Genomic DNA, 57,671 nt, shown 5'->3' on the forward strand with positions numbered 1-57,671 from the left:
CCACTTGCATCGAAGAAAGGATTAGCAAATTCGCCTGAAAGACGACTTTGGCTTTTTAATTCACCACTCTTTGATAAAAATTCCCCTCCAAGAGCTTCAACTACGGATGCCAGTTCAACATAAATAGCATTATTCACATTTTGCGGAGCTGTAATAAATGAAGCAGAACCACCATCAAGCTGATAATTTGTGGAACCCGTTTGAAGATTAAGAATGTGTTGCCCATGCCCGTCTTGCACTGCAATTTTCCCGCCATTATTTGGTTTAACAGCAGCACCAAGCGCATCTGCCAAATCTCTTAACGAATACAATGTAGTTTTACCTACTAGAACAGTTCTAATAGAAACTGTGCTTCCATCAATCGTCAGGCTTCCATTTACAACCTTCAATTGACTTGCTATTGCATTGCTTACAGACACTTTATTTGTCTGATCTGCAGCAGCACTCGCACTTCCTACAGCAACAGCAGAAGTCACTAGTGCAGATGCAAGGAAGATCCCAACCATTTTGTTCTTCTTCATTCATTTCACCCTTTTCATTGAATAAATAGCTATGAGTAGATTGTCATATAAATTTGTTAATTCAATTCTCGTGATTTGTAATAGTTTGTAAAATATTTAGAAAAGATTTCCGTTCTCCTTTACTTTTATAAATCATTCTATATAATTAAAAGTGAGTACTCACTCATTTTATGTAAAGGAGATTTTATAATGAGTCCTATCCCTTTAAATCCCGATCCTGTTATTGTCGCCAACCACGTTGGTAAAGCTTTTAGCAATAAAACTGTTTTGACCGATATTAGCCTTACGGTGCATAAAGCCGAAACTTTCGGCCTGCTCGGTCCTTCCGGGTCGGGAAAAACTACACTTGTAAAGCTTCTGACCGGGATTGATGAGGTTTCCTCAGGAGAGATTACAGTACTTGGCAACGTAATGCCCAAGCTTTCAGTTTTTCAGCAAATCGGGTATATGGCGCAATCAGACGCCTTGTATACCGAACTGAGCGCACAGGAGAATCTGGAGCTATTCGCCGCATTATACGGTTTAAAGGGAGCTCGCCGCTCTGCTCGTATTTTAGAAGTCATGGAGCTTGTCTCACTTCATAATGATTTGAACAAAAGAGTGGACCAATATTCAGGAGGAATGAAACGACGTCTGTCGCTCGCTATCGCTTTGCTGCATGATCCACCTCTCCTCATTCTTGATGAGCCGACCGTTGGTATCGATCCATTGCTCCGGCAATCTATCTGGAATGAGCTTAAAGCGTTAAACGCCAAAGGAACAACAATTCTTTTAACGACACATGTCATGGATGAAGCCAGTAAATGCGATCGTCTTGGCATGATTCGTGACGGACGTTTACTCGCCGTTAACACTCCGCAGTCTCTCATTGAAGAAGCTGGGCAAAGCTCTATTGAGGAAGCTTTCATCTATTATGGAGGTGAGCAATCATGAGAGTGTGGGCTATTATCCTTCGTATATTAAGACAGTTTCGTCGCGACAAAAGAACTCTGGCACTCATTTTTATAGCTCCAATATTTGTACTGACTTTAATGAACTTTGTATTTAACGGAAGCGATTATAAACCGAACCTTGGCGTAGTAGATGCTCCTATCGCCTTGACTCAAGAAATGGAGAAAGAAGGAGCACGGATTATCGAGTATGCTAATCTGGACGAAGCTGAGCTAGGATTGGATGAGCGCAGCATTGACGCTATAATAAGTACTGAGACCGACACAGGCCAGCTGCAGATTAAGCTCGAGGGTAGTGAACCAGCAGTTAACAAAGCCGTGCAAATGTTGATACAAAAATCTGGAGAAAAGCTACGACCTGCATCCAGTACGCCAAGTATGAACGTTACCTATTGGCACGGTTCAGAAAATATGAGCAGCATTGACCAATTGGGTCCAATTCTCATCGGATTTTTTATTTTTTTCTTCGTCTTTCTTATTGCCGGAGTATCATTTTTGCGAGAGCGGACAACAGGAACATTGGAACGGCTCTTATCTACACCATTAAAACGATGGGAGCTTGTAGTAGGTTACGTGGGTGGATTTGGTATTTTCACAGTAATTCAAGCGCTTCTGATCTCCTGGTTCTGTATCAAAGTGCTTGGAATTATGATGACCGGGTCGTTCGCCTATGTTATTCTGATTACTCTGCTTATGTCGATAACTGCGCTAACACTTGGCACACTGCTGTCAGCATACGCCAACAATGAGCTCCAAATGATCCAGTTCATTCCTTTAATTATCGTGCCGCAATTATTCCTTTCTGGACTATTTCCTTTAGATACTCTTCCTGAATGGCTGCAGAAGTTCAAAGTGATCATGCCACTCACCTATGGAACCGAAGCATTAAGTGACATTATGATTCGCGGAAAAGGCTGGGACGCCATCTCAATTAATGTATGTATTCTTATCGGCTTCACTGTATTATTTATGCTTCTCAACATTGCAGCACTTCGGAAGCATCGTAAAATATAACTTGCAGGAGGATTAGCCATGTCGCAACAGGAGCCTATGGAACAATGGATTCGGGAATTAGCAAAGCTCGACGATCCGGATAGTAAAATGACAGAGAAACAGTTCAAGATCATTCAAGCCGCTGTTGAAATTTTTGCTGAAAAGGGATTTGCCGGTTCTTCCACCAGTGAAATCGCCCAAAGGGCTGGCGTAGCAGAAGGCACTATTTTCCGTCATTACAAAACTAAAAAGGATTTGCTTATTTCTATTGTTGCCCCAATGATGAGCAAGCTGATCGCTCCATTTGTATGGAATGACTTTAAGGATGTTCTGGAAAAAGAATATACCTCTCTTGAAGAATTCCTATACGAAATAGCCGTCAACCGATTAAACTTTACTCGCAAGCATCTAAAAATCATTAAAATCTTGCTGCAGGAAATCCCGTTTCAGCCGGACCTTAAAGATGCATTTAAACGGCAGGTAGGCATGAAAATTTTTCAAAAGATCTCTGAAATCATTGAATATTTTAAGAGCAAGGGTGAAGTCATTGATATGCCTACACCGACTTTGGTTCGTTTCCTTGCCTCGTCTTTTATCGGTCTATTTGCTACCCACTTCATTCTTCTTCCAGATCAACCATGGGATGAAGAAAAAGAAATTCGGGATACGATTCAGTTCATCCTGGATGGTCTATCCACCAAATAGCTATCATGGTAGCTCACATTCGTTGGATTTCTGCAATAGGTATGCTATAATGTATTGGTCGAATTTATTGCGGGTGTAGTTCAATGGTAGAATGCCAGCTTCCCAAGCTTGAGGCGAGGGTTCGATTCCCTTCACCCGCTCCATCATGAGATCATCAAACCCTTTGGATAACAAAGGGTTTTTCTTTTACATATAAGGTGCTTGTTTTATTTTCTTGCTCTTAAGTACGGTAAAGTATCGCAAGTCGGTCCAATCGATAAGCTAAGTGTGGTCATCGCCGTTATTCTGGCATTCATTTTCCTCGGTGAACGAATTTCCTGGATTAATGCAGCTGGAGTAGTGCTGATTGCGGTAGGTGCGTTGTTGGTAGCAGTGAAATAATAATATACCCGCCGAAAAATAACCCCCGTTATCCGATAACTACGGATGTACGGGGGTTATTCATTGATTACATGATACGAGTCAGTTCCCCATTCGCTAAGCGCGCTTGTCTTAACGACTCGCCTTGGTTCGCCCGAAGCTCCAGCTTCTCATCCAGCATCACAAAACGCTGCGGATAAGCAGCATAGCTGGTAATGATCCAACTATCGCCGTCCTGAGTCAGGTATCCATTTACACAATACAAACGGCCCTTCAAATCTTTATACACATAAGCCGTGGTGCCGAAACCGAGCAAATAAGCAACCAGCTCTTCACCCATATCCCAGTCATCTCCAGCAACATTGGCAAATAGAGAGGCGAATAGCGGATCGCTAGCTTTTCGGAATACAGATTGGCCGAAACGATTACGTGATAAAGTCGGCATGTTCAAATTAGGAGCTGCTACGCTGAACGTAGAAGCGGCTTCACCTGGCTGCAATCGGCGTGGTGTCGAAACAACATTCCAATCATAGCAATTAAATATAGCCATTGTTGAGCGATAAGCTGCTTCCAAATACCGAGGATCACCAAAATGCTCATATGCTGTTCTCGCTGAAGAAGCAACCATGCCCCCCCACAGCGAATGAATCATATAAGACAGAGCCTCCCACCAACGATCCGGATTTTGTGCGCGATAATCATTGCTGAATCCAATGTTGGCGAGAATCAGCTCTCCATATTCACGCGCCTCATCCTCCTTGCCCAGAAGCAGGAGCGCTTCACAGGTTGGTCCAAATCCGGCGTTGTCGTAGAAATGCTCTGTAATGGCTCCGCCGTACTGACGACTTTCCTGTTCCATCCTCTTACCAAACTTGTTCCACAAATGAAGCAGCTTCCGATGCCATTCGTGCAGGTTCGAATCTTGTAAATCTTTCAGAAGGTCATGAACATATAAAATGAACACCCCGTTTAAACCTGTCTCATCTTTTTCCCGTTCTCCCTGATGGCAATCCGGATTCAGTCGAACGACCATCACTTCCGCAGCCCACTGCAAATATGTCTCCGGTGAATTCAGCTTTAGCATTGAGGCTGGCATGCAGGACAGCAAATAAAACACATGGGCGATATAATCAAGATCAAAAATTCGGTAAAACGTTCCATATAATATTCGTGGCTTCGCAAAATCCCCATGTTCAAACCAATGACGCTTCATATCCAAAACTGCCGAGGTTTCTGCTTTCTCTACCTGTTCCTCAACCGCTCCGGTCAGCTTATTTTTCATAAGTAAAAACGTCAATTTGCCAAGCGATTCTCCTTGATTGGACAAGGGTATAAAAGCATGTGGACGGCCCGCTTTCCCATCAGGATCGTAATTATGACTGCATAGCCATTCCGCACGCTTCTCCAGTATTTCATCGATCGGTTCAAGTACATTCCATACGAGTACATCCTTGCGTCCACTTTCTAAATGAAGCTCCAGCTTGTGTTCTCCGGGTTGTTCTCTTTTCAGTGATAATATGAATACTTCCGGCTTACCTTCCTCCTGTATCAAGTGCTCCATGACTGATTCTTTACTAATGCTCTCACCATCACGTGAAGCGGTAATGAGTAGAAGCTCTTGTATTTTGTCACCTCTTGCCAACTCCAGTTCTGCTTCAAAAGAACCTCCTTTGGTCAGAACCGGAGTATAGGACCAGCGTGGATGTCCATACTCTCTTGCTCTTTGGTAGAAATCTTCTTGATCAGCAACTGGCGCAAATACATATTCCCATTCCAGTTCTTGAACAGCTTCAAGCTCGACCGGGCCATATCCGTCCTTATAGATCCAGTCTACAGCCGCCGATTCAGGCATGGAGCTGCCATCTTCTATCAGCGATATTCTATGGAACAGTAGCCCATCTAGCGAAGGAGATACCTGCTCCAAAAAACGATTCTCATACCGGCAAAGTGTTCCCAAAGCCGCCGCTCTGCCTTTTGTACCATAAATTCCTAAATGCGGAGCTTTATTGCTCCGACGCATAGCTGCAAATTTGGAATAATCTCCGCCCATATGTGCAAAAACTGCACACGACTGCTCCATATTACGTATGACATCATCGTCACGGAACATAATGTAAGCCAAGGAAAACCAGACATGAAGTCCGTTAATGGTCAGTTTTTTGTCCGTACGATTCACACATTTCACTTTCCAGCGCAGTTGATTATCTTCCAGATCATATTGGAGCCCAATGGATAAACCATTAGCATCATAAGAAATTACAGCACGGTTTACGCCGTTTACATTGATTTGAGGTTCAAGCTCGGCACTACGTACCGTTTGTCCATCCACCGTAGCAGTCCACTCACCAAACAGCTTGTCTCTATCCTCGTAGCCTGCCTTCAGTAAATAGGCGGGGTCCACCACCCAGTTCATGGCACCTAAATCTTCCTTCATTTTGAAGGATTGTACAGCCCCTCTTTGATCAAATATAAGTTCAAACTTGGAATTGCTCAGTATGTTCAAAGTCTCCACCCCTCAGTCTTGTCGCTTGTATTTTTTTACTTTTTGACGCCGCTGAGCGAAATGCCCCCTAGAATCAAATCTTGTGTAAAATAGAACAGTGTAGCCGGAAACAGAACCGATAAGCAGGATACAGCCATCAGCTTTTCATATTCGATGTTAAATGCATTTTTGAAGAGGTTTATTCCTAACGGCAGCGTGTACATGCTCTGATCATTGATAAAAATGAGCGGAGTCAAAAACTCATTCCAGCACCATACGAAATGGAAAACCCCTATAACTACAACGATCGGTTTACATAATGGCAAAATGATGCTCCAGTAAATTCTCCAGCGATTACAGCCATCAATCTCAGCAGCCTCATCCAGATCCCGCGGAACCCCCATAATGAATTGCCGCGCCAAAAAAATGAAAAAAGCAGAGCCGAAAGCCCCCGGCAAAATCATTGGCCAAAGCGTATTAATTAGACCAAGCTTGTTGTATTCGATGTATAGCGGAATTGCGGTTACATCCCAAGGAATGACCATCGTCCCGATAACTAATAGAAAAAGAGCATTCCGCCCCCAGAAATTAATTCGGGCAAATCCAAAGGCAACCATCGTAGCTGACAGCATTGCAAAAGGAGTTGAAACCCCCACCACGATAAGTGTGTTCAGCAAAAATCGGCCAAAGGGCTGTGCGTTCCATGCCTCTCCAAAGTTGTCGAAGTGCCATGAGTCGGGAATCAACTGCGGCTTTGGCGTAAAAATATCCTCTGGTGCTTTGACCGCAGTGGACATCATCCATGCGATTGGAAATAAAAATGCGGCAGCAAGTAGAATAATCAGAACCATAAATACGATGGACTGTGTACGTTTATTGCGTTGAATTGTATGCATCAGCGTCCACCTCCGTCAGCTTCATAATGTACCCAGTATTTTGACGATTTCAAAATAAGTCCGGTCAATACAACAATTAATATGAACATTGCCCAAGCCATAGCTGAGGCGTATCCCATCTTGAAATGAGTAAAGGCGTTGCGGTAAACGTGCAGGGAGTAAAAGTAGGTCGAGTTAGCAGGGCCGCCTCCGGTAAGCACAAACGCCAGAACTATGGTCTGGAATGCCGAGATCAGACTCGTCAAAATGTTGAACAGAATCGTCGGAGTAATCAGCGGAATCGTAATATTTAAAAATTTTCGAAGTGGACCCGCACCATCGATATCAGCAGCTTCATAATATTCTGAAGACACGGATCTCAGCGCCGACAGATACAGCACCATTGGAGAGCCTACACCCCATAATGCAATAAAGATCAGAGCATACAAAGCGACGTTCGGATCGGTGAGCCAATGAACTCGCGGAAGCCCAACAAGCTCCAGCATGTAATTCACAGGACCAAAATCATCGTTTAGCATCCAGCTGAAAATCAGGGCCAAGGTAACACCTTGAATAAGGGACGGCAGATAAAATATCGCCCGGAAAAATCTGATTCCATACGTGGCTCGATTTAGCAGTACAGCGATCAGAATCGCAAAAATCACCTGCAGCGGTACCATAATAAATACATATTTGAACGTTACGATCATGGATTTAAAGTAAAAGGGATCGCCAGTAAACATTTGTACATAATTATCAAAGCCTATAAATTTCGGGCTTCCTACCATGTTCCACTCTGAAAAGCTGATGACCAATGAGAACATTAGCGGGAAAAACATTAATAACAGAAATCCGATCAGCCACGGAGATATAAAGAATAAACCTGCCACATTTTCGCGTCTTCTTTTTCGTCTAGCGGAGCGGCGCATCATTGCTGCATCCGAGTTTGCAATTGCCACTTTTCATCACCTCTTTGGTGGAAAAAGGGAAGCGGCTAAGCTTCCCCGTTCCTCCATTACTTTAATACTGATTGAGCCTGTACCGCTGCTTGGTCGAGCGTTTTCTGTATATCAGCATTACTATAGAAGATAGCCTGCACACCTGCGCGAATCATATCTTCGGCCTCACTCCATCTTTCATTGCGCATGCTGGCAATCAGCTTATCAGAACCCTCAAGCTCTTTAGCAAAGGATTCCAGATAAGGATCTGTAGCATAGCCATTTTCTTTATCGATAGAGATAACCGGAGAAAAAGCGAATTTATTGGCCGTAATAATTTTGATACCTTCTTCACCTGACATAAATTTGATCAGTTCCCATGCGGCTTCCTTGTTCTTTCCAGATTTCGGCATAGAGTAGCCGGACGTGTGAATAATGCCCTTCAAGCTTCCTCCTTCAGGAAGGGGGTGAGATACCGTACCGATATCCAGCTTGCCTTCCTTCAAAATATCTCCCAGCGGCCACATGCCATTGTCAAACATAGCGATTTGTCCAGTTTGGAACGATTCAAGACCATTGTTAGTACTAAATTTGCCTGCTGAATTGATTTTGGATGATACGTCATACAGCTGCTTCAAGAACGTAAATGTCTTCACATTTTCAGCACTGTTAAGTATTCCGTCAACTTGTTTGCCATCTTCGCTGACCATGTCTCCACCGTTGCTCCACACATACGGCTGCATAGTCATGACATCATCCGGAGTCATAATAAATCCGTATTGTCCTGGCTTAGTGAGCTTTTGGACGGTATCAACAAATTCATCCCAGCTCCATCCATCCTTTGGATATGGTACGCCAGCTTCGTCAAACAGCTTCTTGTTGTAATATATAGCGCGTGTCGAATATGTTGTTGGCAGCCCCCACAGCTTGCCGTCATATTTCATGTAATCCATCAAAATCGGATAATACTTACCTAATTCATAGCTGTCTTTATCTACCCAAGTTTGCATGTCTTCAAGTGCTCCTCCCGGGACATACAACGGATAGTTCCATGCCATAAACACATCAGGAGCTGTTTCAGATGCTAGGGATGTCAGCAGCTTTTGGTCATAGTTATCTGGTACGGATTCCACTTTGACCTTGATATTAGGGTTTTTTTCCATAAAAGCGTTGATTGCATTTTGATATGGCTGAAGCGTCTGACCAGAATCCCATGTCATAAAACGAAGTGTTACCTCATCATTTTTTGCCCCACCATTCTCTGAGGAGCTTCCATCATTGGTACCGCTTTCATTTTTGCCCCCACATGCGGACAATAGGCCTAAACATAATGCCACTATTAAAGATAATGCTACCCATTTCCTGTTCTTGCTTGTTTTCACATTAACCCCTCCTTAATGTATGAACAGCTTATATGTGAATTCACTTGACCACGATAACTTGTGGTTTTTGTGAAACGTCACCATTTGGACAAAAATCTAAACGTTTAGATTTTATTGTGTACTGAGAACCATTTTGCAATGTTTACTCAGTTATGCGGCGGTGAAGACACTGAATCACGCTCAATTAATCTGCATATTGGCATTTCAGGACGCGCACGCAGCTTGCCTTGCATCAGATCATGCAATATTTCCATTGCCTTATAGCCCATTTCGTGCAGGGGAAGATCCATCGTTGTAATCCTTGGGGTTAAGTAATCGCTAAATTCCCGATTGTCAAAGCCAATAACGGATAAGTTGTCTGGTACTTGAACACCAAGTTCCTTAGCCGCTCGAAGCACTCCTACCGCCATCACATCGTTCATCACAAGGATCGCGCTCGGCGGGTCTGGCAGTTCAAGCAGTTCTCTGGTTAACCGATCGCCAGATTCCCGTTCCCAATCCCCCATTTTGATATATTGAGGATCGAAAGGAAGCTCGTAATCAGTGACTGCTTTATAGTAACCATTCAAACGCAGACGTGACGGAATAGAATCCATCAGTCCACTGATTATAGCTATTTTACGGTGCCCTTTTTCAACTAAGTAAGACATAGCCTCATACGATGCCTTCTCATCATTGTATTGAATGGCGATATCATTATGTGTATAGCCGTAAGTGTACACAATGGGCTTGCCTTCTACATCGATTAAACCTGTTAAATCCCGGGTGTGAACTCCAATGTAAATAATTCCGTCAACCTGCTTGCTTAGAAGATCGGACACAGCATTAACCGCGTACTTCCTGTATTTCTCCATATTAGAAAAATCCCGTCCAATCCTTTTGTCCAGCCGAAGGTTCGTAAGAATAATGTGAAGATCATGCCGATCACCGTATTCATTAATTCCGTCAATTATTTCAGGCGTGTTAAAAACTGTAACATCTTCGGCGATTACGCCAATCGTATCGGTTCGTCTGCGTTTTAAGCTTTTTGCGATGTCATTCGGCTTATAGTTGAGCTCTTCGATCACGTCAAGCACACGCTGTCGGGTTTTAGGGCGAACGTTACGTGTCCCATTCAGTACATATGAGACCGTGGCTGTTGATACATTAGCCCTTGCGGCTATATCTTTAATGCTGATGTTAGACATAATCCACCTCCCGGAGTGTTGCTTGTTTTATAAATTTAAACTCTAAACTGTTCTGAATTAGAAATCAAATGGTATTTCTCTCGGGTAACATATGTCGAGCTATCAGAAATCTAAACGTTTAGATTTACTCCTTTTATATCATACTGTCTTCAATAATTGCAAGCGTTTTCTTAAAAAGTTTGACCTCAAAAAGATTCTATTTCTCTGAATCGGCTAAAGTCTCGAATAATAAGATTTTTTTTAGAAACTGCTGCAAAAACAACTATGACGTTCAGGCGTCACCACCTAGAATGAAAATAAGAACCTCCAAATTTCCAAATTAGATCGAACACAATAGAGGAAAAAACCTCCTTTATTTTCGAAAATGAGATGATTTCAAAGAAAATAAAGGAAATATTTTCCTTTACCCTTACTGAAATTGCCCTAAAATACGAAAAATCAGCGTTTAGCACCAAAATAGAGGAGTTAAGTTACTTTATTTTATGGTCTTAAGCGAATCCTGATAGAATAGGGGAACCTTTTTCCTTTATTGCTACCGAAGTGCTGATACAGGCTGAAAACGCCCAACTGGAGCCCATGATGCTTCTTTTTAACACGACACGAGCCTAATCACGATTACTTGTGGCATACTCTATATTTTCGTATAAAGTGCATCTTATTATCGAATGTCCTAATCAATACTATGAATTCATGCGATAGTGCATCCTTTTTGAGTCAAAACGCACGTTGTTGCTAAATATGAATATAATGGAGTGGTTCCTGGGTTACTCGCACCTTAAAACACCTTAGACGCAAAGTAAAAGAGACTCTCCATATAAGAGAGCCTCTTTATTTACGTCCCAGAAGGGATTCGAACCCCCGACCGACGGCTTAGAAGGCCGTTGCTCTATCCAGCTGAGCTACTGGGACACATAGTATGTAAAAAGGATGCGTTATTTATTATAACGCATCCTTTTTATTTTTCAAAGAGGTTTTATTTGTCGATTATTGGAATATGGTGGAAGTACTGCTTTTAGCTTTACAGAAAGATCAGGATGAGCCAGCAAATTTAATTTGAATTGTTCGCGCTGCTTGGCTGGTTCTGGCCAACCTTCATCACCAAACTCCTCCTCTTTGATTACATGAAATGCTTGATGCATACTGTTATCGAACCAATCGATGTCGAGACTGGCATCGCTTTTTAGCATTTTTATGATTTCATACTGTTCTTCATCAGCTGCTCGAGCAACATATACGTACAAATCAGGTGCAAGCGCAGCTCCCGGACTTACAATAATTTCAGCACATGGAACACCTTCATGCTCGGTAATCCTGCTAAATTTCGCATCTTTAATGTAATACATTACGGCGCATCCCTTCTTAATACATTAACTACGTTCTAGTATTACTCTTACCTGCTGCTTTGTTTCTTCGCTTCCAAGTCTGTAAATTTCATGGTACAGATCATTCATCAGACTGGAGTAATTGGCATTTACCCATTCCTCCGGGGTGTCGGGCCAAGGATAAGTAAACGCTAAAAACTCACTATCCTCTGTCTCTCCAATTTGCTCCAACATATGACTTATCGTGTCAGCTTCTGACTCTGTGGCATGAATGACCCATTCATAACTAGCCTCATCCTGATTATCAAGCAGAGAACGTCCCTGAACGGAGACGTAATAAGTCCTTTTTTCCACGCACAATCCTCCTCACTAAATAGTCTTACAATTCCGTTTGGAATGATCAAATCATCCCTTTTAGTCATAGTTTTCCTTAGAGGACAGACATTTTATGCCCACTCTAGGCATAATTTGTTATTACTTTTCAACCCGCCAAGGCTACGGGAACGGAAGTCATCATAGAGAGGAGAAACCAAAATGTGCGGAATTACGGGTTTTATCGAGTGGAATCGGGATTTAACGCAGGACCTTGATCTGGTGCTGTCGATGACATCCTGTTTAGAAAAGAGGGGGCCGGATGCCCAAGGAACATGGATTTCCGGCCCTTGTGCTTTTGGGCATCGCAGGCTAAGCGTAATGGACCCTGAGAACGGAGCTCAGCCTATGGTCATTCTGGAAGAGGATGCCACCTATACGATTGTCTATAATGGAGAAATTTATAACGCTCCTGAATTAAAGGATGAGCTTCGCAGACGAGGACGGACATTTCGGACGAATTGCGATACGGAAGTACTTCTGCAATCCTATATCGAATGGGGACCGGATTGTGTTGATCGGCTAAATGGCATTTTTGCATTTGGTGTGTGGGATAGTGTACGGAAGCATGTTTTTTTTGCCCGGGATCGGCTAGGTGTTAAACCTTTATTTTATAGCGAGGTGGAGGGCACGCTAGTTTTTGGTTCTGAACCAAAATCATTACTCAAGCACCCTAAAGTTGAACCGGTGATCGGTGCAGACGGGCTAGCAGAAATTTTTGTCGTTGGACCAGCCAGAACACCTGGGCATGGAATCTATCAGAATATGAGGGAGCTTAAGCCCGGTCATGCCATGATTTTTAACCGTTCCGGGCTTCGTATCCATCCATATTGGAAGCTCGAAGCAGATCAGCATTCGGATAATCCTGATGAGACTGCTGCTAAAATTCGGGAATTGCTACAGGATACGATGGATCGACAGTTGATCTCGGATGTTCCCGTGTGTACGCTTCTATCTGGCGGACTGGATTCCAGCGCCCTAACCGCCCTTGCCGTAGACTATTATCGCCGAACTGGTCAAGGTCAGGTACACACTTACTCTGTCGATTACGTAGATAATGACAAGTATTTTCAAGCACACAGCTATCAGCCCGGTGCTGATGAGCCTTGGATCAAACGAATGATTGAGGAGCTGCAAACGGAGCATCACTGGATTTCCTTCGATACTCCTGACCTTGTCGCGGCTCTACCAGACTCAACCCTAGCTCGTGATCTGCCGGGTATGGCTGATGTTGACGCATCACTCCTGCTCTTTTGCAGAGAAATTAAGAAGGGCGCTACCGTAGCTATTTCCGGCGAAGCAGCTGACGAAGTATTCGGAGGATATCCGTGGTTCCATCGCAAGGAACTGCTCGAATCCGGCACGTTCCCATGGTCCATCGCTACTGATCTGCGAGCCAGCCTCTTATCACCGGAAATTAGAGCCTGGATTTCTCCGGAGAAATACGTTGCCGATCGTTACGATGAGGCACTAAGTGAAGTTCCTCAGCTTCGTGGAGAGAACGACGAACAAATTCAAATGCGAACAATGTCTTACCTTAACATTACGCGCTTCATGCCGACCTTATTAGATCGTAAAGATCGTATGAGTATGGGGGCTGGACTTGAAGTTCGGGTTCCTTATTGCGATCATCGTCTCGTTCAATATGTATGGAATATCCCTTGGGAAATCAAAACATTCGGCGGTCGCGAGAAAGGTATTTTGCGCAAGGCGCTTGAAGGCATCCTGCCGGAAGATGTGCTGTATCGGAAAAAAAGTCCGTATCCCAAAACACATAATCCTGCTTATTTGAACGCTGTAAGAGGACAAATGCTAGATATTCTGGATAATCCCAATTCTCCTATTTTACCTTTAATTGATGCCAAAAAAATACGTGAGATCGCTGCTTCACCAGAATCTTCCTCTAATTTGCCATGGTTCGGCCAGCTTATGTCTGGACCACAATTGTTCGCTTATTTGACTCAAGTAAATTACTGGTTACAAGAATACCACGTTACCATTCGCTGAGTTTAAAATAAAAAAGAGCTCCAGCAGCGTTCCTTCAAGAAGAAATGCCGCTGAAGCTCTTGTCATGATTAAGCTGATTTGTTCTCACGATTTTTAAGACAGCGTATGAGTTTCTATGTATCGGGGAAGGTTAAATTATTATGTAAAAAACCCCGAAGGCTAAGCCTTCGGGGTTTCCGATCTTATTTCAAATAAGCTCCATCTACTCCGATTTTGCCAGGAGCAGGATTGTTAGGGAGATCTTGAACATAAACACGCAGGTTGCCTTTACCTGATACAGTAGCAGTGAGTGTTCCATTGTTTACGTTTTTAACATCTCCAGTGACAGCATCCTTGTAGACACCGTTAGGAATACCTGTGAAAGTAGCTGACGAACTCACTGTAACGAGTGCAAAGCTATCCACACCTTTTGCTGTATCGGTAAAGCGGCGTTTATACGCAATGTTACCGCTAACTCCTTCAGTTGAGTACTGGCCTTTTTGCAGAGCAGGAATTTTGCGGCGAATTTGGTTGAGACGCTGCACGTGCTTAACAAGTGGATGATTTAGTGTTTGTGCTACTTGACCTGTTGCAGATTGAACCACACCGAAGTCACTTGCCACAACAGTTCCTTCTATATTGTCTCCAAAATAAGCACGTCCTGTAGTTTCGAGCGGGCAAGTAGGACCACAATCAATTTTAGCCCCTGCCTTGAACTCAATTTCCGAACCATAGAAAAGAGTAGGTATTCCACGGAAAGTCCACATAAGGCTCATATTTTCTGCCCATGCTGCTGTCCCACCTGTATAACGCGTACCCGATTTATTCGGGCCATAATCATGGCTGTCAACGTATACCACGTTATATGTTGCATCATTGTAGCTATCATCCGAATCCTTACCATTCCAGAAAGCATTGCCGGCATCACTGAAGTTCATGTGCATACGCATATCAATAACGTTCATACCAGAGAACTGACTGTGATCTGGAGTATGATAATTGTTGCCATTCATGAATGCATTGGTAGATGTCGGTTGATTAGCTGTGCCCATCACAGAATTTTCGTATTGATACATTTCTAAAGCTGCTGCTGCGTCGTCTGCACTGTATTGTTTACGTTCTTTCCATGTGAAGAATTGGGCAGAATGGTTAACCGAGCCACGGTTCCATTTATCATTTACGAAGGAACCAACCTCACCGAACATGAAGAAGTTTTTACCCTTGTCTCCGAACTTTTGGGCAGCATAGTTTTGAGCATCAGGTAAAAATTCTCGGTTCCAAGTTGTACGAGGGACATGCACCGCTGTATCAATACGGAAGCCATCCACACCCATATCAATAAAATTACGATAAACTTCTTTTAAGAAATCCTGAACCCTTTGATTCTCTGTGTTAAAATCAGCAAGATCCTCGTGAATCCAGCAGCTTCTGGAATCCTCACCTTCCCAGTTGCCTATCCAGCATTGATGGAACAGCTCCGATGGAAACATTCCAGATGTCGGATTCGGCCATTGGCAATTATAAATTCGATATCCTTCCTTGCTATAGAACGAAGTCGGTTGTCCCCAGTTACGGCAGGTATTTCCGGCTGGTTCTTCGGTTGACCAAATATCGCCATTATAAGCTTTACCCATCGGGTCGTTTCCATTGAGTCCATCATATTCCTTGCCAGGTACAGGTGTGTCATAGTACCAGCTCCATTGACTGTCTTGGACACCATAAACAGTTGGTGAGAACAGATTCTTCTCACCCCAACGACTTGAGTGGTTGTACACAACGTCTTGAATAATTTTGATGCCTTTGTTATGAGCTTCATTAATCAATTCTTGATAGCTTGCACCTTCTGATTCTAATCGTGGGTCAACCCGATAGAAGTCCCAGCCATGGTAGCCATGGAAATCATAATCAGAACGGTTTAGTACGACTGGTGTAATCCAAATTGCGGAGAAGCCAAGTGCTTTAATGTAATCTAGTTTTTCAATCAGACCTTTGAAATCGCCTCTAAACATGGGGTCATTGTTAGCAGCGTTTCCAGAAGATACATGGAATTGGCCTCCCCGGTTGTTGGATGAATCCCCATCAAAGAAGCGGGCTGTCATAACAAAATAAATGGAATCCTCCCGCATGTCTGTACCGATTGGTTCTCCACCCGGAAGTGGTGTTGGTGCATCTCCTGTTTTTGCTGAGACTGAAGCGCTGCTTGCAGATTTGTTTGAAGGTTCTGCTTTGTCATATGCCGCTACTGAATAAGTATATACAGTTTGAGCATCAAGCCCTGAATCTGCGTAAGAATTGGTGGCAGATGTGAATACCTTTGTACCTTGAGTACCGCCAGTACGAGTAATTTCGTACCCAGCTACACCGCGTCCACCCTCATTATCTATAGAAGCAGTCCAAGTTAACGCGATTCTGATTCCATTCGCTATAGCACTAACATTTGTTGGTACAGAAGGAGGTGTTGTATCTGGAATAGGAGGAATACACGGGTTGATCGTGTTTGCAGTTACAACGCCATCCTTGATGGTCGTTATACCAGGCCCTATGGAATAATTCACTCCACCATGATTGTCCCAAGCTCCATTACCGTTATTGAAAACAACGTTTACTCCGGTGGCTGTACCTAAATTAATTTTCTTTTTCTTCCAATCCGTACATGAAGTTGCTTCCATAGCTTCTCCAGGAACAGTCGTCCACGTAGAACCATTGATTTGATAATGAATGTTTACTGAGCTCCAGCCTCGAGTTTTCGTATAATAATAAATTTCAGCTGTATTTTCACTTGTTGGATCAGCTGTTGTAACTTGCAGGGCTGTGGACTGTGCTGATTGATTGCCAGCAGCATCTTTAGCTAGAACAGTATAGCTGTAAGTTGTTGATGCAGTTAAGCCAGTATCGGTATACGAAGTTGTGGTTACACCGGCTTTAACTAAATTTCCATTGCGATAGACATCGTACCCAGTAACGCCAACATTATCTGTTGATGCTGTCCAGGAAATAACAGCGGAGGCACTAGTCACTGCACCTTTGCTTAGTCCAGTTGGAACACTTGGCGGGGTAGTATCCGGTGTACAAGGACTTGCTGCATTTACCGTAACGACTCCATCCTTAATCGTTGTAATCCCTGCTCCAATTGTATAATTAGAGCCGCCATTGTTATCCCAAGTTCCAGAACCATTGTTAAATGCAGCCTTTAATCCTGTTGCTGTACCAAGGTTAATACTTTTGGCAGCCCAATTTGTACAACCAGCATCGTTCATATTTACACCAGGAGTAGTGGTCCAGGTAGAACCATTTATTTGATAATGAATATTTGCCGAGCTCCATCCACGAGTTTTTGTATTGTAGTAAATTTGAGCAATATTGTCGTTGGGGGCTTCTGAAGTAGTCACTTGAAGTGGAGCCGATTGAGGGGATTGGTTACCAGCAGCATCTTTTGCCAGAACTGTATAACTGTATGTTGTCGATGCTGTCAATCCGGAGTCTGTATATGAAGTCGAAGTTACATTGGATTGGATTAGTGTACTATTCCGATAAACATCATAACCAGTAACACCGACATTATCTGTGGATGCTGTCCAGGAGAACATGGCTGATGTACTAGTGACTGTGCCTTGGGTCAGATCCGTTGGAATGGTCGGTGGTTCATCTTCGGATATACCACAAGGGTTTCCAGAGGAAATGATACCGCTTTCAACTTTAACATCACCAGTACCAAGCAAGTAGTTTTTCCCACCATTATTATCCCAGGTGGAGCCATTGTTAAATGTAGCGGTTAATCCAGTTGCTGAACCAAGAGCAATCGTCTTTTTCTTCCATAAACTACAGCCCTCATCCATCGCTACTCCAGGAGCGGTGGTCCATGCTCCGCCAGTTGGAGAATAATGAATATTTACTGTCGGCCAGCTTGCATTAGACTTGTAGTAAACGGTAACTGTATTATCATCTGGAATCTGACCACAGGGATCACCAGCATTCGCAAAAACTTGTCCATCTTTCACTTGATGTATTCCGCTAGTAAGCGAGTAGTTATTTCCACCGTTGTTGTCCCAAGCTCCTGAACCATTATTGAATACAGCTTGAAAACTAGAGGTACTTCCTAAGGGAATTGTAGCTTTAGTCCAGTTTGTACAAGCTTCTTCCATCGCTACACCCGGAGCAGTAGTCCAAGCCCCACTCCCGGTATGATGAATGTTGACGGAACTCCAGTTTTTATATGGGGTGTAATAATAGACGATGGCTTCATTGCCACTAGTTGATTCTGATTCAGCTGCTGCCGCAATGGAATATGAAGTGCTCCCACTCATGCTTCCAAGAAATGAAAAGAAAAAGGTGATGCAAATTATAAGACTGTTCCACTTCTTTAAGTGCACAAATCTCCTGGTCATTAATAACTATCCTCCTATAAAATATTTTTACGTGTTGCGCAAATACGTAATGCCTCCTCCCTCTATTTATGCAATCGTTTTCATTTGTTCTGATTATATTATCTCCATCAGCCAATATTTGTCAACGTTTTAAGTGTATAAAATTTAAAATTGATAGTATCGACATAAGTGATGTAGTGAAATAGTCTTATCAAGAAGGGACTGTCCCAAAAGTAGGGTTAGTGTCAAAACTAGAAATATTGGTGCAAGGAAGATGATGCGGAATTCCTGAAATTCCTGCAAATGTGCAGGCTTTGATCACGTAAAGCCTCTAAATGCCCTAAATTGCTGCAAATGTGCAGGCTTTCTCTAAGGATTCTCTTCAAACTAGTCTATTCTGAACCATTTTCCTGCATTTTTGCAGGCTTTTGTTCATCCTTTCATGGCTACTTTTAAAAAACTGTATTTTTGCATCCTTTTCCTGATATCTTGCCTTCCACTGCTAAACAAGAAGCGTCCCTCAAAGTTATCTGAGATAACTTTGAGGGACAGCCTCTTCTTATTGAGCACTCATCTATTAGTTGAGCTCTTCAATTTATCCACAAGCTCACGAAGTGCAGCTCCTCGATGACTAATTGCTTGCTTCTCCTCAATGGTTAGCTCTGCCATAGTCTTCTCATAGGGCGGCAAATAAAAGAGCGGATCATATCCAAACCCACCGCCCCCAGCCGGTTCAGATGTGATCCATCCCTCGACCGATCCAGAGGATTCAACAAATTGTCCGGTTGCAGGATCATATAGAGCAAGGTGGCAAACGAATTGGGCTGTGCTAAGAAGAGGCTGTTCGGTATCCTCGCCTTGCTGAAGCTTCTCAAGCTCAGCAAGCAGCTTGGTATTGTTATCAGCGTCCGAAGCCCCTTCACCTGCATATCTTGCGGAATATACTCCAGGATCACCGCTCAGCTTATCAACGCATAATCCGGAATCATCAGCCAATACAGGCTGTCCGAGCAAATCACCTACGGTTTTTGCTTTTTTACGAGCGTTGTCGGCAAAGGTTTCTCCGTCTTCAACCACTTCAGGCACATCGGGATAGTCATACATACTTTCAACCGATTTGCCTGTAAACTCCAAGGCATGGGCGAATTCTCGCATCTTTCCTTTATTTCGAGTTGCTACAATAATTGTAGATCCATTCATGTCCATTATACGTTAGCCCCTGCGTCACCATTAGGAATTTTTAGAGCGATCGGACCGAGAGCTTCTCGCTGTTGGGCAATCATCTCTTGAATCCCTTTCTCAGCAACTGCAAGCATTTGGTCTAGCTGACTTCTGGAGAAAGGATGCTCTTCACCTGTACCTTGGACTTCAACAAATTGTCCTTGTCCAGTCATAACGACATTCATATCCACCTTAGCCCTGGAGTCTTCTTCATAATTCAAATCAAGCAAAACCTCCTGGCCTACAATTCCTACACTAACAGATGCTAAATAGTCGGTAATCGGGAATACGGGAAGAGAATGCTTCTGAACAATTTTGTTCATAGCAATGGCCATCGCGATAAAAGCCCCTGTAATCGAAGTAGTACGTGTACCTCCATCAGCCTGCAGTACGTCGCAATCGATCGTAATAGAACGTTCTCCCAGAGCATGCAGATCAACAACAGAACGGAGTGAACGCCCGATCAATCTTTGGATCTCCATCGTTCTGCCGCTTAGCTTACCACGTGCTGCTTCACGTTGGTTACGGGATTGTGTTGCCCGAGGCAGCATGGAATACTCTGCTGTAATCCAGCCTTTTCCCTGCCCCTTCATAAACATAGGCACTTTTTCCTCTACTGTCGCTGTGCACATTACTTTCGTATCGCCAACTTCAATATATACAGAACCTTCTGCATATTTATTTATATTTACAGTCAAACTCATCGGTCTGCGCTCATTAGCCTCGCGTCCGTTTGTTCTCATCATTCACTGCCTCCTACATTTCATGCTGTCCTTATATGCTTTTCCTATTCTACCAAAGTGTAGGCATAAAAGCATCTTTTGAAACCCATAATCTTGTAAGAGATGATGAGTGTTCCTCAAGTGTCCTGCGTAGTACATTGAACAATGCGCTAAATCGGGATTTCGTTAATTACTTCCGGTCTCGTTACCGGTTCACCGTATTTTTGATCATCCATTCCAACTACATCCTTTTGCCCGTTAAGCCATATACGAACTTTCCCTTCTTTCGTGTTCTGCGTTACTGTAAGTACCAAGGATTGCATCATTTGTGCCGGAGGTTTCTCCCCGATATTGAACATATCATCTTCAATCGATACCGTGATTACTCCATCCTCTGATACCTCAACAGCTTTTAGAACCGACTGATCCGTTAAGACTCTCTCTAGTCCTGAAGCTTTGGAAGGACCTTTAATTAGCTCACCAATCGCTGCTGTTACAGGACTGCTCTCTGACGAGACAAATCGGGTAACTGGAACATAATATTGTACCCCTTCCGATGTTGAAGCCGAGAAGAAAACAGTGACGGGCCTAGTCTGTGATAAATTCGTTCCTTCTCCCAGTTCGAGATTGATTCCTAAATTGCTATTGAGCGGGCGATCGAGCGGTGTGCCGTTGATTGGCATTTCATTTAACTTGGCTCCGTCCATCCATAACTGAACATTTTTAATTTGAGGGTCACTGAGTAAAGTCCAAGTCACCGCTTCAAGCAGCTTCCGTTCATCACCTTTATCATACTCGCCAAAAGATTTGTTGAATTCCACAATGGCAAGCTGCTCGTCCTGCTTAATTGTAACGGCCTTGACCTCAGTGTTTTTCGGAAGCACCCCGCTAAATCCCGTTGGAATGTAATTGCTGTACGTGCCGTCCTTCACCAGCATTTCAAGCATTCGCGTATATTTGCTTGCAGCATCTCCTTGCGGTAAATGTAGTGAGACCGGAGCAAGCCAACCATGTTCATCTTTTAAAAATACTGTCGACAACGCTTCTTCTGTTAGCAGGCTTGTCTTGTCAACAGCTTCAAGAGATTTCAGCATCTGACTCTCAATCTCCGTCGGCGGCGGATCAATCTGTGCCGAAGGGCCTGTCCCAAACAAACTGCAACCGGATAATAACAACGGAATAGTTAATACACTAACTGCTGCGGTATTGCGAAATTGCCGGTTCCATCTCATCCCTATAGTTCCTCCCTAACATTTTTCTTGAGTTTGTATTACTATATATACGAGCCCTCTTGTGAAAAATAACTTCTGAACACACATTATTTAGAAGTCTGTGCTCGCTCTGGATTAAAAAATATTGGGTAAGGGTGATATGAATGGAACAACAACCAAAAGATAAGTTACCTTACAGCCTGAACAGTAAAAAGGTTGCTGACGCAACCAGAATGTGGCTTCAAAAACGCGGAGTTACTATGGAGGAAATAGCTGAGCTTGTATTGCTGCTGCAGAAAAAGTATTATCCTGAGCTGACTATGGAGGAATGCATACATAATGTAGAGCAGGTGCTGAGCAAAAGAGAAGTACAAAACGCAGTACTTACCGGTATCCAGCTTGATATTCTCGCAGAACAAGAGCTATTGATTCCTGAGCTTCAGGATATGATCTCTCATGATGAAGGCTTGTACGGAGTAGATGAAATTCTTGCCTTCTCCATCGTTAACGTATATGGAAGTATCGGTTTTACGAATTATGGTTATGTAGACAAATTGAAGCCAGGTGTTCTGGAAAGATTGAATGACAAGAGCCTTGGTCCCTGCAATACCTTCCTCGATGACATTGTTGGCGCGGTAGCGGCTTCTGCAAGCAGTCGGATCGCCCACCGCAAGCAGACTGAGCGTGAACAAGAGCGCGGAGAAGATACGTTAGGTCCTGATATTGTTCGTTAGCTGATATTGTTCGTAAGTATATGAATTTGCCTCAGGGCTTGGGGGATCGCTTTTTTTTGACCGCTAGGCTAACCCATATTTCTTGAAATTAAGGGTAAAAAAGGACTCTATTCCTCAGATTCTATCCAATCTGCAGAGCAATAGGGTCCTTTTGGGGTTCTATATTTTCCCTTAGTAATAAACCACTCTTCAGGTCGGTCTGTAACCTACACTAGCTTAAAAACATCGGTCTGCCTGTCGCTGCCTTCGGAAATTTGAACTTGTCCCAATCGAATCAGCTCAATTACATGGGCTAAAGTCTCTGACATCGCAAAACGCATCTGATGTATTCCAAGCTCATTACCAAACAATACAGCACATACCTCATAACCGGTCATCGGCTGCTCCGCAAGCATATTTACAATTCGTTCCAATCGTTCTTCATGATGCTTGATCAATAACCGGGTTCGTTCCCCAAAGTAGATGAAGGGATTCCGATGCCCCGGAAATGCAATATCCACCTCAAAAGCGCTTAGCTTGTCCAGTGAAACCATAAAGGTATGAAGCGGCATAGGATCACTGCCTGGTAAAAAGCTCACATTGGGAGAAATCTGCGGCAGTACAGCGTCTCCACAGATCATTATTTTTTGTTCGGTATGGTAAAAAGAGAGATGCCCTGGCGCATGTCCCCCCGTTTCTATTGGAAGCCATATTCGTCCTCCCATTCTAAACCTGCTCTCTTCTGACAAATAGGTCACCTCAGGAACTGGTGTAACCTGACTGATGAAGCTTTCCATATGAGCTGGCAGTTGCTCACACCAGGCTTCAGGCAGCCCGTTTCTGCTATATAGATTCAGAAGCTCCTCATTCATTGTACTTGCTGCTCCCCACATTCGCCGGGTCTCTTCATGCGCTCTTTCCGACATAAAGACAGGGGCGCCGCTTAAAGACTGCATGTATCCGGCCATCCCATAATGATCCGGATGATGATGGGTGACCACAATAGCTGATATGTCTGCCGCTGATATTCCTAACTCAGCGAAGGCCTCACGCCACTCTCCCTCTGACACATTCGTGTGTGGTCCGGGGTCTATGATCGTTATCCCTTCGTCTCCGCGCAGCACATAGCTGTTCACCCATCGCAAAGGAGGCGCCATAGAAATACGAACTAAAGCAATCTCTTCCCGGTCCCATTTCTGAATCCGTTCCGTCGTCATATCGCAGTGCCAACCATTATCATGCGTGGAGAGTAAGCCTCATCATATTCCTCTTCATCGTAATCTCCATGGACCTTGTCCAGTCGAAGCCCTGCCGCATGCAGCATCTCCGTCAACTGATCTATCGAATACATTTTAATTCTCTCCAAATAGTTACGAGGCTGTTGAATGGAGCCATCGAGACTTCCACTGATTCGATGGTCTGTAATCGTAATTTGTTTCTTCACATAGCCGTCCTCAATCACCCGGTTTTCTACGATCAGTTGTCCCTCGTCCACCCGCTCTGAATGAGGGATCAAATGGGATATGGTATATTGGGGATTGAGAAAATCTATAATAAACCGTCCCCCCGGCTTTAACATCCTGGAGATTTCCTGTAACACTTTGACATGCTCCTCATCTTGTTCAAAATATCCAAACGAAGTAAACAAATTGACGACGGCATCAAATCCACCCTCAAGAGGCAAGCTTCTCATATCACTTTGAACCCAGGTTACTGTGCCTTCCGGATCATTGCTGCGAGCCTCCTTAAGCAGCACTCCCGACAAATCTATCCCTGTTACCTCATAACCTGCTTCATGAAGTGCCATCGAATGACGCCCCATTCCGCAGCACAAATCCAGCACCTGTGCTCCCTTCGAAAGTCCAAGCCAAGAGATCATCTTATGTACTTCACGTTTAGCTCCCTGTATATCTCTATGTTTATACACTAGCAAGTAGTCTTCTCCAAAGCTTCGTTCATACCATTCTGCCATTTAGCCCACTCCTTCCCCGATCATGATCATACGCTCTTTGTAACCGTACGTTCAGTTGCATGCTTCTTATTGTACTGCCTGTCAGTTCTAAACTCAAAGGATGCTTTTTACTAAAAATAAGCTTCCACACGAAAAAAACGATAGCAGCCAAAGCATATCTGCTTATCTGCCATCGTTTTTTTAATATAATTTATCCGTAATCGCCTTAGCCGTTACTTCCCTAACCTTCAATGCATCTTCCTTCATTTTAAAAGTAACGCCAACATTTAAAATATCAATAAGAACAAGCTGTGAAACCTTAGCTGATAATGAGCTCCCCTGCAGCGGATTTTCTCTTGCAACCATCAACAGTACAATATCAGCAATTTTAGTAATTGGAGAGCGGGCATTGCTAGTAATGACAACAATTTTAGCACCGGCTTTTTTAGCCAGACTTAAGTTGTCAATGGTATCCTTGGTGCTGCCTGAAATCGAAATTCCTACGGCGACTTCATTAGGTCCCATCAGAGAAGCCGCCATCGCTTGAAAGTGCGTATCTGATCTGGCCATCGTTCTTTTTCCGATTCTGGAAAAGCTGTGCGCAGCCTGAAGGGCAGTTAAGCCCGACGAGCCTACGCCGAAAAAGTGTATACATTCCGCATCATGCAGCACAGAAATTGCCTTCTCTAATTGCTCGTGGTTTACCAATTCAGAGGTTTGCTCCAAGGAGCTGATATGCATAGAGACCACTTTTTGCTTTACAGTGGACGCATCGTCCTCTTCAGTAACTTCGTTATACAAGCGGTCAGACGGCTTGACCAAATCCTGAGCTAAAGACAGCTTGAAATCCTGGAATCCCTGAAACTTCAGCTTGCGGCAAAAGCGCAATACCGTCGTTTCCCCGACATCTGCTCTTTCTGCAAGCTCTGTGACGGAATGATAAATGATATCTTGAGAATTATCCAAAATAAATTTAGCTACCTTTTGTTCTGTTTTGGTTAAGCCGTTCAAATGACTGCGGATCGACAAAAGCGTTTTTCCCATTCCTTGTTCGTTCGACAAGTGAATCCCCTTTCTTTCAGGCAAGGCCTTACAAACCTTTAGACCGTATTCCATTTCCGACATACGGACTGTATCCATCACATATGATGTTCATAAATATAAGTAATACATAATTAATGGAAAATGGCAATCCTAAAGCCTTTTCTTTAGAAAATAAGACGCTACTGCTCCTACCACTCCACCGTCGTCTTCCAATGCGGCAGGTACAATATCAATTTTTGTCTCAGCAGGCAGCTCTCGAAACACTGGCAGCAATTGTCCGTAAACCTGTTGACGTACCCGTTTCAACAGGAAATCTCCCTGCTTGGTTACAGCTCCGCCGATTACGATACCTTGAGGATTAAACAAATGTATTAAATTGGCTAAACCAATAGCAATATAGCTTGAATATTGATCTACCAGTTCAACAGCCTGTAAATCCCCTTCTCTCGCAAGGGCAAACACTTCTTCTGGATTATGATACTTAGTACAATCTACGCCGGATTCCTGAACGATTCTCATCAATGCGGTAACCGAAGCATACTGCTCCCAACAGCCAGCTCTACCACAATTGCATGGATGTCCATCTGCCTGTATGACTTGATGGCCTATTTCACCGGCAAACCCATCTCGTCCACGGTAAGGCTGCTTATCAATAATAAGGCAGCCCCCGACTCCTGTTCCGAGTGTGACGCAAATAAAGTCCCGCCAATTTCTGCCCGAGCCTATCCACGCCTCGCCATAAGCCATTGCATTGGCATCATTATCTATAACAACCGGGAAGCCAGTTAATGCATTAAGTCTCTCTCTTAGCCTCATGCCTGCCCAACCGGGCAGGTTTGCTGTCGCTCCCATCACAATTCCTGCTTCAGCATTGACCTGACCTGCAGATCCAATGCCAACCCCTTGGATTTCCCAATCTTGTTCACTAGCGTATAACTGCAATTTTTCCACGATGGCTGCGAGGTGTTCAAGTATTGCCTCTCCACCTTTATGAGCATTGGTGGGCACGCTAATACGATACACGACCCCTCCCTCACTCGTAACAATTCCGGCCTTTATATTCGTTCCTCCAAGATCAATCCCTATGGCATACTCGAGAACACGGTTCATTCCCCATGAACACCTCCCATTTGGATGGCGAACCCTACTTCAAACATCCTTTTCCATGGAAGCTCTACATCAACTACCTTCATTGGCTTCAAGCCTTGTTCCCATAAATATTCCTCAGCGAAACGGTTCAGCTCCACCTCAATCAATTCACATACTTCATCGATAACATGTGATATTTCAAAATAACTGGCTCCTAGACCCGGCAAGTTATTCTCACAGATCTGCTTTCGTACAAGCGCCTGATAGCCCCAATCCTCAATCAATCTTGAAATGTAGAACGATTGGCTGCTTATATCGTGCGCATCCTGCTTTTCTGAAGCATTAAACCGGTAGTAGGAAGCAATAACAGCATGTGAAATTACTGTCCCCAGCGAATTTCCCGATGTGTTCCAGGCCGCATACCCGCTAAGCTGCCCCAGCAATCCCTGTGCATGAATCAATCTCATTAGTTGATGATCGCCACCGTTGCATAGCGCTACATCCGCCAGCATAACTAATTTTTCAGCCTTCAAATAATGCTTCATGACCTGTACAAATTCGCGAATATTGATTTCAGAAAAGTAAGAGCGATGACGGTCCTGAAAAGCTGTATCTGTCTCTGCCATTTCGCTTTGTCCTACGGCGGGTGAATGCACCATCAATATAGCATTTGCATCGCTCGAAGCATCGGAAATAATAGCTCCGGCAGAAGTTACGTGCGCCTTAATACTTTCAGCAAGACTGCGGTCCTCATATTTTGGAATACACAACGGTCCTTTAGTAGATGAGTATCTTACGAACAGAGATGGATTATAATTTTTAACCTCACAAAACACACGAGAGAACAGAGTACAGCCTATTTCATCCGCACCCGGATAAATAGCTACTTTATCGCTTAGCCCAGACAGCTCAACACGTACAGTTAATGTTTTTTGCTCCATAGCACTAAAGCCAAATTGGGAATTATCATCAAGCGGAATAATTAAATAGTCGATAACGCCTGATTGCACAAGATCTATAGACATTTGGTTTACTTGAGAATTCACATCTCTTCTCGCCAGATAATCACGGAGAATTTCAGCAGGTATCGCTGCTGTAATATTCTTCAGTCTTATCTCCTCACTCTCCGTGAGGCCAACACTGTCTCTTTTATCAGTGAACCAACCTAGCTCATATAGCTCACGACCTACTTGATCGTAATAATCCGGTTCTTCCTCACTGCTGGAGTAGGCAGGAACGCGGGTTATTAAATTGAATGCATAAATTTTCAAAAGCGGGTTTGCTTCCTTCAACGTCTCCAGCATCCTAATTCTGTCATGACACCGTTCTGCGCTGTCATGATGAAGACGGGAAGGTACAATACCGCCGTGAACCAGCATATCTATTGATACAATCAGTACGTTTGCGTCTTTGCATTGCTGCATAAGCCAAACGCTAAGCTCCTCACAATCTGCACTTTGCTTCTTGCTGCCAAGCTGATCCATACGAGGAACAATCATTTCCAAATCGGTCATTGCTGCCAGCTGCTGCGGATAAAGCAAATTGCAGGGTCTCTCATCTAAAGGTAAATAAACCACTCTAGTCGCCATCTTATTATCACACCTACCTAAAGAATATGTTCATATTCATACTTAACAAGCTATTCTTTGACCGCACCTGCAGTAATTCCTCGAATAAATTGCTTCTGCATAAGAAGGAATAATATAATCATTGGAATTAGCGACATAACCGAACCTGCCATAATAGCCGTCCAATCAATGTCTCTGGATGATTTAAAAAGCGCCATCCCAACAGGAAGAGTACGCATCTTTTCACTGTTGGTAACAAGCAACGGCCACAGCAAATTGTTCCAGGCAGTATTAAAGGTGAATATGGCCAGCGTAGCCATTACACTACCATTCATAGGCACTACAATATGCCAAAACTTGCGCATTTCCGAGCAGCCATCAATTTGTGCAGCCTCCAAAATAGCATCCGGCATAGAAAGCATAAATTGACGAACCAGAAATATACCAAAAGCCGTCGAGATTTGCGGTATAATCAGTCCCTGAAAAGTATCGATCCAGCCAAAGCTGGACACCATGCGAAACAAAGGAATCATTGTCGCTTGGAACGGTATCATCAGCGTAATTAAAAAGAACATAAACAGAATGTTTCTACCCGGAAATTTCATTTTTGCAAAAGCATATCCTGCCATCATGCAGAGTAAAACCGTAATAAACGTAATTAACAGAGCTGAAAGAATACTATTGAGGTAGTATCTTTCAAAAGGGATCATTGAGAATACCTTTTTGTAATTGACAAGTTCCAGAGAATCCGGTATCCACTTTGGCGGAAAACGAAACACTTCACTTCCCGGCTTAAATGAAGTGGACAGCATCCAGGCTAACGGAGCTAAGTTTAAAATCAAGCCTGCACTCAAAAATAGATAAATGAAGAACAATTGAATTTTCTTTTTTCGAAATTCTCCCATATCGGTTACCTCATTCTTCCTTCTTATATATCAGTTTGAACTGAATAAGAGAAATAATTAATAGCATGAATAAAAAGATATAGGATAACGCAGAGGTGTAGCCCAACTTCAAATATCTAAAATTAGTGAAAATCTGAAAAACAATGGTTTCCGTTGATTTAACGGGTCCGCCTGCAGTCATCACATAAATTTGATCGAATACATTAAATGCCCCTATAACCCCATATATAAGAAGAAACGCAAATGTATCCTTCAACCCGGGAAATGTGACATTCCAGAACGATTTAAATCCACCTGCACCGTCAATTTTCGCAGCCTCATACAAATGCTCGGGAATTTTTTGCAATGCGGCGAGAAATATAATCATCGAGAATCCCATACCTTGCCATACACTAGTAAATATGATGGAATACATCGCAATTTTTTTGTCGGTCAGCCACCCCACTGGCTCAATGCCCATAACTCCGATGAAGTAGTTGAGCAAACCCTTCTCGTTGTAGATCAATGACCAAACAAGTGATACTACAACCATCGGAGTAATAACCGGAATGAAATAGGTCACTTTAAAAAAGTTTTGAAGGCGTGTTAATTTGTCAATACCCAGCGCTAGAATAAGCGCAACTCCCATACCTGCAGCAAGACTCACGATCGAAAACTTAACTGTATTCATCAGTGCTTTATGAAAATCCTTGCTCTGCAAAATGTTCGTATAATTCTCGATGCCAATGTATTTCGGAGATTGAAGACCGTTCCAATTCGTGAAGCTCATAAAAAAACCATACAACATCGGAATTAGACTAAACACGATCAGCAAAATGAGAGGAATAAGGATAAACCCGTAAGCTTCCTTGCTTCGTATCATCTCCCTGAAGATATTAGGCTTACGGGAAACTAATATGCGATCAGGCTCAGTCGTAATGTGTCCACTCATATTTTCCATCCTTTCAGTTAAAGGCAGGTATAGTTCACCCATACCCGCCTTAAACATTCAACAAACTTCACTCGAAAAAGATGTTTAGAAGACTACTCCTGTGCAAGTATGGAATTTACAATCTCCGCAGCCTCGTCAAGCGCTTCTTGCGGTGTAGCTTCGTTGTATACTGCTTTGGCTACCGCATCGGAAATCGCTTGGCTAATCTCCTGCCAGGAACCAACGATCGGGTTAGGAGTTCCTTTCTCAACAGCGGCCTTAAACACGTTCATAGGCACTTCGTTTCCGAAGAAAGGATCTGGAGAATTAACTTCCGTCGATTCTAATGCCGGCAAATATCCTGGAGCTGCACCGGAAGTTTTGTAAATCTGAACAGCATTTTCCTCACGGCTAAGGAATTCAATGAATTTCCACGCTGCTTCCTTATGCTGTGATTTCTCAAAAATACTGAGGTAAGTTCCGCCAATATGCGTACCATATTGTTTATTGCTTAACGCATCAGTAATTTTCCACTTGCCTTCTTGTTCCGGATTGCTGTTTTTAATCAAGCCCATCACGTACGGACCATCCTGAAACATAGCGATCGTACCGTCCTTCAGACCTGCTACATAACTGCCACGGTCAGGAGTCCAATTGACACCGATTTTATGTTTGTTCACGAGATCGGAATAGAATTGCAAAGCCTCCACACCTTCCGGGCTGTTAAAGGCTGCCTTCTTGTTGTCATCTGTCAGCACCTTGCCGCCGTTGGCATACAGGAATGGTTCATAGTGATACCAATCCGGCATAACAAGGAAAGCAAACTGATCTGTTTTGCCATCTCCGTCCGTATCCTTGGTTAGCTTTTTGCCAACCTCCACAAGCTCATCCCAGCTTTTTGGTGCAGCAGTGACTCCCGCTTCCTCAAGCAAATCACTTCTATAGTAAAGTGAGTATGCATCGAAGTCATACGGAACACCAAACAGACCGCTTTCTGTAGTTGCTGCTTCGATCATACCTTTACTGTACACAGAATTGATGTCATTGCCGTTAACCTTGCCGCCAGAGAGCCCGTTTAGGTCAGCAAATAGACCAAAAACCGTATATTTAGGGTTCCACATCATACCAGTTGTAGCGATATCCGGCGTTTCTCCCCCTGAGGCTGCTGCCGCCATTTTGTCCCAAAAGTTATCCCAAGGCTGCTCTTGAAAATCTACTTTGATGTTAGGGAACTCCTCTTCAAATTTGGGAATCAAGGGTTTTATCGGCGTAGTAGCACCATAGTTATCCCAAATTGTAATCGTAACTTGCTCATTTTCATTTTTCTGTTCGCCAGCAGCTGGCTGATCTGCCGCATTCGAATTAGAGCTACCTCCTGAACAACCAGATAGTACAGCAATAGATAACAAGATGGATGATAACATAATTGACATTTTACGCTTGTGTTTCATAATAACCCTCCTTAGAAATAAATCATTTTTTATCCTTGTGATTCCTTGAAATGAAGTTCCATCACCCCTTTCAATGCAATCCTTGTCAGCAATGAATAAATTTCTCCATCGCTTCGGTATATTTTTTCGTTATAGCATGAGGGCGAGTAATTGCTCCTCCAATAACTACAGCATAGGCCCCTTCTTTCAAGCACTGGATTGCTTGTTCAGGAGAATGTATCCTTCCTTCCGCCATGACAGGAATCTTAACACTTCTGCTGAGGTTAGCAATTAATTGGAAATCTGGTTCTTCTCTCTGCGGACTGTACGGTGTGTACCCTGACAAAGTCGTTGAAATTACGTCAAATCCCAACCGCTCAGCAGCTATACCTTCCTCAAAAGTAGATACATCAGCCATTAGCAAGACATTAAAGTTTCGTCTCACTTCCTGTACGATCTCGGCGAGATTCATGTCACCAGGACGATCTCTGAAGGTCGCATCCATCGCAACAATATCCGCTCCAGCTTCTATGACACATCTTACTTCTTCCATGGTCGGTGTAATGTAAACCTCATATCCGTCATAATCCTTCTTCCATAACCCGATTAAAGGTAACTTTGTTACTTTACGGATAGCCATAATATCTGAAGGTGTATTGGCTCTTATACCAACTGCATTGCCTTTATCAGCAGATATCGCAAAACGCGCCATAAATTCACTACCGAAAAACGGTTCATCCTCTAGAGCCTGGCAGGAGACAATTAGTTTGCCTTTTAAAGATTCGATGATTTGATGAGACATGAGAAAACCTCCAAACATTATTGTGTATATAGGTATAATTCTTCAATTAATATTATAATAAAGAATATATTCTCCACAATAGCTTTAAAAAAATAAAAGGGAAATTTTCTCCTTTTTTTTAATTTAAATCGGTGTTTTTCTCTATTATAAGAATACTATTATACTTTGTAAATAGTTTTTTTAAGAAACATCGCATTTTTATCGATTTTATGTAAAAAAACCTGACACATAAATAACATAATGAACTAAGCAAAATAAAAAACAGTGGGAAATGACCATTCCCCACTGTTTTTTATTTAAAATTATTTGTTTGTTGATACATTACCTGACACATTGTCAGCTGAAGCAGCATCAGTCAAGGTGTTTTTAATTGTAGCCTTGCTCTTCTTCTCTTCAAGCCATGTGCCGGTCAATTGGGACACCTGTTGAGCGACAAGACCCTCACGGATTTCTTCTTTCTTCTCTTCCAAAGTAGCTTCATGTGCTTCCTTACGATCTGTCAGCTTAATAACCTCATAACCTTGGCTAGTCTTTACAGGTTCGCTAATCTCATCTTTTTTTAGCTTGAAGGCAGCATTCTCTATAGCTTCTTCTTGCTCACCACGGCCAAAGAAATCAGTGTCGCCACCCTTATCCTTAGTTGCAGTATCAAGGGATCTACTCTTAGCGAGCTCAGCAAAATCAGTTCCTCCCTTGAGCTGAGTAATGATATCCTTGGCTTCCTCTTCGGTCGCTACAAGAATTACAGAAGCACGCACCTGCTCTGGAGTATTAAACGAATCTTTATAGCTATCAAAGGTTTGTTTGATTTCTTCGTCAGTTACCTTAATTTGCGGTTCAAGCAACTTGGTCAGCTTCAGGTTGAAATCAATATCTTTGATCAGATCTTCCTTCGTCATGCCATAGGATTCCAGCGCCTGATTCAGATTTTCCTCGGAACCAAATGATTCCGTAAAACTCTTCAATCTTTTATCAATATCAGCTTGTGTGACTGCAATATTTGCTTTTTTAGCTTCCTGGTTCACAAGCTCTTTTCCAATCATTTCGTCAAGTGCTTGTTTCCCGGCACCTTGCACCAGCTTATCGTAAAAATCCGCTTTGGAAATTTCTACGCCGTTCACAGTAGCTACGGCCTCTTGCTTACTGCTTGCAAAAGGGGGCTTAATTAACACAATGATAAGCGCTAGAGCGAGTACCAATGACACGATTGGCCACACTTTCCCAGACTTCAAGCCACTTGGATTTACAGGAGCTACCCCTTCATTGACTACTACATTTTGATCGTCCAAGGCTTGTTCAGGTTGTTCCGAAACCTCTTCTGTTTGAGCTTGTCCGGATTGAACATTCAGTTCCGAATGCTCGGAATTTTCTACTGTGGAATCCTCATCTTGCCTCTGGTTATTACCTAACTCTTTGTTATCCTTATCATCCATTTAAACTTTGACTCCCTTCTATTTATAACAACTTGTGATAACTTATTTCCTTCTTAAGACTTTATCAGAGTTTGCATGAATAAACCTTAAAAAAATATAAAAAATGGCTTTTATTTTTAATATTGCTTTAAGAATTAAAAACAGATACTAATCAGTAAGCTACAATTCGTGTTATTGGTCAAAAAGTAGTAAAATATTCAAGAGAACATGTTCTGGAGGCTTAAACAACGATGGATTATACCACTTATTTTCAAAATCACAGAGAATCACATTTAAACGAATTGGAAGAACTTCTGTCCATCCCGAGCATTTCTGCACTATCCGAGCATAAATCTGATGTAGGAAAAGCTGCAGAATGGATCGCTGACGCACTACGACGCGCTGGTATGGAATCCGTTGAAATTCACCCGACTGAAGGACATCCTATTGTCTATGCAGAGCATTTACATGCACCGGGCAAACCGACCGTTCTGGTGTATGGTCACTATGATGTACAGCCTGTAGATCCGTTGGAATTATGGGAGACTCCTCCATTTGAGCCATCTATCCGAGACGGTAAATTGTATGCTCGCGGAGCTACTGATGATAAGGGCCAAGTCTTTCTTCATATTAAAGCGGTTGAAGCGATTTTAAAACAAGAACAAAAGCTCCCCGTTAATATCAAGTTTTGTATCGAGGGTGAAGAGGAGGTAACCAGTCCAAATCTTCCGGGCTTCCTGAAAGCTAACAAGGAAAAACTCGCAGCCGATGCTGTCCTTATTTCCGATACTGCACTCCTTGAACCTGGCAAACCTGCGATTTGCATCGGGCTTCGTGGACTTTGTTCCCTTGAAGTCACTGTTGGAACTGCCAATACTGATCTTCATTCAGGAACCTACGGCGGCGGTGTCTCTAATTCATTACATGCGCTGGTATCTTTGCTTGCATCTCTTCATGACGAACAAGGTCGTGTTGCGGTCGCTGGCTTCTATGAAGGTGTCCATGAACTTACTGCTGCAATGAGAGAAGAATTTTCCAAGCAGCAATTTAATGAAGACAAACTGAAGGCGGATCTGGGTCTTGACACACTTTATGGTGAAGAAGGTTATAGCTTTGTTGAAAGAACCGGAGCTCGTCCAACCCTTGAGTTAAATGGAGTATACGGCGGATTCCAAGGGGAAGGCTCAAAAACAGTTATTCCTAAGGAAGCTCATGCTAAAATTACTTGCCGCCTCGTTGGGGATCAAGATCCGCAGGATATGCTCGACAAAATTGAACGTCATTTACGCAATCATCTTCAACCCGGTGCTAAGCTGAAGATAGAGCAACTTGAAAAGGCCCGGGCCTTCAGCTGCGACTCTACTAACCCAATGCTCCAAAAAGCAGCTGATGCTTATGAAAAAGTTTACGGCACTCGCGCTTTGTTCACACTAGATGGCGGATCTATTCCGATCGTAGAGCAATTATCCTTCGTGTTATCCGCACCAGCGGTCATGATGGGATTTGGCCTTCCTGACGAAAATCTTCACGCTCCGAATGAGCATTTTAATTTGGAAAATTTCGATAAGGGATTGCTAACAATCGTTGAATATCTGAAATCTCTGTAAAATGCATTTGTACGAAAAGCCGTCCTGCCGGGCGGTTTTTTTGTTGCAATAATCCTTCTTGCTAAGTAAGTTTAGTTCTAATATAATAAAACAAAATAATAGTTCTATATTCATAGAACTGAATGGAGACGTGTTCCACAGATGAGTTGCAAAGTTGAAGTAGATTTTGCTCCAATATATGAATGTATGACCAGCCTAACCGCTTTTTTTAGCAAGCAAAATCATAATGCCATGGATGCAGGGAAACTCTGGGTACGGGAAGTTCAGGGTCTTTTTGCACCTGTTATTCTGCAAAAGATGAAAGGAATCGTCAAATCGCTGGAGGATTTTAGTCTCTCCCCGTACATTTGGAGTTGCCCCGGCAATCGATCGGTATCGGAGTTTCTCGATTGGTTTGATGATTTATCCACAGGCCAGTTATATGAAATTGCCGCCAGTTGCGGACTGTCCGTTCCTTCTAACCTTCCTGAGCTGAGAAATCTGACTTCAGAAGTTTTGAGGGAGTGGGATTTACGTTATTTCAGCAGTATTACACTGGCAATTATCGAAGGGTTAACACAAGAGGCTTTAGCCCGCCAATTGCTATTGAATGAGATGGAAGATATGGAGGTCTATGAACAAGCGACCGGAGGAATGAGGCTTTATCCCAATGATCTGCTGAAGCGGGTAATTCTCGTACCCCAATATCATTCCCGTCCTTTGGTTAGCTCCAATATTTATGATGAGATCATATTCACTCATTACTCCTGTGACATTATTCCTCCAGATCAAGGGCATCCCGCCCCAACTCTCCTTCGCCTCACACGGGCACTGTCAGATGAGACTCGGTTATGCATTCTTCGCCTGCTGTCACAGAAGCAAATGACCTTTACGGAAATCGTCCGGGAAATCGGATTATCCAAAAGCACTATTCATTACCATCTAATCGCTCTACGGGCAGCTGGCCTCGTCATCGTGCATTATTATTCCAAAAGCACAGAGTCCAAAAATATAGAGTACAGCCTTCGATTGGAGGCGCTAAAAGATCTGCCCCTTCAAATCGGTCGTTATTTAACAAGCTGATTCAGCCGGTATTGTGAAATGATGAGGGGTGATCATCTGTGAAAAAACGTAGTTACTATGGGCTACTGGTTACTATTGCCCTTAGCGGCTTTGGGGATGCTTTTGGCTTACTGGCCATGGAGTGGCTGGTATATGAGCTGACTGGCTCCAAATTAGCGATGGGTGCGCTGGCTCTCTGTTCCGGTGTCCCTGAACTGGTTCTTCGTCTGCTCGGCTCTCCACTCGCTGACCGCTTGCCTCGCGAACGGCTTATGGCAGGACTCGCGTGCATGCGATTAATTGCTATTGTGCTGCCACTGGCTGCGGGCTTAACTGGCCAATTACAACTATGGCATTTATTCCTCGCTGCCGGATTAAGCGGCTCCTGTGCGGCACTGTTTATGCCGACGGCTATGGCCTTCATTCCAAGTATTGCGGACAGTAAGAAGCTGGTACGTGCTTTTGCTATCATCGACGGCTGCAGGAATGCTGTCGCCTTAATCGGACCTGCCATAGCAGGCGCAATAACTGCTGCCAGCGGTGCGCTGCCTGCGCTTGGGATTAATGCAGCTTGTTATATAGTAAGCATATTCACATTACTGTATCTCCCTAAAACACATGGTCAAGTTAAAAAATCAGCCGACTTCTCCATCTCTGCCTATGTGCGGGATATTTTTGAAGCCTTCTCTTTTTATAGACAATTTCCCGCAATGCTGACCATTATGTGTATGGTTTCAATTAGTAATATGAGCTCTATAGCCATCTGGACGATGATGGTCCCTTTTGTACGCGAGGTATTGCATCTAAATGCTGCTGCCCTGGGAACCTTGACGACTGCCTCGGCTTTAGGTACATTAACCGGACTCGCCATCATTTCTTTACTTGGAGAAATCAAACGACGACGGATTGTGATGCTCTGCAGTCTGGCTGCAATGGGCTTCTTTAATTCCATCCTGGGTTTAGTACACAGTTTTCCAGTTGCGCTGGTTGTATTATTTGCCGCAGGTGCTGCTGGTCCCTTCTTCGGCTCACTGAGCTCTACATTGCATGGAAAGCTTGTTCCCGATCATCTACAGGGCCGTGTCAATTCAATTCGCTTTCTAATCGGCGGCGGACTGCAGCCTGTGGGAGCATTAGCAGGTGGAGCAATAGCACAGCTCTATGGTGTTCCTGTATTAATCCTCATCGCGGGCTTACTGCCGCTCATAAGTTCAGTTGCCGCAGCTTTGTTTCTTTCCAGTTTAAAAGCGCTTGACGGAAATCTGCAAAATCTTGAAGTAAACATTCATCTTTGACAATTGAAGTACCGTATATTATTGAGCTTTGATGCTTGTAGAAGTCTTAAAATCCTGGCTGGAAAATCAGGTTGTAGTTATTACAGGAGGATCTAGCAAGACAAAAAACCTCCTCTCTCTATCTGCTGGCGCAAGATGAAAAAGAAGGTCTCCGTTTTTTTAAGCTCATTAAAAAAACGTCAGATTTTTAACTCCCCAAGCTTAATCAGCTCAACAACCGCTTGTGCACGGCCCTTGACATTCAACTTCTGCATCACATTCGAAATATGATTTCTTACAGTTTTCTCGCTGATAAACAGCTGGCCCGCAATATCGCGCGTCGTTTTATCCTGCACGAGGAGTTCGAAAACCTCCCGTTCACGATGAGTTAACAGAAATTTGCTGTTACGATCGCTGCTCTTCAAAATGCGTCACCCCTCCTTGCTCGGGTTTTGTGGTTTAACAAGGTTAAGGGATACAGTCAACACATACTATGAAGAAACAGGGTTAATGGTGCGATCATCCAGTAAAATGGGCGACTCAACAGAATCTTATTTAAAAGCCATAGCCGCATGCACAGCCTTCTTCCATCCGTTATAAAGGGCATCTCTGTATTCCGTCTTCATTGCCGGTTCAAAGCTATGTTCCAGACTCCATGTCCTGCACAGCTCATCGCGATCATTCCAATATCCGACAGCAAGTCCTGCGAGGAAGGCGGCTCCCAAGGCTGTCGTCTCGCGGATAACTGGTCTTTCTACCGGAATGTTCAGAATATCACTCTGAAATTTCATTAGGAATTCATTCGATACAGCGCCGCCATCCACCCGCATCTTTTTCACTTCAAATCCGGAGTCACTTTCCATTGCACCTAAAATGTCTTTGGTCTGGTACGCCAGAGATTCGATTGTTGCGCGAATAAAATGCTCTTTGCTAGTGCCTCGTGTCAGACCAAAGACAGCACCTCTGACCTCACTGTCCCAATACGGACTTCCCAGCCCTACAAATGCAGGCACGACATATACTCCTTCTGTAGAAGCCACTCTGGATGCATAAGCTTCGCTGTCTTTAGCATCACGAAACATACGCAACCCATCCCGAAGCCACTGAATCGCCGAACCAGCTACAAAAATACTTCCTTCGAGTGCATATTCAACCTTTCCGTTGATTCCCCATGCAATCGAAGTAATAAGACCATGCTGTGATTCTACTGGCTTCTCCCCTGTATTCATCAGCATAAAGCAGCCTGTACCGTAAGTTGACTTAACCATCCCAGGCTCAAAGCAGGTCTGACCAAACAACGCCGCCTGCTGATCACCAGCCACTCCGGCAATCGGCACCTCTTCCCCGAAAAAATGATACGGTATCGTGGTTCCGTATATCTCGGAAGAAGAACGAACTTCTGGCAGCATCACCTTTGGTACTTCTAATAACTGCAGCAGCTCATCATCCCAACACAGCTCATGAATGTTATACATTAATGTGCGCGAGGCGTTCGAATAATCTGTAACATGCAGTCTTCCTCCCGACAGCTTCCATATAAGCCATGTATCAATCGTACCGAAGAGCAGTTCCCCTTTCTCCGCACGTTCCCGTGAACCCGGTACATGATCGAGAATCCACTTGACCTTCGTACCTGAAAAATATGGATCGATTAGTAAACCTGTCTTTTTTCGGAATATTCCATCATATCCTGACGATTTTAATTCCTCGCATATTTCCGAAGTCTGCCGTGATTGCCACACAATCGCCGGATGTACCGGATTCCCCGACTCCTTTTCCCATACGATCGTCGTTTCCCTCTGGTTCGTTATCCCGATTCCGGCTATTTGCTTCGGTTTCACTCCCGATTCGGACAGACATGACGCGATGACTCCAAGTATAGAACCCCATATCTCATTAGGGTTATGCTCAACCCAGCCCGGCTTTGGAAAATACTGCGGAAACTCACGCTGAGCTGAATGTACAGCTTCCCCTTGTTTGTTAAATAAAATAGCTCGCGAGCTTGTCGTTCCCTGATCCAATGCCAAAATATATGTTTCCTTAATACTATCCATGATGACCCTCCGATCTTTCATCTAATGATAACCTGTCTTAACATAAATTGACTATCCTCGCAACTTCCATTCTCTTAATTTTCTTATTGACGCGGTAACGTATCAGAATTATGATGTAAAACGATAGTGATAATCATTATCACGAACTAATGAACGGCCATCCTGTTCTACGTATGCTATTAAGTATATTATTTCAAAATTTAAATTCTACATTTTAGATTAATAAGGAGTGTACTGAATGAAATTCAATTATGCTGTTCCAACTGCTATTCTAAGCGCAGCTCTGCTGTTAACTGCCTGCAATTCTAATGAGGCAAATACCTCGAAAGAAACCCCTACCGAAGCAAATTCAACAACAAATACGGCTGCTGCCAACAATAGCGCTGCGGCAGGAACAGCTGAAGCTGATTTCCAGCAAGCTATTGATCAATACCGTGCCTATGTCATCCAAGAATGTGATGCTTTCGTAACTGAGACAGGCAAATTCGTAGACGCGGTGAACAGCGGAGATATCGAAACTGCTAAATCACTTTATGCACCAGCTCGTATGCATTATGAACGCATTGAACCTATCGCTGAAGCACTTGGCGATCTTGATCCTAATATCGATGCACGTGATGGTGATGTTGAGGCAGCGGATTGGAGAGGATTCCACAGAATCGAAAAAGCACTTTGGGAAGATAAGACAACAGAAGGTCAAAAGGAATATGCTGATGGCCTGCTGAGTGATGCCAAGCTTTTGCGTGCTTTAGTAGAAACTGTTGAAATTGAGCCCTCCCTGCTAGTGACGGGAGCCGTCGAATTGCTTAATGAAGTATCCACCTCCAAAGTAACCGGTGAAGAAGAACGTTATTCCCACACCGATCTGTATGACTTTGCAGCCAACCTGGAAGGCGCTAAAAAAATATATGAACTGCTTGAACCACAATTATCCCAAAAGGATGCTGATCTCGATAAACAAATCAGCGATCGCTTCGTTGCTTTGGAACAAGAATTAGCTCCATTTAAAGACGGAGAGGGATATGTTACTTACGACAAACTTAAAGAAGAAGATGTTCGCAAGCTGAGTCAAAATCTTGACGCACTGGCCGAGCCTTTGTCCCAAATGGGCAAATTATTGGGAGTGTAAATTCATGAAGGATAACATATTTAATAAGCGGGTTAGTAGACGCGATATATTAAAAATTGCCGGTGCAGGTAGCATCGGCTTATTACTTGGTGGCGGTACAACAGGAATGCTTGCGGCCCAAGGTAAACTTGGAAATTCCTCTAACAAAAAGAATTCCTCATCCTCAAACCATGCGGTTGAATTTTACGGCCAGCATCAGAGTGGAATTATTACACCTACTCAGAACTTTATGGTCTTCGCGGCATTTGATTTGACGACTTCTTCGGTATCCGATGTTCGCAAATTGTTCCAATCCTGGACTAAATCAGCTGCAGAAATGAGCAGTGGGCAACTAATCGGCGAAGACAATAATAACTTGAATTTGCCTCCATCCGATACTGGAGAAGCTGCAGGCCTGTCCTCTTCTAACTTAACGATCACGTTTGGAGCTGGACCATCCCTGTTTAACAGTCGATTTGGCCTATCCGGGAAACGCCCTGCCTCATTTGAAGACTTACCGAGCTTTCGTGGTGATGCTCTCCTTCCGGAATGGTGCAACGGCGATTTGGCTATCCAGGTATGCGCTGACGATATGCAGGTCGCCTTTCATGCGATTCGTAATCTGGCTCGTATCGCACGCGGAACAGCAGTTTTGCGTTGGACCCAAGAGGGATTTCAACGCACTTCACAAGCCGATCCACATCAAGGAACACCACGCAATCTTATGGGATTCAAGGATGGAACAGGCAACCCTGATGTCAACGACAGCACCTTAATGAATGAGGTTGTCTGGGCACAAAGCTCTGACGGTGCAGGCTGGATGCATAACGGAACCTATATGGTAGCTCGTCGTATCCGAATGCGGATTGAAGTATGGGATCGTTCAACACTTGATGATCAGGAGCGCACCTTTGGACGTCATCGGGATTCAGGGGCTCCACTCGGAGCAACGGATGAATTCGCACCACTTGATCTGGAAGCAAAGAATGCTTCAGGAAAGCCCGCTCTTCCTATGGACTCTCATTCACGCCTGGCTCATATGGAAGGCAAACTTAAAATATTACGCCGTGCTTATTCCTACACAAGCGGCATGGACTTCAAGACAGGTCAGCTTGATGCCGGGCTGTTCTTCATTTCTTTTCAAAGGGATATTCAGAAACAGTTTGTGCCAATGCAGAAAATGCTCGCAGCTAACGATAAATTGAACGAATACATTGTTCATGTCGGTAGTGCTATATTCGCTTGTTTCCCTGGAGTTTCTAAAGGCGGCTACATTGGGGAGACACTTTTCTAACATGAAGGAGGAGTAGAAACGATGTTCGTTTCACCCGCTATAAAACATAATCGGAGGAAGGAATGGTATCATTTCCCGATCTCCCTGCTTATAGGTATTCTGTTGTTCACATTCGTTTTCTCATTTAGACCTCTATTGGTACAAGCCGAAGAGGACCCTTCTTTGCAATCGTTGCTGCCTCTCGTAGGTGGGGCCTTAGTAGAAGCTGGAGCACAAAATTGGGACAAAGCATCTTCTGAGCTGGAGCAGTTTGAGGTGTTATGGAGCAAAATAGATGCATCGGCTTCGCCTGATCTCAGCTCCACCATTCAAAAGCAATTAGCATCGGCTAAAGAGGCAGTAGGCAGTCAAAATTCCGAGGAAGCCAGCGCTTCCTTGTCACTTCTCGCAAAGCAGGTCAATCAATATGTGAAGGATAATGGGGAAAAGAGCGATTCACCTGATGGCAAGGAAGTCGCCCGTGAATTGCTGGAACAGGTCAAACAGACGCTTACTCCGCTAGAAAGCGGTGATGTCAGCACCGCCCAAGCTCGATACAAGGACATCATTAACGGCTGGAGTAAAGTAGAATCCCCTATACGGAACGGAAATTTTGGCGTCTACAGCAACTTGGAAACCCATATGACGATGATCCGTGTAGCACTTCAGACCGATCCGCCTAAGGCGGAGCAAGCGGTCAAGGAATTAAGCGATCTTATCGTTCTGCTTCAAAATTATATAGATGGGAAATTGGACGACCAAAAATCAGCACCCGGGACCAATTCTGACAAAACCTTGGCCGATGCTGTGGCGCTGCTCCAGCAGGTAAAACAATCGGTTGAGGGGCAAAACGGTAATCAGGCTTCGGAGCTCATGCAGCAATTTATTGTTCTGTGGCCCTCTGTTGAAGGGGAAGTCTCCATTTCTTCGGCTACATTATACACAGCTACAGAGAACAGCATAACCGAAGCACAGAGCTATCTGGTCTCTGATCCGGTTGATTTCATTAAAGCCGCGCAGGTAATCGACGGAATGATCAGCAGCCTTGAACCTCTGACGGAGCGCACTTCTTATTCAGCGTGGGATGCAGCAGTTATCCTGCTCCGTGAAGGTCTGGAAGCCATCCTCGTGCTCGCTGCATTGCTTGCGTTTGTAAACCGCACTAAAGATAAGACGGCTCGGAATTTTATATGGGCAGGTGCAGGTACAGGCTTGTTATTATCCGCCGTCATAGCTGTTCTGCTTACTTTCGCAGTATCGCAGGCGGTAGCTGGTGGAACCCGAGAGACGATTGAAGGCTTTATCGGTCTGGCAGCCGTAGTGATGATGCTGGCAGTTGGTCATTGGCTGCATAATAAATCCAGCGGCAAGGCCTGGAGCAAATATTTAGCCAAACAAGTTGGCGGTGCTTTGGAACGTGGAAGTCTATGGTCGTTGTTTGCTCTCTCTGGCCTTGCTATTTTACGAGAAGGTGCAGAAACTGCCGTGTTCTATATCGGAATGGCTCCGTCGATTGAAAATTCACAGCTAATAATTGGTATAGCCAGTGCGCTAGCTGCTCTATCAATTATTGGTTTCTGTATTATCCGTTTCAGTGTCAAGCTGCCTATTCGGCCATTCATGCTGGTAGCATCCCTGCTGATTTATTATCTGGTTATCCGTTTCATGGGCGAAAGCATCCATGCCTTGCAAATCGGCGGGTTGCTGCCTGCTCACAGCAAAGCATGGCTGCCGACTATAAGCTGGATTGGCGCTTACCCAACTTCGGAAACCTTTATCTCTCAGCTAGTCTTACTAGTGTTTGTCATTTGGCAGTTGATTACTGCTGAGCGTAATAATAAAGCTGCTAAAGCCGCATAATATGCAAAAAACCGTTCGGATCGATATGTCCGGACGGTTTTTTATATCACAAGACTTATGGGTGTGAATGCGGGAGTGGATGTGGATGTCCTTCCTTTTCAGCAAACTTCTCGATAATATTGAACAGCACATCTAATTCCTCAGTTGTTAATTCTGAAAGATAGGACCTCAGCACCTCGCGTGTCTTATCCCTTGCTTTAGTACACACTTCTTCCCCAAGCTCTGTTACAGATAACAGCACAGCCCTGCGATCATTTTCGTCATGCCGACGCTGTACATAGCCACTCTGAACAAGTCGATCGGTCATTACTGTTATCGCACTTGGTTTAACATCAAGCATTTCTGCCAGAAAGCTTACATTGCAAGTCTTGTTCTTGGCGATCATAGCTAGCATATGAAACTGGGGTCCTGTTAACCCTAATTCACGATGATTCATAATCTCACTTTTCATCTTGCGAACAGTTCTTGTATACGCATGTTGGAGACGCTCTATATATTTGTCACTGAGCTTGATATCCAAGCCATTCTCCTCCTCAAACGTAATCCATCATTTCCAGTGTATTATTTTAACATCGAAAAGACAAGGCAACTATCGAATCTGACCAAATATACCTTGCAATCAACAGCAGAATCATCTATGATGAAATCAAAATAATTTTCAAATATTAATGATAATACATGAAAATAATTTTCACTATCTGAGGTGATCCTATTCTTACTCCAATTTTGCACGCCCTCTCGACCCATCTTGAGACTCTTGCGCCTCAGGAACGTCGCCTTGGTGAATATATTTTGCAGGACCCGAATTCAGTCATTCATTTAGGCATTACCGAGTTAGCCAATATGTGCGGGATCAGTCCATCAACAATAACCCGCTTTTGCAAAACCTTTCACTTCAAAGGGTTTCCCGATTTCAAAATGAAGCTGGCCGGAGAATTGGCGAACAATCCTCATTCTGCGGAGGCTCATTATCAGGATGTAATCGCAGGCAATGACCTGGGCAAAATTGTACAAGCGATTGAAGCCAACCATCTTGCCTCTATTACCGATACGACCCGACTATTAGATATGGCTCAGCTCAAAAAAGCAGTGGATGTTCTATGTGCGGCAAAACGTATTGATCTGTATGGCATAGCGACATCTTCGATCATAGCGCAGGATTTTTATCAAAAGCTGGTTCGGATCGGAAAAAATTGCACTGCTTTTGCCGATTCCCATATGCAAATTACTGCCGCATCTACGCTTGGTGAAGGAGATGTTGCTCTCGCTATTTCTTATTCGGGTGAAACCCCTGAAACGATTGACGCGCTTCGTTGCGCTAAAGATAGTGGAGCAATCACCATCTCCCTGACTCAGTATGGCAATAGTCAGCTTGCTTCTTTAGCTGATGTATCTTTATTCTCCTCCTCTTTAGAGGAAGGCATGCGAAGAGGCGATATGGCGTCCAGAATCGCTCAGCTTCATGTCATCGATATCCTGTTTACGGGAATGGTAAGTATGGAGTTCCATGATTATATTCCTAAGCTTGAAAGCTCGTATCAAAATGTCCGGATCTACAGAAAACACAGGGAGGGTAAATAGGACATGATTAACATCATAAAAGTCAACAACGAGCAGCAATTTAATGAGACAGGCGCTGGTATTATCGCCAGCTTGCTTCAATCTAAACCAAGGGCTATCCTCGGTCTCGCAACCGGAAGTACTCCGGTCGGTGTGTACGGGAAGCTTATCGAGCTTTATCTTGAGGGTGTAGTCAGCTTCAAGCAAGCGAGCAGCTACAATTTAGATGAATATATTGGTCTGCCAGCCAATCATCCAGAGAGCTACAGACAATTTATGAATGATAAGCTATTCAATCATATCGATATTTTACTGGAAAACACACATGTACCGTCAGGAAATGCAGTTGATCCCGATAAAGCAGCTGCCGATTACAGTGAGTTGCTTGAAAATGCAGGCCAAATCGATCTTCAACTGCTTGGACTTGGCCATAATGGACATATCGGCTTTAACGAGCCCAGCGACGAGCTACAGGGTCCCCCTCATATCGTAACCTTGGATGAACGAACCCGTCAGGCGAATGCCCGTTTCTTTAAATCCATCGACGAAGTTCCTACTCATGCTATTACAATGGGAATCGGTTCGATCCTGCATGCCAAACAAATTTTACTTATGGCAAAAGGAGCAGATAAAGCGGAGATCGTAGCACAAGCTCTGAAAGGCCCGATTACAACCCAATGCCCAGCTTCGTTCTTACAAACTCACCCTAATGTTGTTGTACTTCTAGATCAAGCAGCAGGGAGATTAGTTTAATATGAAAACAAACAATAGAAGCTTTACCATCGTTCATGCAAATGTAGTAACGCCTACAGGAATCATTCATGACGGAGCCGTTACTGTTCAGGATGGAATCATCAGCTATGTAGGTTCAACATCTGGGCTAACCCGTGCTGGAATTGAACCTGTCGAAATTGTCGATGCTGAAGGTAACTATGTTATGCCAGGGTTCATCGACATCCATGTTCATGGAGGTATGCTTGAGGATTTCTCTATGCCTAGTCAAAAAGGTCTTGATGCAATTACGAAGCTGCATTGCAGTCAAGGAACAACTTCAATGCTGGCAACAACGATGACCATGCCTAAAACTGTCATAGAAAACGTACTTGAAGAAGTACATCAATATATGAGTGGAGACATGCCTTACACACAGCTGGTTGGCGTTCATTTGGAAGGACCCTTTATTAGCCCCAAATGGCCGGGTGCTCAAAATCCAGCTCATATCGTCCCTCCGAATAAAGAATGGGTTGAACAATGGGAGGAACGTTTTCCCGGTCTCATTAAGCAAGTAACCTTCGCCCCGGAACGTGAAGGAGCCTATGAACTAATCGCCTTTTTACGCAAAAAGGGCATCGTTGCTGCCGCAGGGCATACAGATGCAACCTATGACGAGATTATGTCTGCGGTTGACGTTGGTCTGCATCATGTCGTGCATATGTTTAATGCGATGACTCCGCTGCATCATCGTAAGCCTGGTACTGCTGGAGCTGTTCTAAGCACTCCGGCGATCAGTGCAGAAATTATTGCAGACGGCATTCATGTTCATCAGGCAGCCATCAAGCTTCTTGCCAGTGTAAAGACAAATCATAATTTGATCCTAATCACGGATGCCATGTCCGCTGCCGGACTAGGTAATGGTGAATATATGCTTGGGGATCTGCCTGTAATTGTTAAGGATAACGTATGTACGCTGAAGGAAAGTGAAGGAACGTTAGCCGGTAGTACACTTACGATGATTCGTGGCTTCCGTTATCTCGTTCAGGAAGTTGGTCTCTCCATTGAACAGGCTTCTGAAGCAGCCAGCGGTAATCCAGCCAAACTCATTCGTATAGGGCATCGTACAGGCTCCATTGAAACAGATAAACAGGCTGACTTGCTATTAGTGGATCAAGATCTTGAATTAAAGCAAGTTTGGATCAAGGGCCGCCAAATAGAAAATTAATTTTATTAATAAAATGCTTCCTAATAAAAGGGACTGTCCCAAAAAAGTGTCAAAACTAGAAATAGCGGTGCAAGGAAGATGATCCCTGCACCGCTTGATCCTGCCGCATTCTATGACCGTATCTCATGTGTAATCGTGTCATGATGCGGAATTCCTGAAATTCCTGCAAATATACAGGTTTTGATCATGTAAAGCCTCTAAACGCCCTAAATTGCTGCAAATGTGCAGGCTTTCCCTAAGGATTCTCTTCAAACTAGTCTATTCCGAACCATATTCCTGCATTTTTGCAGGAATATGGTTCATCCTTTCATGGCTACTTTAAAAAAACTGTATTTTTGCATCCTTTTCCTGATATCTTGCCTTTACACTGCTAAACAAGAAGCGTCCCTCAAAGTTATCTTAGATAACTTTTGGGACAGCCTCTTTTGCTGAACTATTTTGTGCCCCTGTTATTGATCCTATCTAGCGCGTTACACCACCCATAAAGCCATCCGTAGTAACTCCACCACGATATCCATTTGTATTCACGTTACTCGGAGTTGTTGGAGCGTAGCCGCTTGGACCTGTCATGGTACCTGTTCGACCAGGGAAAACACGATTAATCAAGGTTTGAAAATCAGCCGTCAAATTGTGAAGAGGTGCTCCACTACGTGATTTTGTTCCGTAGTTCCCCATCTCCGTTACAAAATCAGCGTCTTCTGATACGTAGACGTTACGAATGTGTGGAGCGGATTTTTTTACGGTATGAGCAATAGAATCCTTTAACTTTTGCGGAACCCGATCCGTTACACGTCCTGTCGTTCCTGTCCCCGTTGTAGTGTTCATTCTATGAAGAGTTCCGTCTGTTGTTGTACCTCTTGTTGTATAACCAGTTCCCATGTTATTTCCTACACCTACAGGACCTAAAATCCCTGTACTACTTCCAGCGAGTCCATTGTCAGCTATTCCACGTGTACCATAATTAGCCCCATACGGACCAGAAACATTGGTCGTCCCCCGATTATTGGTTACACCATTAGCTATGATACCGTGATTTGGTGATACCAAACCGTTGGAACGTGTAGTCAAATGAGTACCGTGAGTGGTTACACCATTGCCATGGCGCGTAATCGCTACATATGCATCACGATCTGTAACAACTACATGTGCAGCCTGCACTTCTTTAAGCTGCGCTACTCGGTTACTTAACGCCGCACTGTACCGCATAGAATTAATTTTGTTATGATGACCATTCGTGTTTCGGGTGAACATACGGTTCTGTGGAAGTGAATTTACGTTGTATTTGCCATCAGGGTGTCTAAGGCTCTGTGTCTTCACATTGTTTCTGGTCGTTCCACAAGCTGTCAACCCAACTGTTCCGGCAAGCAATGCGGCAGATAATGATAAGCTAACTACTTTGGCTCCACGCATGTAGTCATCCCCCATCAAATTTAAAATTTTATGATGAACAGGAGTTATCATGCACTGATTCAAAGTAGGCCATTCAGGTAAACTTACCCGAGTGTAATAAACATGCACGTGATATAAGTGTTCACTACAGTGCCTCCAATAGTCGTCGAATCATTGCCCCGTCAGGAATGGAATACGACCCAGGAAGATGAGATGGCATAGATGGCCAAAACAAATCCCCCCTGTTCCAATATAATGGCGTCAAGGAAGCTTTCTCTAAAATAAATTCCTTTCCTAATAAGGTCGGATCAAGAGTCATTAGAAAGTCTGAATCGGGATATTTATAGCCACCAGGCAACTTCTCCTCAAAAATGCTCCACATTTCTGTATGAAGCTTCTCAGGATTACAAATGCTAAATATCATTCCCTTTCACCTTCTCCATCGCCTTATCGTAAACCGCAAGCGTTCGTTCCAATAAAGTATTCGAAGACCAGTGGATTTTTGCCCATTCTGCAGCTTGTTGAGCTATGACCGATCGTAATGCAGAGTCATTCATCAATTTCGTCAATTGCTCGGCCAATTGCTCCTCATTTCCAACATCAAACAGAAGCCCTGTTGATTCATTCTGAATCATTTCAGGAATTCCTCCGGCATTTGATGCAATGATGGGTATTCCAGCTAATTGTGCCTCCATAATGGAGAAAGGCAAATTATCCTGAAGTGAAGGAAGCACCATGACGTCGGATTCCCGCAAAATTGCGGGTACATCTTTACGATCTCCAAGTAATGTAATTCGATCCTTAATCCCTGCATTTTGAATTAATTGTTCGATCTCTGTACGCAGTGGACCATCTCCAAGCAGGAAACAATGCCAATTTGCATTCCCCTGTATCCGACTCAGCGCCCCGATCAGCGTCTGATGTCCCTTTACTGGAACCAATCTTGCAGGACAGCTGATGATGAATGAATTCTCCTCTGGCATCTGAAGAGGTTGAGAAAGCGGCTGATGCGTTTTCAATGCAAACTCATCAATGGATAACCCGTAGGGTATAATGTCGAATATATTAGACGGAACCTCAAATTGCTGCATTTCACGTACCAACCATTCCGTAGGCACAATAGTAGCATCCGCTGAAACGCATCCGTAATATTCTTCATCAGCAACATATTTCCACGCCAAGCTATTCTTATTTTGGATATCACCAGAGAACATATGCTCTTTGGCAAGCAGTCCGTGAATCGTGGCGACTAATGCAGTGGATGCTGGCTTCACCCGTGATAAGGCCCGGGTAGAAATTATATCCTGTGTATGGATAATGTCATATTGCTCAAGATCAAATAAACAAGCTGCCAGCTCAAAGCAATATCTCTCGATTTCTCGATAACGGACCCAAGGATCTACATGGGACAAATATCGTTGATAAAATTGAAATACCTTTTCGTAAACCACACTTTTGATCTGCCACTTATTCACCTTTTTCTCGCCATCGACCAAATAATAATGAGCCATATCAGGATGATGAGCGAGCACATCCACATGATGGCCTTGTCTCACTAATTCCTCTTTCAGTAAACGAACATAGACGTCTACTCCGCCAACATGGGGAAGATACCAATAGGTCGTCAGCAAAATCCGTTTTTTAGAGGAAAATGATTCAACAGGTTCAGCACTTAACGAATGAACTTGATTTTGATCTTTAGCATCGTGAGGAGAAGCTTTTTGAGAATGAAGGGGAGGAGACATTGACAGAAAATACACGCTTCCCGACATCAGTTTTTTTCGATTGCCTGCTGAAACAGCCCCTATCGCGATACACGGGCCTACTGTTGTATCCATACAGGAGAAAGCATGGCCGAATATCGCAGCCTCTTCCCCATTGAATTCATGCACGACTTCGCCATTTAAGTCCAGCAAATAAACAGCTCCGGTATGTGAACCCGCCAAGACCAACGGCTGTTGTCCGTCCATACAAAACGACAGCACTTTCGATCCCAGCTCCTGCTGCCCAAACCACCCATTTTTTTTCAAAATGGTTCGATTCTGTACGATGGATATGATCCTGACTTGCCCCCCGCGGGGATACTTCCCCCCCGTTCTAGGAGAACCAATGATCAAGTCAGCAATTCCATCCCCATCCATATCCCCAAGCGCTAAATTTCTGCCTATTTCGTCATATGAACGCTCACCTGAATATTCATTAAGAAGACCTTCTCTATTGTAAATAAGCACTCTGCCATTCCGTGTCAATCCCTGACTAGAATGCCGCGGAGCACCCATAACTAGTTCATCTTTACCATCGCCATTGATATCACCTGAAACAAGAGATACCCCTAGACCCTCACGATCGCTACCCATAAATTCTCCAAGAATACTCCTGTCACGCCCCGAATAAATGGTGACTCTACCGTCTCGTTCCTCCCAATTCGGATCTAAATGATGAGAAGACAAGGCGATATCTGGAATGCCATCCCCATCCCAGTCAAGAATGCTTATAGATCGGCCTAATGAGGCGAAATCTTCCCTACCGCTCCATTGATATAACAGTTGTCCGCTCTGTCCCGAATATACATAAACCTCACCACATTGTATCTTGGTCCCGCTGCTGGCACGAGGTGCTGTCACAATAATTTCTGGGATACCATCCCCATTCAAATCTTCCAGAGCTATAGATGTTCCGAAGCAATCCCCATGCTTTTGACCGTTCAATGTAAATAACAATTGCAAATCGTGACTATATACATAGACTCTGCCTGTATAATAATGGGGAATCGGATTTACTCCATCTTCATCCTCAATATAAGTTGCTGTGCTGGCAGAAACAATCCATTCTTGCCATCCATCTCCGTTAATGTCTCCGGATAAAATTACGTCTCCAAACCGGTCATGCTCCCTCTCGCCCTCTAATCGTTTCCATAAAAAAAACGGTAACTGATTGCTCAAGCCCCATCCTCCTCTACACCATCACATCTACTGTTATCGGGTTAGCTGTAACAGTAATTTTTTTCGTCATCATCCGCTTTAAATCACGGGTCCATCCCAGTTCATAGTTGCCAGGCTGAACGTCCTGAAATTCAAAGCTGCCGTCTTCATCACTCTTCATGCTGCGAAGAACGAATCCAGAAATATCTATAAGATGTACCCAAACATCTTGGACAGGGGCCATCGCTACTATATCTGTAACGATTCCCTTCAAAGCTGTTACCGAGTCTTCTACGTCTTCAGCTCCACCGAGCTCTGGGAAGTCATGATTTAATCGAGCGGAGTACTCCTGCTCCCACAACGGAGAATGACCTCCGTCCTTCATAGATTTCTCATATACATCAATGGTTTGATCTATCATGATCGAATCATTCCATATCGTTAAGGCATGTTTCCTTGCTTCTCTGGATTGCTCTTCACGCAGAGCCGTATCCTCTACCAATAACAACAATTTTTCAAATAAATCTTGAGCATTTCCCGGTTCTACAAGTTGGCCATTTACTCCGTCCTCTATCATCTCTACAATGCCCCCAACCCTTGAGGCTATTACCGGTTTACCAAGACTCTGAGACTCAATGATAGAAAAAGGAAGATTATCCTGTAGAGAAGGAAGCACTACAATATCCGTTTTTGAGATAAGTTGGGGAACATCAGTACGATTTCCGAGAAGCATGATATGCTCCTTAAGCCCAAGCTTCTCCGTTTGCAGCTCAAGATCATTTCGCATCACTCCGTCTCCGATCAGCCAGCAAACAACATCCTTTCGAACATCAACTAACATTCTCATTGCCTTCAATAAGTAATTCTGACCTTTTATAGCTACCAATCGAGCCGGGCAAGCGATAATGATTTGTTTGATGGAGGAATCGGATGCACATGAGATTTTGTCAAAATACTGCTGGTTCAGACCATACTGAATAATATACGAACGAGGATGATTAACTTGAAAATTCAGAAGACTGCGAGATAACCAACGACTAGGGAGAATGAGAAAATCAGCGGACATCGAACCATAATATTCTTCGGCCGATAAGTATTCACGCTCTGCCTGCGAACGAGCCACAATCTCATTGCTAGCAATCCATTCCGTAGCGAGACATCCATGTATAGTCGCAATGAGAGGGACATGATCCGGTTTGGTCATTCTGCATACGAATGTCGAAATAATATCCTGAGTGTGTATCACATCGTATTGATCAAACGCAATTTCACGGCACACCAATTCAAAAGCGAATTTCTCGCTCTCTCTCCACAGCATCCACGGAGTTGGTTTGATCTGGTCTCTCTCAAATCTTAGCCTCACTTCTCTTTCAGCCTTGGCAAGGAAGGGTTTCTTATCTATATGCATTCCGTTTTTCAATAAATAATATTTTGCTAGACTTGGGTGCTGCGCGAGCATTTCCACCTCATGCCCCATTTCCTCCAGACGGGACTGAAGAATCTTAAGGTATGTGAATACTCCCCCCGTATGTGGATATGCCCAATAGGTTACAAGTAATACCTTCATTTCATTGATTCGCCCCCATTCTTCTAGCGAGTTAATCCATGCAATTATTCGATCCCTTTTATTTCAATACATCATCAATATATTCAAAACGTTGCATTATGCTTTATGCTGTTGTCTTAATTCGATAGTAAAAATGTGTTTGGGCAGATGGAGAATCCATAAAAAAGGAGCAAGCTCCAGGGCCAGCTAGCCTCGAAGCTCGCTTTTTCAGTGAATCAGGGTGTCAGCGAAGATGCTTATGTTATTATTGTTCACACATCTTCAGAATTTCGAACCTGTTGGGCAAGTAATGCTATTGTGTCTGCATTGACTATAGTACCTACGGATTCATCTACATTGAGCCTGTTCATATCTGGATTTAGTTGATGATCGGAGCCTGCTTCAAGAGCTAGCAAATTAGCAAATGCAGAATCAGGAGTAATTTCAGCACCCATAATGGAGTCCCTTAGTTTGGAATCTGCGGCAGCCTGTTCATATAAATTTTCCGTAGGAATGACAGCTGCCGGGATGTGATCCTGTACTGATTCTGGCACTACTGCTATTGGCGCACCACCATGAAAATGATGACCCGGGTGGTCTGGGACACATATTTCATCCGGTGAAAGAGGCTGAGGAGTATGGCGAATATCAGGCGCTAAAAGGTTTGACATCAAGTCGCCTGGATTAGGATGTACCGGTGCTGGAGCTGCAATAGGCAATTCCTGTACTGGATTGTTGGGGCGCTGAGTTGGATGCTTGTAATATAGCTTTCTCCTCATATATTTATATTTGATTTGTTTTGTTCTGCGTCTTCTGGATTTCAGTTTTGAACTAGGGGCTATTCTGACCTGATTGTGCTTTCTCTTTCTTTTGACAACCTTATAACGTTTCTTGACTGGCTTTGAATTTCTTGATGATCTTGTGCTTCTTTTCGGTTTTGATGATCCCGGTTCCGGTTTTTCACATGGTCCCGGTAGCGGCAGCTCCGGTCTTGCAAACCACCCGACCTTCTTCATTACAGGGCCTCTCCTCACGAGTGGAATCCGGGGTAAATGTCTCCTTGCACAGTTGGATTTACTGGAGGGATTGCATTTTGTCATCAATTCATTCTCCTCCTTTAGTTACGAGGTGCTGATTAATTACTGAGGAATAGACATCCATCGTTCTCTGCATCAAGGTATGAGTTGACCATTGTTGAATTGCCCACCGTCTAGCTTGCTCTCCTATACGTTTTCTCAAATCTCTATCCTCCATCAATCTGAGAAGATTCTTAAACATTTGCTCACTCTCTCCAACTGGTGAGATCAAGCCTGTTTCCTCATGTGTAACCATTTCCGGAATTCCGCCTGCATTTGAGACTACAATCGGCTTTCCTGCAGCTTGTGCCTCCATGACAGAGAACGGCAGGTTATCCTGTATACTCGGGAGTACAAAAATATCTCCTCGCCCAAGAATGGACGGAACGTCATTACGATCCCCCAAAAACTCAACATGCTGCTCTAAGCCAAGCGCTTGTCTTTGGACCAGCAATTCATTTCTGCATGGACCATTTCCCAGCAAAAAGCAAATCCAGTCGCTGCGAACCTGTTTCAGCCTTGCCAGAGCATCTAACAAATATTTATGTCCCTTAATCGTTACTAACCTTGCAGGACAAATAAAAACCTTATGACCTTCTTTTACCGGCAAATCCACATGCTGCTGCAGCCGTTTTTTAAATGACTTGATATCGATCCCATACGGAATAACCTTCAATTTATGTTCTGCAACTCCAAATTCGTCAATCAATAGGTTCTTAAGCCATTGCGTCGGCACGATGGTCATATCGCTTGATACAGCTCCGTAGAATTCCTCTGCGGCGATATATTTCCACTTGAGCGTATCCTTCCCGGTAATCTCACCAGTATAGAGAAATTCTTCGGCAAGACAGCCATGAATCGTCGCAATCAATGGTGTTGATTTAGGCTTTACCCGCCACAATGCCCTGGTGGATACAATATCCTGCGTATGGATCAGATCATACTTTGTAAGATCAAACGCTGCAGCAGCCGCTTCAAAGCAATATCGCTCAATATCTCTCCACCTGATCCATGGGTCTACATGCTTCATGTTCGTATCATAATATCCGTAGATCTTGTCATAAATAGGGTCCTTTAGCTTTGCTTTATCCAAATAACGTCCATTGTTGGGCATATAGTACTTCTTCATATCCGGATGATGCGCGAACACATCTACATGATGACCCATTGCCTCCAGTTCTTTGCGGAGTACATCTACATAAGTCGAGAGCCCTCCTACATGAGGCAAATAGAAATACGTCGTTAGTAATATCTTCATATCCCTCGCCCTTCCTTCTGTACAATCCGCTACATTCTATGCTATCCCCCAGATCAAGGTAAGGGACAATAATCCAATTGTTCAGGATAACTGTCCTTAGGCTTATTTCTTGCAAGCGGCACAAGTATCATAGCTTCCAAACCTATAATCTTTTACCTAGTTTTCATAGACCAAAATTTGAGATTAGTGCCGAAAAAGTCTGATTTAACGGCGTGATATTCTTCTATATTTTCTATCACGGGTACTTTCATCTATACCATTACCAGACTCACTGAGTAGGATATACAAACCATCTGAAAAGGAGTGAGATTGTTGAACGAAGTAAAAACTAGCATTGCTGTTATCGGTTTAGGCTATGTAGGGCTTCCACTAGCTAGTTTATTTCTCAGCAAAGGCCATACAGTGTACGGCATTGACCTTGATGTAACAAAAATTCAAAAACTGAGAAGCTATCAAAGCTATCTGTCCGATTTCTCCGCCAAGGACATTAGAAAGCTATTTGAAGGTGGGAGATTTCACGTTAGTGATTCCTTCTCTGATATAAGCCATGCCGAGGCTATTATCATTTGTGTACCAACACCGCTAGATCAGGATCACAACCCGGATTTGACCTATGTAAAAGGTGCTATGAGTCATTTACAGCCCTATTTGCATGAAGGACATCTGATCGTACTGGAGAGCTCAACATACCCTGGAACTACTGAGGAAGAGCTGCAGCCAATGATCGAATCTACCGGTCTCATTGTTGGCAAAAATGCATATCTTGCATATTCGCCTGAGAGAATAGATCCTGGCTCCCATCACGATCCTCTGCAAAACATTCCTAAGGTACTTGGAGGAGTGTCTGCGGAATGTACAGCACGAGCAAAGCGTATTTACGAGAGTATTTTCAGCAAGGTCGTCGTAGTATCGTCACCTCGAGTCGCCGAGTTCACAAAATTGCTGGAAAATTGCCAGCGGCTTGTAAACATTTCATTTATGAATGAACTAACGATTATTTGTGAGAAAATGAACATCAATCTGTGGGAAGCCATTGATGCTGCCAGCACCAAGCCTTACGGTTTTACTCCCTACTACCCTGGTCCAGGAATCGGTGGACACTGCATTCCTGTAGATCCGCTATATTTGCAGTGGAAAGCCAAACAGTTCGGCGGGGACTTGCAACTGATCCATAAGGCGCATGAAATCAATGAAGCTATGCCTGATTATGTGGTCCACAGGGTTAGCAAGCTGCTCAGCTCGCGTAAGCCTTTAGAAGACAGCAGTTTATTTGTGCTTGGAGTCACATACAAGAAGGACGTTAATGATATGCGAGAGTCTTCCTCGATTCCTATCATTAAGAAACTGATAGATAAAGGAATCAAAATTCAATATCACGATCCTTATATCGAGAAATTCATATTGGATGGAGTAACGTTGGATAACGTCCCTCTCACCAAGAGAAACATTCAGCGTCATGATGGTGTGCTTATATTAACAGATCATTCCTCGATTTCTTATGAATCCTTAGTGACTATAGCCGATCTGATTATCGATACACGGAATGCCACCAAGGGAATCCAGGATCGTTCAAATATCGTTTTGATCTAATTAGGAGGGGTGACTAAATTGAATATACTTGTTACAGGTGGGGCTGGTTTTATTGGCTCTCATCTCGTTGAACGCTTGCTAAAGCTAGGGCATAACGTAGTAACGCTAGATGATATGTCTACCGGCCAACTTCATTTCTTGAAGGAAGCTACAGAGAACAACCGTCATTCCATGATTCACGGCTCGGTGACCGATAAATCGCTGCTGCGCGGATTAGTAGAGCGTAGTGATGTAGTGTTCCATCTAGCAGCTGTTCTCGGGGTAAAAAACACAGTAGAAAACCCTCTGAAGGTAATCGAAGGGAATATCGACGGCACTCGCAACGTTCTTGAATCAGCCTACCAAAATAGAGTAAAGGTAGTCTTCTCCTCTACTTCCGAGGTTTACGGCCGTAATCCCCGGCTGCCATTTAATGAGGATTCAGATCGTGTACTAGGATCTCCCTCCATCCACCGCTGGTGCTATGCGACGGCTAAAGCAATTGATGAGCATCTGTGCTTTGCTTACGCTGAGAAAGGTCTTCCGGTATCCATAGTAAGATATTTTAATGCTTATGGCCCTAGACAGACCTCTTCGCAATATGGTGGCGTAATTCCTCGTTTCATTAAGGCTGCTCTATTGAATCAGCCGATCGAAGTGTATCATGACGGTTCACAAATCCGTTGTTTCACCTTTGTAAGTGATACTGTGGAAGGAACCGTTGCCACAATGAGCCATACGGCAAACGGCCTTGCATTTAACATTGGTTCAGAATTCTCCA

At 43.7% G+C, this 57,671-nt stretch carries 46 protein-coding genes, 2 tRNA genes and 3 pseudogenes (2 of these 51 running past the window's edge); 18 read left to right on the plus strand and 33 right to left on the minus strand.

Annotated features, from left to right (window positions below):
* A protein-coding gene (locus BLS49_RS08980) for a stalk domain-containing protein (protein ID WP_091228626.1) crosses the window boundary here: on the minus strand, positions 1-521 show its 5' end (the start). The gene continues 916 nt to the left of window position 1, outside the view; 521 of the gene's 1,437 nt are visible here — the first part of the coding sequence; its start codon is at positions 519-521; its stop codon lies off the left edge, out of view.
* A 189-nt stretch (positions 522-710) separates the two neighbouring features.
* On the opposite strand from BLS49_RS08980, the gene BLS49_RS08985 reads away from it, so the two are divergent.
* From BLS49_RS08985 to BLS49_RS09005, 5 genes and pseudogenes are all read left to right on the plus strand, one after another.
* Entirely contained in the window at positions 711-1,454 is a 744-nt protein-coding gene (locus BLS49_RS08985) for an ABC transporter ATP-binding protein (protein WP_091228629.1), read from the plus strand.
* Positions 1,451-2,485: an ABC transporter permease gene (locus BLS49_RS08990; RefSeq protein ID WP_091228631.1), complete on the plus strand. Its 1,035-nt coding sequence runs from the start codon at positions 1,451-1,453 to the stop codon at positions 2,483-2,485. Before BLS49_RS08985 ends, BLS49_RS08990 begins: the two co-directional genes overlap by 4 nt.
* A gap of 18 nt (positions 2,486-2,503) precedes the next feature.
* Positions 2,504-3,169 carry a TetR/AcrR family transcriptional regulator gene (locus BLS49_RS08995; RefSeq protein ID WP_091228634.1) on the plus strand — a complete coding sequence of 222 codons (666 nt, stop codon included), beginning with the start codon at positions 2,504-2,506 and terminating at the stop codon, positions 3,167-3,169.
* Between the two features lie 69 nt (positions 3,170-3,238).
* Positions 3,239-3,312, plus strand: a tRNA-Gly gene (locus BLS49_RS09000).
* A gap of 58 nt (positions 3,313-3,370) precedes the next feature.
* Positions 3,371-3,550: pseudogene (locus BLS49_RS09005) on the plus strand (EamA family transporter); the annotation flags it as partial.
* A gap of 67 nt (positions 3,551-3,617) precedes the next feature.
* Here BLS49_RS09005 and BLS49_RS09010 read toward each other — a convergent pair.
* The 8 genes from BLS49_RS09010 to BLS49_RS09045 all read right to left on the minus strand — a co-directional run bounded on the left by BLS49_RS09010 (position 3,618) and on the right by BLS49_RS09045 (position 12,069).
* Positions 3,618-6,032: a hypothetical protein gene (locus BLS49_RS09010; RefSeq protein WP_091228637.1), complete on the minus strand. Its 2,415-nt coding sequence runs from the start codon at positions 6,030-6,032 to the stop codon at positions 3,618-3,620.
* Positions 6,033-6,067: 35 nt separating this feature from the next.
* On the minus strand, positions 6,068-6,907 hold the full coding sequence (locus tag BLS49_RS09015) for a carbohydrate ABC transporter permease (RefSeq protein WP_091228639.1): 840 nt from the start codon (positions 6,905-6,907) through the stop codon (positions 6,068-6,070).
* The gene (locus tag BLS49_RS09020) at positions 6,907-7,845 is read right to left on the minus strand and encodes a carbohydrate ABC transporter permease (RefSeq protein WP_091228641.1); all 939 of its coding nucleotides are present in this window, start codon (positions 7,843-7,845) and stop codon (positions 6,907-6,909) included. Before BLS49_RS09020 ends, BLS49_RS09015 begins: the two co-directional genes overlap by 1 nt.
* 56 nt (positions 7,846-7,901) lie before the next feature.
* Positions 7,902-9,206, minus strand: a complete 1,305-nt coding sequence (locus tag BLS49_RS09025) for an ABC transporter substrate-binding protein (RefSeq protein ID WP_091228644.1) — start codon at positions 9,204-9,206, stop codon at positions 7,902-7,904.
* A 146-nt stretch (positions 9,207-9,352) separates the two neighbouring features.
* Entirely contained in the window at positions 9,353-10,393 is a 1,041-nt protein-coding gene (locus BLS49_RS09030) for a LacI family DNA-binding transcriptional regulator (RefSeq protein ID WP_091228646.1), read from the minus strand.
* Positions 10,394-11,228: 835 nt separating this feature from the next.
* Positions 11,229-11,302, minus strand: a tRNA-Arg gene (locus tag BLS49_RS09035).
* A gap of 53 nt (positions 11,303-11,355) precedes the next feature.
* The gene (locus BLS49_RS09040; RefSeq protein WP_091228649.1) at positions 11,356-11,736 is read right to left on the minus strand and encodes a hypothetical protein; all 381 of its coding nucleotides are present in this window, start codon (positions 11,734-11,736) and stop codon (positions 11,356-11,358) included.
* 24 nt (positions 11,737-11,760) lie between these two features.
* Complete coding sequence (locus BLS49_RS09045) at positions 11,761-12,069, minus strand: hypothetical protein (protein WP_091228652.1); 309 nt, start codon at positions 12,067-12,069, stop codon at positions 11,761-11,763.
* Positions 12,070-12,249: 180 nt separating this feature from the next.
* On the opposite strand from BLS49_RS09045, the gene asnB reads away from it, so the two are divergent.
* Complete coding sequence (gene asnB / locus BLS49_RS09050; RefSeq protein ID WP_091228655.1) at positions 12,250-14,094, plus strand: asparagine synthase (glutamine-hydrolyzing); 1,845 nt, start codon at positions 12,250-12,252, stop codon at positions 14,092-14,094.
* Positions 14,095-14,276: 182 nt separating this feature from the next.
* Here the strand turns inward: asnB and BLS49_RS09055 are convergent.
* From BLS49_RS09055 to BLS49_RS09070, 5 genes and pseudogenes are all read right to left on the minus strand, one after another.
* Positions 14,277-17,429 (minus strand): annotated as a pseudogene (locus BLS49_RS09055) (carbohydrate binding domain-containing protein); the annotation flags it as partial.
* Between the two features lie 42 nt (positions 17,430-17,471).
* Positions 17,472-18,458, minus strand: a pseudogene (locus tag BLS49_RS25755) (carbohydrate binding domain-containing protein); the annotation flags it as partial.
* A gap of 549 nt (positions 18,459-19,007) precedes the next feature.
* A complete protein-coding gene (locus BLS49_RS09060; RefSeq protein ID WP_091228661.1) occupies positions 19,008-19,643 on the minus strand; it encodes an XTP/dITP diphosphatase in 636 nt (211 codons plus the stop codon).
* Complete coding sequence (gene rph, locus BLS49_RS09065; RefSeq protein ID WP_091228664.1) at positions 19,643-20,404, minus strand: ribonuclease PH; 762 nt, start codon at positions 20,402-20,404, stop codon at positions 19,643-19,645. Before rph ends, BLS49_RS09060 begins: the two co-directional genes overlap by 1 nt.
* Positions 20,405-20,550: 146 nt before the next feature.
* Positions 20,551-21,612, minus strand: coding sequence for a GerMN domain-containing protein (locus BLS49_RS09070; RefSeq protein ID WP_091228668.1), 1,062 nt, complete (start codon positions 21,610-21,612; stop codon positions 20,551-20,553).
* A gap of 143 nt (positions 21,613-21,755) precedes the next feature.
* On the opposite strand from BLS49_RS09070, the gene BLS49_RS09075 reads away from it, so the two are divergent.
* A complete protein-coding gene (locus BLS49_RS09075; protein ID WP_091228673.1) occupies positions 21,756-22,325 on the plus strand; it encodes a phosphatidylglycerophosphatase A family protein in 570 nt (189 codons plus the stop codon).
* Positions 22,326-22,531: 206 nt separating this feature from the next.
* Here BLS49_RS09075 and BLS49_RS09080 read toward each other — a convergent pair whose 3' ends face one another.
* The 10 genes from BLS49_RS09080 to BLS49_RS09125 form a co-directional block, all read right to left on the minus strand.
* Positions 22,532-23,521: an MBL fold metallo-hydrolase gene (locus tag BLS49_RS09080; protein ID WP_091228675.1), complete on the minus strand. Its 990-nt coding sequence runs from the start codon at positions 23,519-23,521 to the stop codon at positions 22,532-22,534.
* Positions 23,518-24,276 (minus strand): class I SAM-dependent methyltransferase, encoded by a 759-nt coding sequence (locus BLS49_RS09085; protein ID WP_091228678.1) that lies wholly within the window; start codon positions 24,274-24,276, stop codon positions 23,518-23,520. The genes BLS49_RS09080 and BLS49_RS09085 overlap by 4 nt, the downstream gene beginning before the upstream one ends.
* 180 nt (positions 24,277-24,456) lie before the next feature.
* Entirely contained in the window at positions 24,457-25,380 is a 924-nt protein-coding gene (locus tag BLS49_RS09090; protein WP_342707184.1) for a MurR/RpiR family transcriptional regulator, read from the minus strand.
* A gap of 69 nt (positions 25,381-25,449) precedes the next feature.
* Positions 25,450-26,409, minus strand: a complete 960-nt coding sequence (locus tag BLS49_RS09095) for an ROK family protein (protein ID WP_091228681.1) — start codon at positions 26,407-26,409, stop codon at positions 25,450-25,452.
* On the minus strand, positions 26,406-27,977 hold the full coding sequence (locus BLS49_RS09100; protein ID WP_091228683.1) for a DUF4127 family protein: 1,572 nt from the start codon (positions 27,975-27,977) through the stop codon (positions 26,406-26,408). The genes BLS49_RS09095 and BLS49_RS09100 overlap by 4 nt, the downstream gene beginning before the upstream one ends.
* Positions 27,978-28,027: 50 nt before the next feature.
* Positions 28,028-28,861 carry a carbohydrate ABC transporter permease gene (locus BLS49_RS09105; RefSeq protein WP_091228686.1) on the minus strand — a complete coding sequence of 278 codons (834 nt, stop codon included), beginning with the start codon at positions 28,859-28,861 and terminating at the stop codon, positions 28,028-28,030.
* Positions 28,862-28,871: 10 nt separating this feature from the next.
* Positions 28,872-29,792: a carbohydrate ABC transporter permease gene (locus tag BLS49_RS09110; protein WP_175471353.1), complete on the minus strand. Its 921-nt coding sequence runs from the start codon at positions 29,790-29,792 to the stop codon at positions 28,872-28,874.
* Positions 29,793-29,884: 92 nt separating this feature from the next.
* Complete coding sequence (locus BLS49_RS09115) at positions 29,885-31,222, minus strand: extracellular solute-binding protein (protein ID WP_091228693.1); 1,338 nt, start codon at positions 31,220-31,222, stop codon at positions 29,885-29,887.
* Positions 31,223-31,307: 85 nt separating this feature from the next.
* Positions 31,308-32,003, minus strand: a complete 696-nt coding sequence (locus BLS49_RS09120) for an N-acetylmannosamine-6-phosphate 2-epimerase (protein ID WP_091228696.1) — start codon at positions 32,001-32,003, stop codon at positions 31,308-31,310.
* A 302-nt stretch (positions 32,004-32,305) separates the two neighbouring features.
* Positions 32,306-33,436, minus strand: a complete 1,131-nt coding sequence (locus tag BLS49_RS09125) for a foldase protein PrsA (protein WP_091228700.1) — start codon at positions 33,434-33,436, stop codon at positions 32,306-32,308.
* A gap of 230 nt (positions 33,437-33,666) precedes the next feature.
* Between BLS49_RS09125 and BLS49_RS09130 the strand changes: the two genes are divergently transcribed.
* From BLS49_RS09130 to BLS49_RS09140, 3 genes are all read left to right on the plus strand, one after another.
* Positions 33,667-35,022, plus strand: a complete 1,356-nt coding sequence (locus BLS49_RS09130) for a dipeptidase (RefSeq protein WP_091228703.1) — start codon at positions 33,667-33,669, stop codon at positions 35,020-35,022.
* Positions 35,023-35,163: 141 nt separating this feature from the next.
* Complete coding sequence (locus BLS49_RS09135; RefSeq protein WP_091228706.1) at positions 35,164-36,084, plus strand: ArsR/SmtB family transcription factor; 921 nt, start codon at positions 35,164-35,166, stop codon at positions 36,082-36,084.
* 38 nt (positions 36,085-36,122) lie between these two features.
* A complete protein-coding gene (locus BLS49_RS09140) occupies positions 36,123-37,358 on the plus strand; it encodes an MFS transporter (RefSeq protein WP_091228708.1) in 1,236 nt (411 codons plus the stop codon).
* 179 nt (positions 37,359-37,537) lie between these two features.
* On the opposite strand, the gene BLS49_RS09145 is transcribed toward BLS49_RS09140, so the two are convergent.
* Positions 37,538-37,762 (minus strand): helix-turn-helix domain-containing protein, encoded by a 225-nt coding sequence (locus BLS49_RS09145; RefSeq protein WP_009225122.1) that lies wholly within the window; start codon positions 37,760-37,762, stop codon positions 37,538-37,540.
* A gap of 126 nt (positions 37,763-37,888) precedes the next feature.
* The gene (gene glpK / locus BLS49_RS09150; RefSeq protein ID WP_091228711.1) at positions 37,889-39,391 is read right to left on the minus strand and encodes a glycerol kinase GlpK; all 1,503 of its coding nucleotides are present in this window, start codon (positions 39,389-39,391) and stop codon (positions 37,889-37,891) included.
* A 238-nt stretch (positions 39,392-39,629) separates the two neighbouring features.
* On the opposite strand from glpK, the gene efeO reads away from it, so the two are divergent.
* The 3 genes from efeO to BLS49_RS09165 are packed head-to-tail and all read left to right on the plus strand — an operon-like array spanning position 39,630 to position 43,632.
* Positions 39,630-40,520: an iron uptake system protein EfeO gene (gene efeO, locus BLS49_RS09155; RefSeq protein WP_091228712.1), complete on the plus strand. Its 891-nt coding sequence runs from the start codon at positions 39,630-39,632 to the stop codon at positions 40,518-40,520.
* 4 nt (positions 40,521-40,524) lie between these two features.
* Positions 40,525-41,793, plus strand: coding sequence for an iron uptake transporter deferrochelatase/peroxidase subunit (efeB, locus tag BLS49_RS09160; RefSeq protein WP_091228715.1), 1,269 nt, complete (start codon positions 40,525-40,527; stop codon positions 41,791-41,793).
* 21 nt (positions 41,794-41,814) lie between these two features.
* Positions 41,815-43,632 (plus strand): FTR1 family protein, encoded by a 1,818-nt coding sequence (locus BLS49_RS09165; protein WP_091228718.1) that lies wholly within the window; start codon positions 41,815-41,817, stop codon positions 43,630-43,632.
* 55 nt (positions 43,633-43,687) lie between these two features.
* Here BLS49_RS09165 and BLS49_RS09170 read toward each other — a convergent pair whose 3' ends face one another.
* On the minus strand, positions 43,688-44,152 hold the full coding sequence (locus BLS49_RS09170) for a MarR family winged helix-turn-helix transcriptional regulator (RefSeq protein WP_091228721.1): 465 nt from the start codon (positions 44,150-44,152) through the stop codon (positions 43,688-43,690).
* Between the two features lie 191 nt (positions 44,153-44,343).
* Between BLS49_RS09170 and BLS49_RS09175 the strand changes: the two genes are divergently transcribed.
* The 3 genes from BLS49_RS09175 to nagA are packed head-to-tail and all read left to right on the plus strand — an operon-like array spanning position 44,344 to position 47,131.
* Entirely contained in the window at positions 44,344-45,213 is an 870-nt protein-coding gene (locus BLS49_RS09175; protein ID WP_091228723.1) for a MurR/RpiR family transcriptional regulator, read from the plus strand.
* Between the two features lie 3 nt (positions 45,214-45,216).
* Positions 45,217-45,945: a glucosamine-6-phosphate deaminase gene (gene nagB, locus BLS49_RS09180; RefSeq protein ID WP_091228726.1), complete on the plus strand. Its 729-nt coding sequence runs from the start codon at positions 45,217-45,219 to the stop codon at positions 45,943-45,945.
* Position 45,946: 1 nt separating this feature from the next.
* Positions 45,947-47,131, plus strand: a complete 1,185-nt coding sequence (nagA, locus tag BLS49_RS09185; RefSeq protein WP_091228729.1) for an N-acetylglucosamine-6-phosphate deacetylase — start codon at positions 45,947-45,949, stop codon at positions 47,129-47,131.
* Between the two features lie 462 nt (positions 47,132-47,593).
* On the opposite strand, the gene BLS49_RS09190 is transcribed toward nagA, so the two are convergent.
* The 6 genes from BLS49_RS09190 to BLS49_RS09215 form a co-directional block, all read right to left on the minus strand.
* Positions 47,594-48,541, minus strand: coding sequence for a YhcN/YlaJ family sporulation lipoprotein (locus tag BLS49_RS09190; RefSeq protein WP_175471354.1), 948 nt, complete (start codon positions 48,539-48,541; stop codon positions 47,594-47,596).
* Between the two features lie 124 nt (positions 48,542-48,665).
* Positions 48,666-48,944 carry a hypothetical protein gene (locus BLS49_RS09195; RefSeq protein WP_091228736.1) on the minus strand — a complete coding sequence of 93 codons (279 nt, stop codon included), beginning with the start codon at positions 48,942-48,944 and terminating at the stop codon, positions 48,666-48,668.
* Entirely contained in the window at positions 48,934-51,462 is a 2,529-nt protein-coding gene (locus tag BLS49_RS09200) for a glycosyltransferase (RefSeq protein ID WP_091228738.1), read from the minus strand. The genes BLS49_RS09195 and BLS49_RS09200 overlap by 11 nt, the downstream gene beginning before the upstream one ends.
* A gap of 13 nt (positions 51,463-51,475) precedes the next feature.
* Positions 51,476-53,008: a glycosyltransferase family 4 protein gene (locus BLS49_RS09205; protein ID WP_091228741.1), complete on the minus strand. Its 1,533-nt coding sequence runs from the start codon at positions 53,006-53,008 to the stop codon at positions 51,476-51,478.
* Between the two features lie 251 nt (positions 53,009-53,259).
* Entirely contained in the window at positions 53,260-54,003 is a 744-nt protein-coding gene (locus tag BLS49_RS09210) for a hypothetical protein (protein ID WP_091228745.1), read from the minus strand.
* A gap of 88 nt (positions 54,004-54,091) precedes the next feature.
* The gene (locus BLS49_RS09215) at positions 54,092-55,321 is read right to left on the minus strand and encodes a glycosyltransferase family 4 protein (RefSeq protein ID WP_091228748.1); all 1,230 of its coding nucleotides are present in this window, start codon (positions 55,319-55,321) and stop codon (positions 54,092-54,094) included.
* Between the two features lie 303 nt (positions 55,322-55,624).
* Here BLS49_RS09215 and BLS49_RS09220 point away from each other — a divergent pair, with 303 nt between their 5' ends.
* Together BLS49_RS09220 and BLS49_RS09225 are read left to right on the plus strand one after the other, a co-directional pair.
* Entirely contained in the window at positions 55,625-56,911 is a 1,287-nt protein-coding gene (locus BLS49_RS09220) for a nucleotide sugar dehydrogenase (RefSeq protein ID WP_342707187.1), read from the plus strand.
* A gap of 18 nt (positions 56,912-56,929) precedes the next feature.
* Positions 56,930-57,671 carry the 5' portion of an NAD-dependent epimerase/dehydratase family protein gene (locus BLS49_RS09225; protein WP_091228756.1) on the plus strand. Its footprint extends 236 nt past the window's final position, so only the first 742 of its 978 coding nucleotides appear in the window; its start codon is at positions 56,930-56,932; its stop codon lies beyond the right edge, outside the window.

Origin of the sequence: Fontibacillus panacisegetis (genome assembly GCF_900102215.1) — a bacterium.
Classification (GTDB): domain Bacteria; phylum Bacillota; class Bacilli; order Paenibacillales; family Paenibacillaceae; genus Fontibacillus; species Fontibacillus panacisegetis.

Coding starts and splice junctions, on each gene's coding strand:
- BLS49_RS09210 (WP_091228745.1), bottom strand. CDS start 54,003: ATGAAGAAGGTCGGGTGGTTTGCAAGACCGGAGCTGCCGCTACCGGGA.
- BLS49_RS08995 (WP_091228634.1), top strand. CDS start 2,504: ATGTCGCAACAGGAGCCTATGGAACAATGGATTCGGGAATTAGCAAAG.
- asnB (WP_091228655.1), top strand. CDS start 12,250: ATGTGCGGAATTACGGGTTTTATCGAGTGGAATCGGGATTTAACGCAG.
- BLS49_RS09070 (WP_091228668.1), bottom strand. CDS start 21,612: ATGAGATGGAACCGGCAATTTCGCAATACCGCAGCAGTTAGTGTATTA.
- nagA (WP_091228729.1), top strand. CDS start 45,947: ATGAAAACAAACAATAGAAGCTTTACCATCGTTCATGCAAATGTAGTA.
- rph (WP_091228664.1), bottom strand. CDS start 20,404: ATGATGAGAACAAACGGACGCGAGGCTAATGAGCGCAGACCGATGAGT.
- BLS49_RS09100 (WP_091228683.1), bottom strand. CDS start 27,977: ATGGCGACTAGAGTGGTTTATTTACCTTTAGATGAGAGACCCTGCAAT.
- BLS49_RS09075 (WP_091228673.1), top strand. CDS start 21,756: ATGGAACAACAACCAAAAGATAAGTTACCTTACAGCCTGAACAGTAAA.
- BLS49_RS09135 (WP_091228706.1), top strand. CDS start 35,164: ATGAGTTGCAAAGTTGAAGTAGATTTTGCTCCAATATATGAATGTATG.
- BLS49_RS09120 (WP_091228696.1), bottom strand. CDS start 32,003: ATGTCTCATCAAATCATCGAATCTTTAAAAGGCAAACTAATTGTCTCC.
- BLS49_RS09125 (WP_091228700.1), bottom strand. CDS start 33,436: ATGGATGATAAGGATAACAAAGAGTTAGGTAATAACCAGAGGCAAGAT.
- BLS49_RS09110 (WP_175471353.1), bottom strand. CDS start 29,792: ATGAGTGGACACATTACGACTGAGCCTGATCGCATATTAGTTTCCCGT.
- BLS49_RS09105 (WP_091228686.1), bottom strand. CDS start 28,861: ATGGGAGAATTTCGAAAAAAGAAAATTCAATTGTTCTTCATTTATCTA.
- BLS49_RS09115 (WP_091228693.1), bottom strand. CDS start 31,222: ATGAAACACAAGCGTAAAATGTCAATTATGTTATCATCCATCTTGTTA.
- BLS49_RS09030 (WP_091228646.1), bottom strand. CDS start 10,393: ATGTCTAACATCAGCATTAAAGATATAGCCGCAAGGGCTAATGTATCA.
- BLS49_RS09090 (WP_342707184.1), bottom strand. CDS start 25,380: ATGTCGGAAATGGAATACGGTCTAAAGGTTTGTAAGGCCTTGCCTGAA.
- BLS49_RS09060 (WP_091228661.1), bottom strand. CDS start 19,643: ATGGACATGAATGGATCTACAATTATTGTAGCAACTCGAAATAAAGGA.
- nagB (WP_091228726.1), top strand. CDS start 45,217: ATGATTAACATCATAAAAGTCAACAACGAGCAGCAATTTAATGAGACA.
- efeB (WP_091228715.1), top strand. CDS start 40,525: ATGAAGGATAACATATTTAATAAGCGGGTTAGTAGACGCGATATATTA.
- BLS49_RS09190 (WP_175471354.1), bottom strand. CDS start 48,541: ATGCGTGGAGCCAAAGTAGTTAGCTTATCATTATCTGCCGCATTGCTT.
- BLS49_RS09080 (WP_091228675.1), bottom strand. CDS start 23,521: ATGACGACGGAACGGATTCAGAAATGGGACCGGGAAGAGATTGCTTTA.
- BLS49_RS08985 (WP_091228629.1), top strand. CDS start 711: ATGAGTCCTATCCCTTTAAATCCCGATCCTGTTATTGTCGCCAACCAC.
- BLS49_RS09085 (WP_091228678.1), bottom strand. CDS start 24,276: ATGGCAGAATGGTATGAACGAAGCTTTGGAGAAGACTACTTGCTAGTG.
- efeO (WP_091228712.1), top strand. CDS start 39,630: ATGAAATTCAATTATGCTGTTCCAACTGCTATTCTAAGCGCAGCTCTG.
- BLS49_RS09040 (WP_091228649.1), bottom strand. CDS start 11,736: ATGTATTACATTAAAGATGCGAAATTTAGCAGGATTACCGAGCATGAA.
- BLS49_RS09195 (WP_091228736.1), bottom strand. CDS start 48,944: ATGATATTTAGCATTTGTAATCCTGAGAAGCTTCATACAGAAATGTGG.
- BLS49_RS08990 (WP_091228631.1), top strand. CDS start 1,451: ATGAGAGTGTGGGCTATTATCCTTCGTATATTAAGACAGTTTCGTCGC.
- BLS49_RS09205 (WP_091228741.1), bottom strand. CDS start 53,008: ATGAAGGTATTACTTGTAACCTATTGGGCATATCCACATACGGGGGGA.
- BLS49_RS09015 (WP_091228639.1), bottom strand. CDS start 6,907: ATGCATACAATTCAACGCAATAAACGTACACAGTCCATCGTATTTATG.
- glpK (WP_091228711.1), bottom strand. CDS start 39,391: ATGGATAGTATTAAGGAAACATATATTTTGGCATTGGATCAGGGAACG.
- BLS49_RS09215 (WP_091228748.1), bottom strand. CDS start 55,321: ATGAAGATATTACTAACGACGTATTTCTATTTGCCTCATGTAGGAGGG.
- BLS49_RS09165 (WP_091228718.1), top strand. CDS start 41,815: ATGTTCGTTTCACCCGCTATAAAACATAATCGGAGGAAGGAATGGTAT.
- BLS49_RS09130 (WP_091228703.1), top strand. CDS start 33,667: ATGGATTATACCACTTATTTTCAAAATCACAGAGAATCACATTTAAAC.
- BLS49_RS09095 (WP_091228681.1), bottom strand. CDS start 26,409: ATGAACCGTGTTCTCGAGTATGCCATAGGGATTGATCTTGGAGGAACG.